Genomic DNA, 55267 nt, shown 5'->3' with positions numbered 1-55267 from the left:
ATCAGAAGTGAAAGAAGTGCCGCGCGCATCGAATCAACCACGTGAAGTCTCTTATGTTGCAAAGAAACGGGCCAGCCGCTTTGGGCCCGGCAAGGCATCTGCGCCCCGTCCGGCCTGGCGTTGCCCGTCTCGGGGTTCATACCCGTCTGTGAGTTCATGCCCGTTTGTGGGGTCATAGCTGTCGGGCTGAGGTCAGTCTGGCTATGCGCAAGGATTGTCATCTCAGAAATCCGCCCCCTATCCGCCCCGTATCCGGTCTGGCCTGCATTCAGACAGGCCCGCATCAAATCCGGCCCGCATAAGCCGCCAGTTATACAGAGCCCCGCCGATATCCGCAGGCCCGCATCTGCAGGCCCAATACCCAATGGGGGGCTTTCGGATCCGACATCGGGGCGCTTTGCCCGTCGCCGGAAATCCAACTTTCCAGCCCGCTGCCCGTGTGGCTGGCACTCCCGCTGGGGCGCACTTGCAAGGCAACTGTTTCCGACCTTAGTGGTCAGGAAATGGCTTTATGAATACCAGGTGGAATTGTCAAGTATAAGGGGCGGTTGTCTCGCCGCTCTGCAGCAAATGGCGCGGGGGCGGCACCTTTGCAGGCGAAAATCCCCTGCAGAACCGGGGGCTATGCGGGCTCAGCCGATGGTGACCATGTGATTGTCCCAGGCGATTCCGCTGTGGCGCTGCGGCAATTCCGCGATCCGCCCTCCGCTGATCTGCCACAGCCCCCCCGCCCCGTCCGAGGCGGCGAATCCCCCATCCAGCGGGGCCAGCCCACAGACATCGGCACGGCGATGGGTGGCAAGGGGCGTGCCGTCGGTCCCGTAGACCAGCACCGCGCCGCCGCGTGGCGAGGAAATGGCGATCTGGTCGCCATTTGCGGCAATCGAGCCCGCATAGCCCTTCATCACCAGGATCCCGGCCGGATCTGCGTCGAAAAGCTGCGGCGCGGATCCAGGCGTCCAGCGGCCCAGCAGCGGCACCGGATCGGCCAGATCGCCCTGCCATTGCATGGCAAAGCCCACGCCCCCCCCCACCAGCGCCAGATGCCGGATCGAGTTCTGATGCAGATCAGCCTCCAGCTCGGCCATCTCCAGCAGCTCGCCCTGCATCGAGAGGCGGGCGAGATTGGGGCGCATCGTGTCGATATTCAGCATGGTCCGGTCGCCCGGATCGGTGGCGATGCCGCCATTGGCCACCACCAGCGAGCCATCGGCCAGCAGTTTGATGTCATGCGGGCCGATGCCACCGCTGTCCCATTCGCCGATGCGGGCATAGGTCTCGGCCTCCCACAGGCCGATGCGCCCGGCTGAGGTTTCCGCCACCACCTCAGAGGTCATCAGCACCGCGCCATCACGCGACCAGGCCCCGTGGCCGTTGAACTGGCGGCCCTCGGGCGGGGTCAGGCGGTGCAGCTCTGCCCCGGTAAAACAATCCAGCACCAGCGCGAAAGTGCCGGGCCGACGGGCAAAGGCCACCGCGACCGGGCGGCTGGGATGGGCGGCGGCGGCATGGCCGCGGGCGGGCAGCGGGATCGAGAAAAGGCTGGCCCCGTCTGGCCCCAGGCCATGCAGCACGAAATCCTCGCCGCTTTTCGCGGCCGCCAGCCAGGCGGGGCTGCCAACATCGGCCCAGCCCAGGCCCGGCAGGGTCAGTGAGGCCATCCCGGCCAGAAATCCGCGCCGCGTCGCCATTGCCTCAGTCTCCGTCCTGCGAGTTGAAGCCAAGCCCCACGCCCAGCGCCGGGGCCATTTCACTGAGCGCGGTCGCCCGCGCCGCCCGCACATAGCGTTGCAGCAACAGGATCTGTTTGCGCCGCGCCGGGTCGCTGACGCCGGCCATCTGCGGCTCATTCAGGCGGCCCGCCTCGGATATAGCGCGGTCCAGCGCCTGCAGCGTGGCCTCGGCGCCAGGCTCCAGCCCGGCGACAAGGCGGCGGATAGATTGCAGCTCCAGCGAGATATTGCGGGTTGCCCGCCCCGAGGCCCGGGCCTCGGCGCGTTCGGGGCGCGGCTTGTCATCACTGCCCAGCGGACGGCCAAGGCGCTGATCGGCGATGAATTCGAGACCGCCCATCAGCTGGGTGAACAGCGCCTGCAGCGCCTCGGTCTGGTTGCGATAGCGGGGGCTCTCTTCAGAGCCGGGCGCTTCGGATCCGGGCTGCAACAGCGCCCGGGCGAAACCGGGGGCATCGGCACTTTCGCCCCAGCCCTGCACCAGCGCATCGGCCAGCGCCGCCATATCGGTGGTGGTGGCGCGGATCAGCGGGCAGGGATCGGCCTCGGGCTCAGCGCCTGGGTAAAGCAGGCGTTCCAGCCCGGTCAGCCCCCGCGCTGCGACCGATTGCACCGCGAATTTTTCAGGCTGCAGATTGGCCGGATCACCGATCAGCAGGGCGCGTTGCGCCTTGGCACCAAGGCCCTTCGGGTCGGGCCAAAAGCGGATCGCAAGGCCGCGCCCCTCATCCTCGGACGGGCCGAAATGCAGCCATGAAACCGACATCCAGGCGTCAAAAGCCTTGTTATAGGCGGGGCGCAGGGCCTCGGGGTTGCAGGTGCCACTGCTGTCGAACTGCGCCGTGACCTCGTCATTCAGCGCCGCCGCGGCCCGGGCAAACCCGGCATAGGCCGGGATGATCACGCCACGCACCGCCTGATCCATATCGGCCCGCGCCGGGCCTGGGCCAAAAGACGCGCCAAGGGTTGCAAGGACAAGGGCGGCAAAAGACAGGCGGGACATCAAAGGCTCTCCAGGAAAGCGATCAGGGCTTCGCGGTCGGCGGTGGGCAGGGCAATGACCGCATCGCGCGGCCCCTGGGCCTCGCCGCCATGCCAGAGCACCGCCTCAAGCAGCGATCGCGCCCGGCCATCATGCAGGAAATTGCTGTGCCCGGAAACCTGCTGCGTAAGCCCGATCCCCCACAAAGGCGGCGTGCGCCATTCGCGGCCATTGGCGCGGCCCTCGGGGCGGTTGTCGGCCAGCCCCTCGCCCATGTCATGCAGCAAAAGATCGGTATAGGGCCAGATCAACTGAAAGCTTTGTTCGGGCTGATCTTTCAGGCGGTTGGTGACGAATTTCGGATGATGGCAGCCGGTGCAGTTCAGCCCGTAAAACAGCTCTTTGCCGCGCAAGACCTGGGGGTCGTCGATATTGCGGCGTTCCGGCACGGCAAGGTTGCGCGAGTAGAAGGTGACCAGCTCCAGGCTTTCGGCGTCAACCTCAAGCCCGTCGCGGATGCCTGGCTCCTGGCCGTGGGGGGCCTCGCGGCAGGCGGTCTGGGCCGTTGTGCAGTCACCCCAGGGCTGGGTCAGAATCGGCGTCGAAAGGCCAAGATCGCCGGAAAACGCATCCGCCGATTGCTGGCGCACCGTGGGCGTGCCCGCTTTCAGGCCAAAGCGCCCCAGCATCGGCACGCCATATTCCTGCGAAGGCACGACAGAGATCCGCCCTGAGATCCCGTCGCCATCGGCATCATCGGGATCGGCCAGCGCGATGATGTCGGCGGCCGGGATCGCCTCTAACAGGCCCAGCCCGATCATCTGCGGCGCGATCCGGGGCGAGATCTGCAGATCGGGCGCGAAATCACCATAGCCCGGGTTCGAGATCGCATAGTCCGGGCGGCGCAGGCTGACCACTGTGCCATCGGCCAGCGTTATCGGCTCTTCGCTATAGGTGATTTCCATCCGGCCCTCGGCGGCATGGCCGGGGGCGGCGAAATCCTGCAGCTGGCCGCCGTAAACCGGCTCTGGCGCGGTCGCGATCCAGTCGGTGATGCCCATCGGCACCTCGCCCCCCGGCACAGAGAGGCGCAGGAACATCGAGACGCGGGGCTCATCAGGCGTGGTCGGCGGATGGCCGCGCCCGTCTTTCAGGTGGCAATCCTGGCAGCCCCGGGCATTGTAAAGCGGCCCCAGCCCGTCTGAGGCCTTTGTCGAAGAGGGCGCGGCCACCCAGGTCTTGCGGAAAAGCGCATTGCCCAGCTTGAAGTCCATCTCGCGCTCGAATGGCATATTGCCCGACAGGATCGAGAAGGCATCGGCATTGGGGCGCACCCGCACCGTGCCCGCGCCGCCCTGCATCAGCTCAAACGGTTCGGGCTTTGTGAAATCGCTGACCGGGGCCAGCACGCGGCTGATACGGGCAGCCTCGGGCCTGGTGCGCGGGATTATCTGCAGATGGCGGTCGTCGAGGTCGAGCCAGGACTGCGTAGCAGATGCTGTTTCGGGGGCGGCTTCGGGGGCCAATTCGGACTGTGCCACCGGGCCGTCCTGCGCCGCAAGCGGCAGGCAGGACAACGTCAGAAGCAGCATAGCAGCAGTGGCAGACCGAGGACGAAACATAGTGAAATTTCCCTGAACACCCCTTGCCTGATCCTTTTTCCAAAGTCTTTCAATCGGAAAATGCGCGCCTTCTGTGCGCTGTGGCAGCCCGTCGCATCCGCGCGTTTGCCCTCTCGCACGCCAGACCTTGCTGCAGGCTGTAACGAGGCGCATGATCGGGGCCGTCAGGGCCAAAGCGCAAATACTGGCCCTGACTTGCGCGTAACAGATCGGGAGATCGGAGCATGAGCAGATGACAGATGCACCGATCACGAACCAAACCTCTGCCCCGCTTCCTGACTGGATAAATGGCCCGGTCAGCGCCCTGCGTCACTGGCGCGACACCCGCCCCGAGGTGCTGCATCCGGTTCTGCCCACGGCGGTCAGCATTGCGCCCCTTACAGCGGAAGGGGCCTGTCCGGGCGGGCTGATTTTCACGCCAGAGGCAGCCGCACCCGCACGCCCCCCCGCCCTGCCCCCCGCAACTGTGGTCTATTTCCACGGCGGCGGCTTTATTGTCGGCTCGCCCGAGACGCATCGGGTAGTGACGGCCTGGATCGCCCAGGAAACCGGGGCCAGGGTGGTCTCGATCCGCTATCCCCTGGCACCAGAGCACCCCTTCCCCGCCCAAAGCCAGGCCGCGCCGGCGGCGGTGCGGCGGCAACTGGCGGGCGACGGGCAGATCCGGCTGATGGGCGACAGCGCAGGCGGCCTTGTGGCGCTCTGGGCCTGGGCGGGCCTTTCCAGGGATGAGCGTCGCCGGATTGACGATCTGACCCTTTTCTACCCCGGCGCCGGGCCGGGCATGATCCCCGCCCCGCAGAACGCCCTGCATGAGGCTGACGGGCTGGGGCCGCAGGCGCTGGCCTCTTATCACCGCCAGCTGGATCCGGGGCGGCTGATCGCGGGTGATCCGCGCTTCGACCCGCTGGCCCCCGGCTTCCCGCGCCCGCCAAAGCTGACCATCCTCGGCGCAGGGATCGACCCGGTCCTGCGCGATGCAAAGGCGCTGGCGCAGGCGCTGAACGGGCGGCTTTTGCTGGCCCCCGGGCAGGATCACGGCTTTCTGGGCAGCCTGCCCGCCGCGCCCGCATTGGGCTGGCTGCGCCAGGCGCTTGGCAGCGGATCGGCCTGATCGACCGCCGACACCTGCCTTTGCCCTCTTGCCAGCTGCGCCGCGAGGCAGTCTTATGCCGGGCATGCAGGATATATTGAAAAACGCCAATCAATTCATCAGCGCTCTGCCGCATGCAAAGGCGCTTGGGCTGCAGATCGAAGAGATTGGGGCCGGAACGGTTCTGATGTCGATGCCCTGGGATGCGCGGCTGATCGGCGATCCGGCGACCGGGGTGATCCATGGCGGCGCGGTCTCGGCGCTGATGGATACCGCATCGGGGGCGGCAGTGATGTGCCACCCGACCGGGGCGCTTTCGACCGCCACGCTGGATCTGCGCATCGACTATATGCGTCCGGCCACGCCCGGCCAGACCATCCGTGCCCGCGCGGAATGCCATCATGTCACGCGCTCGGTGGCCTTTGTGCGGGTGACCGCCTGCGATGATGACACCGCCCGGCCCGTGGCCATGGCGACCGGGGCCTTTACCATCGAACGGGCACCCGCCCCGACAGCGGAGACCCGCGGATGAGCGAGCATGACGTCACCATCCTGCGTGATCTGGCGGCGCGGATCCCCTATCTGGGCTTTCTGGGCATCCGTTTTGAAACCGCCGGGGCAGAGCTGACCGCCGTTCTGCCCTATAAGCCCGATCTGATCGGCAACCCGCTGATCCCGGCGCTGCATGGCGGCGCGACAGCAGCCTTTCTTGAGGTGATGGCGATTGCCGGTCTTGTCTGGTCTGGGATGCGCCAGGGACAATATCCGGCCGTCCCCCCTGCCAGCCAGGACAATACCGGGGCGCTGCCGCCCCTGCCGAAAACCATCGACCTGACAATTGATTACCTGCGCCCCGGCCAACCGCGCGACGCCTTTGCACGGGCGCGGATCAACCGCTCGGGGCGGCGCTATGCCAGCGTCCATGTCGAGGCCTGGCAGGATGACCCGCAACGCCTTTTCGTCCAGGCCACCGGCCATTTTCTGATGCGTGGCGAATAGGGTTTTCCCACCCGCAGCCCACCAAAGAGTCACAAATCACGACAGACATACTTGCCATTTCCCCCGTCGCCGTTTCAGAATTGCCCCACCCAAGCAGGAGAAGCACGGATGCGGAAATTCCTGGTCGTTCTGGATGACAGCCGCGAATGCCTGAATGCCATGCGCTATGCGGCGCTCAGGGCGGCCCATACCGGCGGCGGCGTCACGATCCTGTCGATCATTCCCCCCGAAGAGTTCCAGCACTGGATGGGCGTCTCTGACCTGATGCGCGCCGAGGCCCGCGAGCGGATCGAGGCCCATTTCGAGGTCTTTGCCAAATGGATGCGCGACAAACAGGGGGTAGCGCCCGAGCTGGTGATCCGTGAGGGCGATCCCGTGGCCGAGATCCTGGCGCAGATGCGCGAAGACCCCGAGATTGGTGTGCTGGTCCTGGGCGCTGGCACCGACAAATCCGGCCCCGGCCCCCTGGTCACCGCCATGAGCCGCAGTTCGGGCAGCCTGCCCACGCCGATCACCATCGTGCCGGGCGATATGTCAAAAGAGACGCTGGAAAAGATCACCTGAGGGATTCGGCTGGTGGGCCCCGATAAGGCCCCGGGACTCAGAGTTCAGGACTCAGGGTTCAGGGTTCAGCCCGCCAGATGCTCATAAAGGATCAGCGCCCCCATCCCGATCAGCGCAAGACCGCCCAGGGCCTCCATCGCCCGGCCAAAGCTCTGGCCCAGCCAGCGCCCGGCCAGGATGCCGGATGCGCTCATGACCATTGTTGTCAGGCCGATGGCCAGGGCGATCACCAGGATATTGGCATCCAGCAGCGCCAGCGACACCCCCACCGCCATTGCGTCGATCGAGGTGCCGATCGCGGTCAGCACCGTTGCCCGCAGGCTGGTCGCAGGGCTTGCCTCGCTGGTTTTGCGGGCCAGCGCCTGCAACAGCATATGCAGCCCCACCGCCCCCAAAAGCGCGAAAGCCACCCAGTGATCCACCGCCTCAACCCAGGTGCTGGCCGCCATGCCCAGGCCCCAGCCGATCAGCGGCGTCACCATCTCGACCGTGCCGAAAATCGCCCCGGTTTTCAGGGCCGCCAGCACGCCGCGGCTGTGACCCGCCGCCCCGCGCCCCAAAGAGGCCACGAAAGCGTCGACAGACATTGAAACGGCAAGAATGCCTATGGTCAGCGGTGACATATGCAACCTCCTGCTGTTGCGATGCTTTCCCGATACACGCCCTGGTTTCCGGGGCGGCTTCCGAAGCCTGGCCTTCTGCGGCAGCGAAATAGATGTATTCCGCAAATATGCAAGTAAAATCATATAGTTATAAATGAAACTCATGTGCAACTGGGCGGATATGGACAAAATCCACCCGCTGCGTCAGCATTCCAGCAAAAGCCGGATCCGGGCAAAGCCCTGGCTGACCCCCCAGGCAGCCCGCCCTGTGGCAGGGCCTGCCAGGGGCCAGATCAGTGGGATGTCTGCAATCATGACAGTGCCGGATCGCCCGGCTGACGGAGCAAGAGACCGATGACCACAACCGGCCCCGAAGGCTCTGCCCCGCAAAAGCCGCCCCGCAAGACCGGGTTCAGCCATCTGATCGCCGCCGCCACCTATTCGGTTGCCGGGCTGCGCCGCCTGCTGCGCGAAAGCGCCTTTCGCCAGGAGCTGACCCTTGGCCTGCTGATCCTGATCGGGCTGGCGGCATGGGGGCTCAGTCCTGGCCGGATCATCGGCTTTGCGATCCTTTTGCTGATCCTGGTCATGGTCGAGGCGCTGAACACCGCCATTGAGGTGCTGGTCGATCACCTTTCGCCGGGATGGTCAGAATTTGCCCGCGATGCCAAGGATCTGGGGTCGCTGGCGGTTGGTGCGACGCTTTGCGCGATGGGCCTTTATCTGGGCTGGGCGCTTTTTCTCTGAGGGTTTTGCCCTGAGCCAGAGTATAGGGGGCCAGGACACAGCGGGGGGCACAGAGGCTGGGGCATCAGCACCGGATAAAGGCGCAGGCATGCGGGATTCGCAATGCTGCCCTGCAGCGACACAACTTTTCTGCACTGCGGCAATGCCCTATATTGCGGGTGGACAAAGTGATTTACATAAGGATGCACGAGCATGTCGGTGCAACGCCCTGTTGATATTCTTAAAGCAACCATGGTTCCTCAGGACCCTGCTCAGGTCTATTACACCATCCCGGGCAACAAGCCCGCACCCGTCCGCCTTTCGTCGCTGACCGCTCTGGACGAAATGTATGCCTATTTCGGGTCAGACCGCGCCTGATTGGCGTGACTGACTGCCCCGACTTATTGGCCCGACTGATTGGCGTGATTTACGGGGCACTGGCCTGACGTCCAGGACCAGACGACCGAAGGCAGCCGCAGCGCTGCCTCTGACGGGCAGCCGACGGGGCCAATAATGACGGGGCCAGAAGGGATGGGGCCAGCAGGGATCGGGTCAGAAGGCCCGGGCTGTCATTCGCATTCCAGCCAATACACCCACCAACAGATCTCCGGGCCGCGAAAACGCACATCGCCTGCGCATAATCGGGCATCGCGCCTGGTTGACTTGCGGCGGGGTGAGGGCCATATCCCTTTTGTACAGTCGGAGAAGCAGCATGTTCATCCAGACGGAATCTACCCCGAATCCGGCCACCCTGAAATTCCTGCCCGGCCAGACCGTGCTTGAAATGGGCACCGCCGATTTCCCCAATGCCGAGGTTGCGGCAAAATCGCCGCTGGCGCGCCGCATCTTTGCAGCAGGCGGTGTGACCGGCGTGTTCCTTGGCAGCGATTTCGTCACCGTCACCAAAGACGAGGCGGTGGAATGGCCCCATATCAAGCCGCAGATCCTCGGCGCGATCATGGAGCATTTCCAGTCCGGCCAGGCCGTCATCGACGGTGAGGGCGCAGGCGATGGTCATGGCGCCAATTTCGACAGCGCCGACGAAGGTATCGTCAGCCAGATCAAAGAGCTGCTTGACACCCGCGTGCGGCCTGCTGTCGCCCAGGACGGCGGCGACATCACCTTCCACGGCTTTGATCGCGGCGTGGTCTATCTGCATATGCAGGGCGCCTGCGCGGGCTGCCCCTCTTCGACGCTGACGCTGAAGATGGGCATTGAAAACCTGCTGCGCCATTACATCCCCGAGGTGACCGAGGTGCGTCCGGTCGCGGCCTGACATTTTCACAAGATGACGGGCGCCCCCTTTCCCCTTCTGGCTTTCGACACATCGGCCGCGCATTGCGCGGCCGCTTTGGTGACGCCGCGCGGTCTGTTTCAACGCTATGAGCAGATGCAGAAAGGCCAGGCAGAGCGCCTGATGCCGCTGCTCGAAGACTTGCTGGATGAGGCCGCGATCAGCTGGCCGCAGCTGGCAGCGCTGGCGGTTGGCATTGGTCCGGGCAATTTCACCGGCGTCAGAATTGCGGTGGCGGCGGCGCGGGGGCTGGCGCTTGGGCTGAGACTGCCGCTGGCCGGGATCTCGACATTCGAGCTGATGCGCGATCCCGCCAGCCCCGAGGCCCATTCCGCCGAGTTGGTCAGCCTGGCCGCTCCGCGTGGCGAGGCCTTTGTGCAGCCCTTCCGCTTTGGCGATGCCCAGGCGGCACCGATGCTGATCGACCCCGCCAATCCGCCCGCCTGGCTGGCAATGCCCGGCCGCATGCGGATCACCGGCCATCGCGCCGATGAAATCGCCCCGCGCTTCGCCGCCGAGGCCGCGCCCGGCGAGCTGGCCGATATTCCCGCCCGGCTGATCCGCGTCGCCAGCTGGAAATTTGCAACCGGCCGCCAAAGCCTGACAGCCGGGGTCAACCGCCCTGCACCGCTTTATGCCAAACCGCCGGATGCAGCCCCGCCCTCTGATCCGCCGCCGGTGATTCTGGATGCGCCCCCCGACCAAAGCCCCGACCAAAGCCCCGACAGGACGCCCCCTTCGGATGAACGGCACCCGGATAAGCGAAACGAGGCATGAGCGATCCCGCCTTGCTGGCCCGGATCCATGCTGCCAGCTTCACCACCACGCCGCGCCCCTGGACGGCGGAGGAAATCGCCTCGCTTCTGGCACAGAAGCATGTGTTTTTACTGGTCGATGATACGACCTTGCCGCAGGGCTTTCTGATCGGCTCGGCGCTGGCGGGCGAGGCAGAGCTGCTGACCCTTGCCGTCGCCCCCGCCGCCCGCCGTCAGGGCAAAGCCGCGCGCCTGCTGGCCGATTTCATCCGCACCGCCGAAGCCCGTGGCGCAGAATCGCTGTTTCTCGAAGTCGCCGCCGATAACGCAGCCGCCATCGCCCTTTACCTTGCGGCGGGCTTTCACAAGGCCGGGCTGCGGCGGGGCTACTACCGCTCGGCCACCGGGGGGGCAATCGATGCGCTGGTGCTGTCGCGCAAGGCAGGCACAGCCACCGATGACCACCAGAGCGGGAATTGATCGTCAGATCACCGCGCAACTCACGAATTTGCCTTGACCCGCGCTCCCGCTCCGTCGCTATGATAGGGGCAATTCGGCAGCTGACTATGGGGGCTGACTGCGGGGCCGGAACCAGTCTGGCCTGAAGCCCCCGCCCGGCCTGCCGCGAAAAAGACGTTAGATTTCAATCGGGAGACTATTGATGATCATCGCCAAACGCATCGGTGCCGCAACGGCCGTCCTGGCGCTCTGCGCTGGTGCCTCGCTGGCCGAGCCTGCCCTGATCTTCGATCTGGGCGGCAAGTTCGACAAAAGCTTCAATGAGGCCGCCTATATCGGGGCCGAGCGCTGGAAGGCCGAGACCGGCGGCAATTACCAGGAATTCGAGATGCGTGAGGAAACGCAGCGCGAGCAATCCCTGCGCCGCATGGCCGAGAATGGCGCGAACCCGGTGGTGACCACCGGCTTTGGCATGTCGGAACCGATCACCCGCGTCGCCCCCGACTTCCCCGATACCAAATTCGTCACCATTGACGGCTGGGTTGATCCGGCGCTGCACCCGAATGTGCTGTCGATCGCCTTCCGCGAGGAAGAGGGATCCTATCTGACCGGGATGCTGGCGGCTCAGGCCTCGAAAACCGGCACCGTCGGCTTTGTCGGCGGCATGGACATCCCGCTGATCCGCGCCTTCGCCTGCGGCTTTGCCCAGGGCGCAAAAGCGGTGAACCCCGATATCAAATTCGTCTCGTCGATGACCGGCGACACGCCGGACGCCTGGAATGACCCGGTCAAAGGGTCCGAGCAGGCGCGGGCGCTGAAAGCCCAGGGCGCGGATGTGGTCTTTGCAGCCGCCGGGCAAACCGGGATGGGCGTTTTGCAGGCGGCCGCCGATGAGGGCATCCTTTCGGTCGGCGTCGATTCGAACCAGAACCACCTTCACCCCGGCAAAGTGCTGACCTCGATGCTCAAGCGCGTCGATGTGGCGGTCTACAACTCCTTCACCCAGGGCGAGGCGCTGGATCTGACGCCGCAGGTGCTGGGCCTGAAAGAGGATGGCGTCGGCTATGCGCTGGATGAAAACAACGAAGCCCTGATCACGCCGGAAATGAAAGCCTCGGTCGATGCGGCTGCGGCAAAGATCATCTCGGGCGAGCTGAAGGTGCATGACTACCGCAGCGACAACAGCTGCCCTGCAGCGACGTTCTGAGACGGCCATACCGGATGACGACCGATGTCACCGGGCGCAAGGCGGGGGGTCCGGGGGGTATTAACCCCCCGGCCTCCTTCGCACATGCCGCAGCCCCCACTCCTGCCGCCCCCACTCCCGCCGCCCCCGTTCCTGCTGCAATCGAGTTGCGCGGCATTTCGAAAAGTTTCGGCCCGGTCCGCGCCAATGAGGACATCAGTTTTTTCGTCCCCAAAGGCACGATCCACGGCATCATCGGCGAAAACGGGGCCGGAAAATCGACCCTGATGTCGATCCTTTACGGCTTTTACCGCGCCGACCAGGGCGAGATCGTGATCCACGGCCGCCCGGCCGCCCTGCCCGACAGCCAGGCCGCCATCCGCGCCGGCATCGGCATGGTATTCCAGCACTTCAAACTGGTGCAGAATTTCACCGTCCTGGAAAACATCATCCTCGGCGCCGAGGATGGGCCGCGCCTTGCGCGCTCTCTTGCCCGCGCCCGCAAAACCCTGGCCGATCTTTCCCGCGAATATGAGCTTGAGGTCGATCCCGACGCCCTGGTCGAGGACCTCTCGGTCGGCCATCAGCAGCGTGTCGAGATCCTGAAAGCGCTGTACCGCGACGCCGATATCCTGATCCTCGACGAGCCCACCGGCGTTCTGACCCCGGCCGAGGCCGATCACCTGTTTCGCATCCTGCGCGGCCTCAGGGATCAGGGCAAAACCATCCTGCTTATCACCCATAAACTGCGCGAGATCATGGAGGTGACCGACAATGTCAGCGTCATGCGCCGTGGCCGCCTGATCGACACCGTCGCCACCGCCAAAACCAGCCCCGCCGCCCTGGCAGAGCTGATGGTCGGGCGCAAAGTGCTGCTGAATGTCGGCAAATCCCCCGCCACCCCCGGCGAGACGGTGCTTTCGGTCGAGAACCTCTCGCTCAGCGACGAACAAAAGGTCGAGCGGCTGCGCTCTGTCAGCCTGACCCTGCGCCGGGGTGAGATCCTCGGCATTGCGGGGGTTGCCGGAAACGGCCAGTCAGAGCTGCTCTCGATCCTTGGCGGCATGACGCGCCCCGGCGAAAAAGTCAGCGGCCATGTCACCATGGGCGGCCAGCCTCTGCCGATCACCGGCAAGGCCGCCAATGGCAAGGCCCGCCGCGAGGCCGGGATCGCCCATGTCCCCGAAGACCGCCACCATCACGGGCTGATCCTCGATTTCACCGCCTGGGAGAATGTGGCCCTCGGCTATGACGACGATCCCCGCTATGGGCGTGGGATGCTGCTCGACAATGGGGCGCTGCGCGAGGATGCCGCGCGGAAAATGCAGACCTGGGATGTCCGCCCGCCCATCCATACGCTGGCGGCGAAAAACTTCTCGGGCGGCAATCAGCAAAAGATCGTGCTGGCCCGCGAGATCGAGCAGGATCCGACCGTTCTGCTGATCGGCCAGCCCACGCGCGGCGTCGATATCGGCGCGATTGAATTCATCCACAAACAGATCGTCGCCCTGCGCGACCAGGGCAAAGCAATCCTGTTGGTCTCGGTAGAACTTGACGAAATCATGAGCCTTTCCGACCGTATCGCCGTCATGTTCGATGGCCGCATCATGGATATCCTCGACCCCGCCCAGACCGATGAGGCCGCAATCGGCAGCCTGATGGCAGGGATCCACCCGGCCGAGGGCCGCCCCGCAGGCGAAACCCCGCCCGCCACATCCGGAGAGGCGTGATGCAGCCCCTGCCAAAATGGGCCGATCTGGTCCTTGTGCCGCTGATCTCGCTGGCGCTTGCGTTTTTCGTGGCGGCGCTGGTGATCCTGGCCATCGGTGAAAGCCCCTGGTTTGCGCTGAAAACCATGGTTCAGGGCTCGCTGATGACGGCCTCGGGCTGGGGGCATACGCTTTACTATACGACAAGCTTCATCTTCACCGGGCTTGCGGTCTCGGTGGCCTTTCATGCCGGGCTTTTCAATATCGGCGGTGAGGGCCAGGCGCAGCTGGGCGGGCTTGGCGTGGCGCTGGCCTGTCTTTACATCCCCTGGCCGCATTGGTCGCTGGCGCTTTTGGGCGCCACCATCGCGGCGGCGGCCTTTGGCGCGGCCTGGGTCGCCATTCCGGCTTGGCTGCAGGCAAAGCGCGGCAGTCATATCGTGATCACCACGATCATGTTCAACTATATCGCGGCCTCTGTGCTGATGTTCATGCTGGTCGATGTGCTGCGCCCGATTGGCCAGCAAGACCCCTCCAGCGCCCGTTTCCCGGCTGAGGTGCTGATCCCGCGCCTGAACCAGATCCCCGGGCTGGATCTGCTGTTCCCGCGCACCGTGCCCGCCAATATCACGCTGTTTCTGGCGCTGACGGCGGCGGTGCTCGTGTGGCTGCTGCTTTGGCACAGCCGCACCGGCTATCACATCCGCGCCTTTGGCAAATCGCCGGGCGCGGCCCGCTATGCCGGGATCAGCGCCACCCGTATCACCATGATCGCGCTGCTGATTTCGGGCGCCCTGGCCGGGATGATGTCGGTCAACAATGTGCTGGGCGACGCGCAGCGCCTTTTGGGCAATTCGGCCGCAGGGGCCGGGTTCATCGGCATTGCGGTGGCGCTGATGGGGCGCAATCACCCGGTTGGCGTGATTCTGGCGGCCTTCCTTTTTGGCTTTATCTTCCAGGGCGGATCAGAGCTGGGCTTCATGACCGCGATCCCGATTGAGATGCGCGTCGTGATCCAGGGGCTGGTGATCCTCTTCACCGGGGCGCTGGATATGATGGTGCGCATGGGGCTGGAGCGGGTCTTCCCCCGCGCCGCCAATCCGGCCAAACCGACAACAGCGGGGGCCGCGTGATGGATTACGCCTCAATCCTGCAGCTTCTGGATTCCACCATCCGGCTGTCGACGCCGCTTCTGCTGGCCTGCCTTGCGGGCCTTTGGTCTGAACGCGCCGGGATTTTCGACATCGGGCTTGAGGGCAAGATGCTGGCCGCCGCAATGGCCTCGGCCACCGTCGCCTCACTGACCGCAGCCGCCCCCGGCTGGAGCCTTTTCGGGATCGAGCTGACCTGGGCCAAATCCCTGCTTTCCCCGGTGATCTGGGGGCTGATCGCGGGCATCCTGGCCTCGGTGATCTTCGCGCTGATCCATGGTGTGGCCTCGATCACCTTCCGCGGCAATCAGCTGATCTCGGGCTTTGCGCTGAACTTCATCGCAGCCGGGCTGACGGTGCTGGTCGCGCAGCGTGTCTTTGGCCAGGGCGGGCGCACGCCCCAGCTGGCGGGGGATGCGCGTTTCCCGCCGCTGACCCTGCCGCTGTCGGATGAGATCCGCGAGATCCCCGGCATCGGCCCGCTTTGGTATGAGGTGATCTCTGGCCATGCGATCCTTGTCTATGTCGCCTTTGCCATCGTGCCGCTGACCTGGTGGCTGATGTATCGCACCCGCTATGGGCTGCGGCTGCGGGCGGTAGGCGAGAACCCGGCCGCCGTCGATACCGCTGGTATCTCGGTCATACGCCTGCGCTATTCAGCGCTGATCATCACCGGCATCCTTTGCGGCATCGCGGGGGCCTATATGTCCACCGCGCTGCAGGCGGGCTTTGGCCGTGATATGACGGCAGGGCGGGGCTATATCGCACTGGCCGCGCTGATCTTTGCCAAATGGCGCCCGGTGGCCGCGCTTTGGTCCTGCCTGCTGTTTGGCTTTTTCCAGGCGCTGGCGCTGCGGCCTGACATCGTCACCGCTGTCGTGCAGTTCCGGGTGCCGGGGCCGATCCTTGACTCGCTGCCCTATATCCTGACGGTGCTGGTCCTTGCGGGCTTCATCGGCAAGGCAACCCCGCCCCGTGCGGGCGGCGAGCCCTATACCAAAGAACGCTGAGCCCAAAGCTCAGCCCCACCCGCCGTTAGCCCGCTTTTATCCCGTCAAGGCAATATCATGACCACCGCCACCGAAATCATCCGGGCCCGCGCCGGTTCGCAGCCCATCCGTATGGGGCTGATCCTAGGTTCAGGGCTGGGGCATCTTGCGCATCAGGTTGAGGGCATCGCCATCCCCTATGCCGATCTGCCGGGTTTTCCGCATGTCTCGGTCTCTGGCCATAACCCGCATCTGCATATCGGCCTGCTGAACGGGGTCCGGGTCGCGGTCTTTGGCGCGCGCGAGCATTACTATGAGAACGGCAATGCCGCCGCGATGCGCCCCGCACTTGAGGCGCTGAAACAGCTGGGCGCAACCGATCTGATCGTGACCAATGCCGCAGGCAGCATGCGCCCCGATATTCCGCCCGGCGATCTGATGCTGCTGTCGGATCACATCAACTATAATGGCCGCAACCCGCTGATCGGCGAGCCGACCGATGCGCGTTTCGTGCCGATGACGGAGGCCCATTCCCCCCGGTTGCGCCAGGCCCTGCAAGAGGCCGCCGCCGCCGAAAACATCCCCCTGAAAGAGGGCGTTTACTGCTGGTATTCCGGCCCCTCATTCGAGACCCCGGCCGAGATCCGCATGCTCAGGCTGCTGGGCGGCGATGCGGTTGGCATGTCGACCGTGCCCGAGGTGATCCTGGCGCGTTTTCTGGGGCTGAATGTCGCGGCGATCTCGACGATCACCAATATGGCGGCGGGCATGTCGGATGAGGCGATCAGCCACGAACATACCAAGGCCATGGCCCCTTTGGGCGCGGCAAAACTGGAGCGGATCCTGCGGCGCTTTCTGCTGGCGATGCAATAATAGGGCGAAACCCCCTTTGACATCCGCGCCCAGCCGGGCAAACGTCAGGGTCAGACATCTGCCCGTGCAGACCCCTCTTCTCTGACTGATCCGGCCCGCTTCCCGATGCAGCTTTACCTCCCCATTGCCGAGGTCTCGGTCAATATTTTCCTGCTGCTGGGCATTGGCGGCATTGTGGGCTTTCTTTCGGGAATGTTCGGAGTCGGGGGCGGCTTTCTGATCACGCCACTTCTGTTCTTCATCGGCGTGCCGCCTGCGGTTGCGGTGGCAACGGGCGCGAATCAGGTGGTGGCCTCATCGGTCTCGGGCGTGCTGGCGCAGATGAAGCGCAAGGCGGTCGATTTCCAGATGGGGCTGATCCTGCTGGTGGGCGGCTTTATGGGGTCCGCCGTCGGGATCTGGGTCTTTGCCTGGATGCAGTCGCTGGGCCAGGTCGATCTGTTTGTGCAGATCGCCTATGTGGTTTTCCTGGGCTTTATCGGCGCGACCATGCTGCAAGAAAGCCTGCGGGCCCTGATGCGCACCCGCAATGTGAATGCGCCGATCCGCCGCGCCCATACCCATTCCTGGGCGCATGGCCTGCCGTTCAAGATGAAATTCCGCGCCTCGGGCCTCTATATCAGCGTGATCCCACCGATGGCGATCGGCGCTTTCACCGGCTTTCTGGCGGCGATCATGGGGGTGGGCGGCGGCTTTATCCTGGTTCCGGCGATGATCTATCTGCTGGGCATGCCCACGAAAGTGGTGATCGGCACCTCGCTGTTTCAGATCATCTTCGTCTCGGCCTTCACCACGATCATGCATTCGGTCACCAGCCAGACCGTCGATATGATGCTGGCGCTGGTGCTGATCTTTGGCGGGGTGATCGGGGCGCAGATCGGCAGCCGCGTGGGCGTCCACCTCAAGGCCGAGCAGCTGCGCGTTCTTCTGTCGCTGCTGGTGGTCGCGGTTGCTTTGCGGATTGCGGTTGATCTGCTGATCCGCCCGGATGAGCTTTATTCGATCATGCCAGGCGTTCTGCCATGACCCGGGCAAGCACGCGGAAATCCGGCCATATCCGTCGCGGGCTTTTCGCGCTTTTGCTTTGCGCCCTGCCCGCCCAGGCTCAGCAGGCCCAGCCAGAGCGCCCCGACAGCGGCGAGAAGATTGTCTCGGGCCTCAGCCAGAACCGCGTCTCAATCACCGCCAGTTTCGACGGCGATGAGATCCTGGTCTATGGTGCCGTCAAACGCGACGCGCCCGCGCCCGAGGGGCGTATGGATGTGATCGTCACCGCCGAAGGCCCCTCTGGCCCCGTCACCATTCGTCGCAAGGCGCGGGTGGCCGGGATCTGGGTCAACCGCGATTCCGTCAATGTCTCCAGCGCGCCCAGCTTCTATGCCGTCGCCACCACCGGGCCGCTGGACAAGATCCTGCGCCCCGAGGAAAACCGCCGCCACGCCATTTCCATCGACCAGCTGGTGCATCTGGAAGCCGCGCAGGCCGCGCTGGAAAGCTGGGTGGCCCGGGGCGGCGATCCTGACTCTGTGCCGCTTTTCCCGATCCTGCTGAGCGAGGGCGAGTTCATCCGCTCGATGATCCGCGTCTGGAGCAATGAGGGCCGCTATCGCCTGCTGGAAAACCGGGTGCAGCTGACCGAGCAGACGCTGTTTCGCGCCGATCTGACCCTGCCCTCGAACCTGACCGAGGGCGTCTACCGGGTGCGGATGTTCCTCTTGCGCGACGGCTATGTCGTCGCCACGCATGAGCGCTGGATCCGGGTGCGCAAAGAGGGGCTGGAGCGGATGATCTTCAACCTCTCGCGCGAGCAGCCCCTGGTCTATGGCCTGGTTTCCTTGCTGATCGCGGCCTTTGCGGGCTGGGCGGCCTCAGCGGCGTTTCGTCTGATCCGCCGCTGAGGGGGCTTTGGGTCAATCTGCCTCGGAATACAGCTTTTCCAGATCCAGCCGTTTGGTGGTCATGGCCAGATTGCCATTCGCATCGCGGGGCCATTCGGCCTCGGGGCGGTCGTGATACAGCTCGACCCCATTGCCATCGGGATCGTCCAGATAAAGCGCCTCGCTGACGCCATGATCCGAGGCCCCGGTCAGCGGGTAATTCGCCTCGACCAGCCGCTTCAGCGCATTGGCCAGCGCCTTGCGGTCAGGGTAAAGAAAGGCCGTGTGGTAAAGCCCGGTGGTGCCGGGCGGCGGGCGCGATCCGCCCAGCGATTCCCAGGTGTTCAGCCCGATATGGTGGTGATAGCCGCCCGCCGACAGAAATCCCGCCTGGGCCCCGTATCGCTGGGTGACATCAAAGCCCAGCACGCCGGAATAGAAGGCAATCGCGCGGTCAAGATCCGAGACTTTCAGATGAACATGGCCCACGCGGGTGCCGGGATGGATGGGGGTCGTCATGGTCTCACCTCTCCGATCACGAAAATGTTTCATGTCAGAGATAGGGGCGGCGCAGGCCTGTGGAAATGGCGATCCACGCGCAGTATCTGTGCGCAGGTCGCGGCCTGAGGCGGCGCGCCCCCACCGGCACAGATCAGCCGGGGTCAGGAATTGCCCCATAGCCCTGCCCGCGGCCCTGTCTTAGAACCATGCCGCAGAACCACCCCCGGTTGCGGGCCGACCCGCGCCAGAGCACACCAAATCATGAGGTTGATATGAAGCGCTTCGCTTTGCTTGCCACCTGTTCGCTTTTGCTCAGCGGCACCGCCGCGCTGGCCGATGGCAAGGTCTATGTCACCCTGCCCGATATGGCGGTCTTCGCCAAAGATCCCGTGGTCGCCGACCGGATGCTGCGCAATCTCTACAATGCGACCGTCCTCAGCGTGAACTGCCCCGGCGCCAGTCTGAGCGATGCCGAGCACTCGCTTCTGACCGATTCTTTCGATCTGCTGGCCTATGGCGAGCTGAAACTCTCAACCGATGAGCTGATCAGCCGCTATGAGGGCCCGGCCTTCGCGCAGCTGGACGATCCCGATGCCTGCATCGAAGAGGCCGATCTGAAAGAGCAAATGCTGAATGATCTGCGCGACGCGGGCGGCTCGACCGTGCCTCTGGCCGATCAGGAGCAGGCCTATCACGACTGGCGGGCGCTGATGGATGCGATCAGGCCCTGAGGATCTGGCCACCAATCACACCCAAAAACAGAAAAGGCACCGAAACCCGGTGCCTTTTTTAATGAAACGTCGCCCGGGGGCGGTTTTGCACGGCATTTTCTGCCCGGGCGCCAGGGCCTTACTTTGCCTTGCCGCCCTTTTGCGCCAGCGCCTCTTCCAGCGCGGTGATGCGCAGGGTCAGCGCCTCATTCTCGGCGCGGGCCTTTTGCGCCATCAGGCGCACGGCGTCGAATTCCTCACGCGTCACGAAATCATGGCCCGCCATCCAGCGGTCCGCCATGCTTTTCACCGCCGTCTCGGCCTCGGTACGTGCGCCCTGTGCCACGCCCATGGCATTGGTCATCAGCTGGCTCATGTCATCGAGGAATTTGCTGCGGCTTTGCATCGCGGTTTCCCTGCAGGTTTGGCGTCTTTGGCATCCGTCACGCGCTGACGCCCGGCCTCGGGCAGCAGCCCCCCCTTTATGCGCGTCCCGGCCCGCCCGCACAAGGGCTGCATCAGCGCATGGGCCTCATCGGCAGGCCAGCAGCACAGAGGCCGCAGGGCAGTTGACTTCACCCCTTCAGCGCCGGACAAGCGATGCCAGACAAATGCGGCCGGATGCGCGACCCGAAACTGCGTCTTTGGCCCACCCCGGCAGATAAAGGCCCGACATGATCCCCTTCCCCAATATCTCGCCCGATATTTTCGCAGTCGAGCTGTTTGGCATGACCCTGGCGCTGCGCTGGTATGCGCTGGCCTATATTGCCGGGCTGCTGCTGGGCTGGTGGCTGATCACAAAGGCGGTGAAAACGCCGGGCCTTTGGGCCCCAGGCCGCGCCCCCATGGTGCCCGAGCAGGTCGAGCGGCTTCTGACCTGGGTGATCATGGGCGTGATCATCGGCGGGCGGCTGGGCTATGTGCTGTTCTATCAGCCGGGGCGCTATCTTTCCTATGAGAATTTCACCGCCGATCCGATGGCCGCGCTGCGACTGTGGGATGGAGGCATGTCCTTCCACGGCGGCTTTGCGGGCGTGGTGGTGGCAGGGCTGATCTTTGCCCGGCGCGAAAAGATCCCGGCGCTGCCGGTTGGCGATCTGTTTGCCTATGCGGTCACGCCCGGGCTTTTGTTCGGACGGCTGGCGAATTTCATCAACGCCGAGCTATGGGGCCGCCCGACCGATGCGCCCTGGGGCGTGATCTTCCCGGGCGAGGCCGCACAGACCTGCCCCGGCATCATCGGGCTTTGCGCCCGCCATCCCAGCCAGCTTTACGAAGCCGCGCTTGAGGGGCTTTTGCTGGGGGCGCTGATCTTCTGGCTGGTCTGGAAACGCGGCTGGCTGCGCTTTCCCGGCCGCATCATGGGCACATTCATCGCAGGCTATGGCTTTGCCCGCTTCCTTGTCGAATTCGTGCGCCAGCCTGATTACCAGTTCGTATCCGAGGGCAACCCGCTGGGCCTTGCCTTCCAGATCAATGGCTGGGGCATCACCATGGGTCAGGCGCTGTCGCTGCCGATGATCCTGGTGGGGCTGTGGTTCCTGCTGCGGCGTCAAACCCCATGACGCCCACCCCGCTGGCAGGGCTGCTGGCGGCCCGTATCCGCGCCACCGGCCCGATCAGCCTGGCCGATTACATGGCGGAATGCCTTTTGCACCCGGCGCATGGCTATTACGCCACCCGCGACCCCTTTGGCCAGGCGGGCGATTTCATCACCGCCCCCGAGATCAGCCAGATGTTCGGCGAGCTGCTGGGCCTTTGCCTTGCGCAATACTGGCTGGATCTGGGCCAGCCTGCCTCCTTCACCCTGGCGGAATGCGGGCCGGGCCGGGGCACGCTGATGGCCGACATCCTGCGCGCAACCGCCCGGGTGCCCGGCTTTCACGCCGCAGCCCGGATCATCCTGGTCGAGGCATCAGAAACCCTGCGCGAAGTCCAGGCCCGCACCCTGGCGGCACACAGCGTCGAATGGCGCCCCCAGGTCCAGGACCTGCCAGAGGCCCCGCTCTTCCTGGTCGCCAATGAGTTTTTCGACGCCCTGCCGATCCGCCAGTTCACCGCCCGCGCGGGTCTTTGGGCCGAGACTATGATCGGCCTCTCGCCTGAGGGCCAGCTGCAGCCCGGCCAGGCCCCGCCCGGCCCGCTGGCCGCGCTTGCCCACCGCGCAGACGTTCCTGAGGGCGGCGTGGTCGAGATCTGCCCCGCCGCCGCCCCGATCACCGCAGAAATCGCGGGCCGTATCCGTCGCTGCGGCGGGCTGGCGCTGATCCTGGATTACGGCGGTTGGCGCAGCCTTGGCGATACATTCCAGGCCATGGCCCAGAGCATGGGCAAACATGCCTATACAGATCCCTTTGCCGCCCCCGGCGAGGCCGATCTGACTGCCCATGTCGATTTCGAGGCCCTGGCCCAGGCCGCCCGGCCCGCCGCCACCGCCTATACGACGCAGGGGACGCTGCTGAAAGCGCTTGGCATTGACACCCGTGCCCGGCAATTGGCCGCCCATCCCCGCGCGGCGGCAAATGATCCGCTTGCAGCCGCACGACGCTTGACCGATCCCGCAGAAATGGGGACTTTGTTCAAAGCTCTCGCAATTTACCGGGCCGATGCGCCGCTGCCTGCCGGATTTGACACGTCCGGCTCTGACAGGGATCAGGCGGTGCAAGGCTCTGACACGGAAACCGCAGATGATGCTTGAGATCATAACCTCAAGGGAAATCCCTTCGCGCCATGGCTTTTTCACCCGCAAGGGCGGGGCCTCTTCGGGGATCTTTGCCGGGCTGAATTGCGGCTTTGGTTCCTCCGACCAGGCCGAGATCGTGGCGATCAACCGCGCCCGCGTCGCCGAGGCGATGGGGGTCGGCGCAGATGGGCTTTTGTCGGTGCATCAGATCCACTCGGCTGATGTGGTGACGGCAAACGGCCCGCAAAGCGGCCCGCCCGAGGCCCGCCCCCGCGCCGATGCCCTGGTGACCGCCACGCCCGGCCTCGCGCTTTCCGTTCTGACCGCCGATTGCCAGCCGGTGCTGTTTTCCGACCCGCAGGCAGGCGTGATCGGCGCCGCCCATGCGGGCTGGCGGGGCGCGATGGATGGCGTGCTTGAGGCCACAATTTCCGCAATGGAAACGCTGGGCGCGTCGCGTCAGGCGATCCATGCGGTGATCGGGCCCACGATCAGCCAGGCCGCCTATGAGGTCACCGAGGAGTTTTTGCAAAACTTCCTGGCCGATGATGCGGAAAACGCCCGCTTTTTCGCCAATGGCAAGAATGGGCGCTATCAGTTCGACCTGCCCGCCTATGGGCTGCACCGTCTGCGCAGCGCAGGCGTCGGATCAGCGGAATGGACCGGGCATTGCACCTATGCCGACCCCGAGCGCTTTTTCTCTTACCGCCGCACCACCCATGCCGGAGAGGCCGACTACGGCCGCCTGATCGCCGCGATCAGCCTTTAGGCCCAGGGCCCGGGCCTGATTGCCCGTGGGCTTGCAACAATATCGCCGCATTCACCGCAGATCCGGTGTTATTCGGGGCATGCACGCCCTGAAATGACCTCAATACTGCATCAATCAGCCAAAACTGCGCCAGATTTACCCGCGATCCTGAAACAACACCGCGACCGATCAGGGGGCAAAAGCCCCGGGGGAAACGCCCAACGGACGCAAACCACAGGAGAGCAGCATGTTTTACAAGTTCCGGGCCACCCATACCGAAGCCTCTGAGAAAAAGCTTGAGCGCCGCTGGCTGAAAAGCGTGATCGCCGCCTCGGGCGAACCGCTGCCGGCTTTTCCCTGGATGCGCGGCGCGAAAGACGGGCAAAGCCCGCGCCGCCCGATCGAGATCATGACTGCCGAATCGAGCCATCGCACCACGGCCCTTTTCCGCCGCGGTTCCGGCCCCAATGGGCTTGCCGCACGTTAAGCACGAATCGGAGAGGCAGGATTTCGGGCATCTGACAGGGCAAACGCCATTTTGCTGCCCGATTTCGCAGGCCAGAGGGCGGAATTTCGCGGCATAATCGCAACAATTCCGCCAAACTACGCCAATTGTCGACGCGGCTGCGCCAGAACGACGGCAAATATTTGACAACTGCCCGCAATCAGGACACGAATGGTGTCAGCGTTATGTCCCTGACTATGATCCGATGCACCAGGGGGTGCGAAGGATCTCTCCCGGTCGCCGCTCACGATGCGGGAGAAGAGGCAGAAACAAACGGTCCCGGTGCTCCTCTGGCACATTAACGGGACCGTTTTTCAGTAGAAAATAAAATCAATCCGCATTTTTCAAAGAACCTTTCAGGCGCAGCTGCTTTGGCGCTGTCTGTGGCTACAACAGCGAACCCCGCCGCTGGTTCCGGGGGCTCCGGGCGAATGACGGGCTAAATCTCTCAAATTTTAAAGATTACCGCCCATCCGGCCAGGCAATAGCGCAGAGCAGGCAACAGCCGCGCGCCACGGATGCCCGTTTCGTGCCCATCCAGCAGTTACTGTCCAGAAGTGGCCGTCCAGCAGTGCCCACCCAGACGCTTATCCGTCTCAGGTGTTTAACCGCCTCCGGGGCCGTTTCAGGCCCCGTTTCAGGCGTTTCGGGCCAGTCGCGCCTCAAGCACGTCAAAGGGCACGCCCGGCTCATCCTTGGCGTTGCGGATCACCAGGCTGGTTTTGACATTGGCCACATTCGGCGCGGTCAGCAGATCCTGGGTCAGAAAGCTCTGGAAGGTCGACAGATCGGGCGAGACGCATTTCAGGATGAAGTCGATCTCGCCATTCAGCATATGGCATTCGCGCACCAAAGACCAGGCGCGGCAGCGCTCTTCAAAGGCGGCCAGATCGGATTCGGCCTGGCTGGTCAGGCGCACCATCGCAAAGACCGAGACCTCGAACCCCAGCGAGCGCGCGTCGATATCGGCATGATAGCCGCTGATATAGCCCTGCTCTTCCAGCGTGCGCACCCGGCGCAGACAGGGCGGCGCCGAGATGCCAACACGGCTGGCCAGCTCGACATTGGTCATCCGGCCGTCTGCCTGCAGCTCTGCCAGGATTTGCCGGTCCGTGTCGTCAAGCTTGTGGCTGGCCATGTCAGATTCCTTCTTATCGCTGCCTCAATAGGCTTTTGCCCATTTTTGCGCAACATTGTTTCAAGGATAGCACGCTGCCAAAGCGGTCGATTGCGGCATATCCTGCTGTCGTGCGGCTTTTTCTGCCCGGGTCCGCGGCAGGCCTTCCTGGGCGGGGCACGCTTGTCTATATCCGTTCGGTGACAGGATTCCCCGCTTCGGGTGGCACAGCCGCACCGCGAACGGGCGACAGGAAGGAAAGATCATGGCCCAGACGCGCCACACCAAAGTTCTGATTATCGGCTCTGGCCCGGCGGGCTATACGGCGGCGGTCTATGCGGCGCGTGCCATGCTGCAACCCCTGCTGATCCAGGGCCTGCAACCCGGCGGCCAGCTGACCATCACCACCGAGGTCGAGAACTGGCCCGGCCTGAAAACCGTTCAGGGCCCGAACCTGATGGTCGAGATGGAAGAGCACGCCCGCGAAATGGGCGCTGAGATCATCGCCGATTACATCACCGCGCTGGATCTCTCGAAACGCCCCTTCACCGCGACGGCCGACAGCGGCGTGACCTATACGGCGGATGCGGTGATCCTGGCGACCGGGGCGCAGGCGAAATGGCTGGGCCTGCCGTCGGAAGAGAAGTTCAAGGGCTTTGGCGTCTCTGCCTGCGCCACCTGCGACGGCTTCTTCTATCGTGGCAAGGACGTCGCGGTGATCGGCGGCGGCAATACCGCAGTCGAAGAGGCGCTGTTCCTGACCAATTTCGCCAGCAAAGTGACGCTGATCCACCGCCGCGACTCGCTTCGCGCCGAGAAGATCCTGCAAAACCGCCTGTTCAAACACCCGAAGGTCGAGGTGATCTGGGACAGCGAAGTGACCGAGGTTCTGGGCGGTGAAAACCCGCTGGGCGTCGAGGCGGTCCGCGTCTCGAACCTGAAAACCGGCGCAACCCATGATCTGCCGGTGGCGGGCTTCTTCGTGGCGATCGGGCATGCGCCCTCGTCGGAACTGGTCGCCGACCAGCTGGAGCTGCATCACGGCGGCTATGTGAAGGTCGAGCCGGGCACCACCCGCACCTCGATCCCCGGCGTTTTCGCGGCAGGCGATCTGACCGATCACGTCTACCGCCAGGCGGTCACCTCGGCCGGGATGGGCTGCATGGCCGCGCTTGATGCCGAGCGCTGGCTGGCCGAACAGGAATAAGCGGGCCACCGCACCGAAGGGCCACAGCGCCAGGCGTGCAGGCACACTTTAATCAGCTGGTTGCGGGCGAAGGCAGACCCGCAATCAGCGCCCTCCCCCGTCTTCCACCGGATGCGGCATGCGAAAGCCAACCGCGAAACGGTTCCAGGCATTGATGGTGGTGATGACCAGCGTCAGCTCGGCCCGTTCCTGTTGGGTAAAGGCGGCGGCCAGTGCGTTGTAATCGGCATCGGCTGCGCCGCTGGTTTCCAGCCGGGTCAGGGCCTCGGCCCAGCCAAGCGCCGCCCGCTCCTGTGCATCGAAGGCCGGGCTTTCGCGCCAGGCCGACAGAACATCCAGTTTTTGCTGCGAAACCCCGGCGCGCCGCGCCTCTGGGGCATGAATGTTCAGGCAATAGGCGCAGCCATTGATCTGCGACACCCGCATCCTGATCAGCTCGCGCAGGGGCGGCGAGATGGTCAGGGCCATGACCGCCTCTTCCAGCGCCATCATCGCCTTCATGGCCGCTGGCGCGGCGCGGTAGTAATTCATCCGGCCTGACATGCGAAACAGTCCCCCTTGGCTGCGTTTGCGCCACTCTAGGGCAGCGCCCGGTCTCAGCAAAGGGCCGAAGGCGGCAGCAGGCCCCGCCCTGAATGATCCGCAAAACTGCGCAGCGCTTTGGCCAGTCAACGGCCTCGGTGATAAAAGATACCGAACTGAGCATTCGAGGCTTGGCATCGCCCGCCGGTGGCGTCACTTTACCGGGGTTTTCCACCGGCGCCCTTGCCATATTGCCATAGTCCCTGATCCCGCACTCCGGGCCCCTGCCATTTGCCCAGGGATCAGCCAGAGCCATACCGGCCATACACTTCAGCCTTTGGTGCCCCTTTGTAGCGACACGGAAAGATTGCCATGCCCTCCTATCGTCAGATCACAGCGGGTGAGCCTGCCCCCTATTTCACCCAACGCGCCTATGGCACCCCCTCTTATACCATCGATACCGCCGCCGGGCGTTATCTGGTTCTGTGTTTCTTCGGCAGCGCCGCCAGCCCCCATTCCGCCCCGCGCCTGCAGGCCGTTCGGGCACGGCCCGATCTGTTCAACGACAGTTTTGCAGCGTTTTTCGGCATCTCGGCCGATCCGGCGGATGAACAGGGCGGCAGGCTGCAAAACCAGCTACCGGGATACCGCTTTATCTGGGACAGCGATCTGACCGCCTCGCGTCTTTACGGCGCCGCCCCGCGGGAAACCGATATTCCCCCCGGCAGCCATCTGCGCCCGCTTTGGGCGGTGATTGACCCCAGCATGCGGATGATCGACCTGATCCCCTTTGAGGCCGATGGCGGCGATATCGCAAGGGTGATCCGCCTGCTGGAAAGCCAGCCCGCCCCCGCCCGCTTTGCCGGGATAGAGCTGCAGGCCCCCATCCTTTACCTGCCCCGCGTGTTCGAGCCCGCGCTCTGCCAGACGCTGATCGGTCTTTATGAGGCCGAGGGCGGCGAGTTTTCCGGCACCATGCGTCAGATCGGCGGCAAGACGGTGGGCGTCAATGACCTGCGTTTCAAAAGCCGCCGCGACTGCACGGTCACCGACCCCGAGCTGATCCGCCAGATCCAGACCGCAATCTCGCGCCGCGTCCTGCCAGAGATCCAAAAGGTCCACCAATATGCCGCCACCCGGATGGAGCGTTACATCGTCTCTTGCTACAGCGCCGATGAGGGCGGCCATTTCAGCGCCCACCGTGACAATACCACCAGCGGCACCGCGCATCGCCGCTTTGCGGTCTCGATCAACCTCAACGATGATTTCGACGGTGGCGAGGTCAGCTTTCCCGAATATGGGCCGCGCAGCATGAAGGCGCCTCCGGGCGGCGCGGTGGTGTTCTCCTGCTCGCTTTTGCACCGGGTCACGCCGGTCACGCGCGGGCGACGCTTTGCCTTCCTGCCCTTCGTCTATGATGAGGCTGCGGCGAAAATCCGCGCTGAAAATATGGGCAGCGTGGTGCTGGCCGCCCCCCAGAGCTAAGCGCCCCACCTTACCCTGATACGGCCCTGATGCAGGCTGTATCGGGGCCGCATCAGGGTAAGGGCGGCGGGATTAGCAGGGGCTTTGCGTCTTAGCGCCCCTTCGCCCAAAGAGGGACAGTCCAGCCAAAGCCCCGCGCCGCGAAGACTGGTCCGGCCTTTGGGGGAATCGCGACCTTTGTGCTTTCAGCCGCAGCAATTCCGGGCCTTTACCTGAATTTCGCTCCAATCAGGGGCAGAGCCCGCCGCGAATACAGCAAAAATTCGTCTCGCGGGACCTGTCGCGCTGGTCGCAAGCAGCAGAAGGCAGCAGCATATCGTTCCCCAATCTCGGCCCGATCCCAGAGCTTTATCTCTTACGATTCCGCCCGGAAGCTGAAGCATGAGGCCGCCGCGCTGACCTCCTGGGATCTGACGCCGCGCCAGACCTGTGATCCGGAACTGATGATGAATGGCGGTCTTTTCCGCTGAAGGGCTTTATGAACCAGGTCGATTATCAGGGCGTGGTAGAGACGATGCGCGACCCCGATGGCACGCTGTTCCCGACCCCGGTGGCGCTGCATGTCTCCGAGGCTTTCGCCAAGAAGGTCGAGCCCGACCAGGACATCGCCCTGCGCGACCGGGAAGGCGTGATCCTTGCGATCCTGTCGGTCACCGACAAATGGGTGCCGAACAAAGCCAATGAGGCCGGGAAAGTTTTCGGTGCCGATGACCTTGCCCATCCGGCCGTCAACTACCTGCACAATACCGCGGGCGCGGCCTATCTGGGCGGCGCGATCACCGGCATCCGGACCCCGATGCATTACGACTTCAAACCCCGCCGCGACACACCGAATGAGTTGCCTGAGAACCCGACCGTGCTCGGCATTTCCGGCACCGAGCTGCGCCGCCGTCTGCGCGAAGGCCTTGAGATCCCAGAGTGGTTCTCTTTCCCCGAAGTGGTGAAAGAGCTGCGCCGTACCTCTCCGCCGCACTCCAGCCACGGCTTCACGGTGTTCTTCACCAGGCTTTCCGGTTCGGGCAAATCGACCATCGCCAATGCGCTGATGGTCAAGCTGATGGAGATGGGCGGCCGCCCGGTGACGCTTTTGGACGGTGACGTGGTCCGCAAGCATCTGTCATCCGAGCCTGGCTTCTCGAAAGAGCACCGCGACATCAATATCAGGCGCATCGGCTACCGAAGGCGCCGAGGTCGACCGCTGCACCCATCAGCTGATCCTGAAGCTGGAAGCCATGGGCCTGAGCAAAGCCTGAGCAACCGCCGCATAAGCGCCAAAATGACAAGGCCAGAGCAGCGCATCTGCTCCGGCCTTTTTCTGTGTCACGCTCTGCCCTGGCAGCACCGCCGGGCCAAAGCCATTGTCTCGGTTTCATTGTCCCGGTTTAATGCACCGACATCGGCGCGAAATCATGGGCGCGGGCCAGGTTGAACGCAAGCGCCCGGTCAGCGACCAGCGCCAGACGTTGGCCGTCAATCGCATTGACGGAATAGATCACGCCCTGATCGCCCAATTGCGCACGCACCTCATCGGGCAGGTCACCCACCGGCACCGGCCGCACATAGACGATGCGGCTTTTGCCCTCGGGGAATCCTTCGAATGGTGTTGTCATGGCCTTACCCCTTTCTCTGTCCAATTCTGATCGTCTGAACCACGGTTTCAGGCACCTGGCGGCGCAGATCGATGTGCAAAAGCCCGTTTTCCATATGGGCCCCGCCAACCTCGACCCCATCGGCCAGCACAAAGCTGCGCTGAAACGCGCGTGAGGCGATGCCGCGATGCAGGAAGACGCGCTCCTGGCCGTTTTCGCCATCAGAGACCCGGCCCCGGATCACCAGCTGGCGATCTTCGACGGTGATCGCCAGATCCTCTTCGCGGAAGCCAGCGACGGCCAGTGTGATGCGGTAGGCGTTCTCGGTGACCGCCTCGATATTATAGGGGGGATAGCCCTCACCGCCGCTTTTCGCGGTGCGCTCGACCAGCCGTTCCAGCTGTTCGAACCCCAGAAGAAACGGGTGTGCCCCGAATGTCAGTTTCGTCATCCCTGGTCTGTCCTTTCAAACTGTCCTTTAACAAAGCGACAATTCGCGGGGCGGCCCCATCATCGGGCACCGCTGCCTGTGTATCGAATATGGGGCGGGGCTGTCGCCTGTGCAAGGGCGGCAAACAACCATGGCGGCCCGGCATCACGACCCACCATGGCTGCCCAACATGGCTGAGCGAATAATTCGCCGCTCACCTGGAGGTGGTGCTTCTCCGAATCACCCTGGGGCACTATGTTAACGGTTGAAACCGCAGCAAAGATCCGCGAGAGACCCGCGTCCAGCCATGAATGCCCCATCAGAAATGAGCTTTGATGAGATGCTGCGGGTGAAGCTGGAAGTGCTTCGCCGTGAGCATCGTGATCTCGATGAGGCGATTGAGGCGCTGGAGCAGAACGGCCGCCCCGATATGCTGACGATCCGGCGGCTGAAAAAGCAAAAGCTGGCGCTGAAGGATCAGATCACCACGGTCGAGGACCGCCTGATCCCCGACATCATCGCGTGACGGGCTGAAGCCCCACAGCGGATCAGGCACGGCCACAGTCTATGCTGTCTTCCTGCGGGAATGGCCGGCAAGAGGAATGCCCCAGACCATATCATCGTCGCTTTGAACCGTTGGCGGGTTGATCGCCCCGGCAGAAACCCTGACAACAGGGAGCGGAGTGAACAGCGCCCCCATCCAGTAAATACCCGAGGTCTTCAGGCCTGATCGCAGGAAATATTTGAAGATATATGTTTCGGCCAAACTGAAGCCGCCGAAGAATTCTCAGTCCGGAAGAACTTAATTGGCGAAGTCTGCATATGTTTACAATTTGAGAAGGACTGCCGCGCTCCTCGACGAGGCTGAATGGCGGGAAATTTCTATCCTCTTAGCTGACAGAATTCGGTGGATTCAAATCTACCGTGAGCAGAACAACTGCTCGATCCCTGAGGCGACCAGACTTGAGCCCAAAGGGCAGGAAGCCCTGGACCGTTACGAAGAGCTGACAGGCTGCAGACTCGACCACCCGGATCAACTCTGGACTGTGCGGATGTCACAATACGGTTCTCTCTGCCCTGACTGCGGCAAACCATTCAGAACACCAAGAGCAAAAATCTGCGCTGAATGTGGTCATACCTTACCCAATGGAATAGTTGCGGGGCCTTTTGGTGCAACTCTGAAATAGGCCGTCCACGTTCCAGTTTGTGCCCGTTGGCCCTGAATCTGCGCGCGTCGCACTGACCTCGGCTCATTAGCGCGCAGCCAGCCGGTCTCACGGGCGATATGCTCTTTCGCTGCTGCCCGCCCCTGCCATGTCTGCGCCATTACCAGAAATACCGGCACAGACCCGGTCTTTTCCAATTGCCCCCGCCAGATCTATCGGCTACCCCGCCCGCCCCGGAAGGCACAGGAACAGGCGGCTATAATGATCTCCGACTCCCCCAATCCCGCATGGCTCGCGGTTGACTTCGGCACCTCGAACACTGCCGTTGCGCTGCCCGGTGCGGGTGGCGGCGTGCGGCGGATCGCCATTGAGGCCGGGTCTGACACCCTGCCCACCGCCGTCTTCTTCCCGCCCCGTGGCGGCATGCGTATCGGCGAGGCCGCAGGCGAGGCACTGATCCAGGGCGAGGAAGGCCGCTATATGCGGGCGCTGAAATCGGTGCTGGGCACGCCGCTTTTGCACGAGACCCGGCTGATCGGCGGCAAACGGCAAAGCCTTTCCGATATCATCACCGCCTTCCTGGCCGAGCTGCGCGCCCGCGTCACAAAGGCCCTGGGCCATTGCCCTGACCGCATCCTCTCGGGGAGGCCCGTGCATTTCCACACCAGCGACCCGGCCCGTGACGCCCAGGCCGAGGCCGATCTGCTGGCCTGCTACCGCGCGGCTGGCTTCACCGAGATCCGCTTCATGGCCGAGCCAGAGGCCGCCGCCTGGGCCTGCCAGGCCGAGATCGGTGACAAAACCGGGCTGATCATCGACATCGGCGGCGGCACTTCGGATTTCTCGGTCTTCCGCGCCAAAGCCGGGCGGGTGACGATCCTGGCGAACCACGGCATCCGGCTGGGCGGCACCGATTTCGACCGCTCGGTTTCGATGGCCCATGTCATGCCGCGCCTTGGCCATGGCGGCGAATTGCGCCGCGAGATGGGCGAGGGCCTGCTGCCGGTGCCGAATGCGATCTTCTCGGATCTGGCGACCTGGGCGCGGATCCCCTTCCTCTATACGCCCGACACCCGGCGCGAGGTTGCCGCGATGCTGCGCGTCGCGGTTGACCGCAAGCGCCTTTCGCGCCTTTCGACGGTGCTTGAGGAAGAGCTGGGCCATGAGATGGCCTTCGCGGTCGAGCATGGCAAAATCGCAGCCAATAATGGCGAGGCGAAAACCCGCATCGAAATGGGCTATGTCGAGCCCGGGCTTTCGGCCCCCATCTCGCCCGGCTCGCTGGATCTGGCGCTGCGCGATCACCGCGAGGCGCTGCGCATCGCCATACAAGAGACGCTGCAGCTGGCGGGGCTTGGCGCTGATGAGATTGGCGCGGTGATCCTGGTCGGCGGCTCCAGCCTGATGCAACTGGTCAGCGGCCTTGCCGAAAGCCTGCTGCCCGGGGCGCAGATCCACCGCTCTGAGGCCTTCACCGCCGTGGTGGATGGCCTGGCGCTGGCCGCCAGCCATCAGGGCGCGTGATGTGAAAAGGGGCCGGCCCAAAGGCCAGCCCCCATATTCGCGCAATCTGCAAGCGTTCAGATCTTCAGCGTCAGACTTTCAGGGCGGGCAGGATCTGCTTCTTGCGGCTCATGATGCCCGGCAGCACAACGGTATCGCCCGAAACGCTGGCCCCGAACGAGGCCTCGGCGATGGTTTTCACCAGGTCATTCGGCACCAGCAGGGTGGCCTCTTCTTTCAGGATGTCGATGATGAACAAGAGCACCTGATCGGCGCCATCGGCCTTTGCCACTTCGGGCATGGTCGCCATCAGGCTGGCCTTGCGATCCAGCAGGATCTTCGGCGCGGTGGTTTCCAGCACCGAGACGCGCAGCTCTTTGCCGGCGATATTGTATTCCTTGGAATCCATGCGCAGCAGCGCCTCATCCGAAAACTCCGAGACATCCGACTTCGCCTCGAACAGCTGGCTGGCGTATTCCTGGATCGAGATGCCCAGATCGGCGGCCAGTTTCTCAGCCACCGCGCGGTCATGCGGCGTGGTGGTGGGCGAGCGGAATTCCAGCGTGTCGGAAAGGATGCACGACAGCATCGCGCCCTTGATGGCTTTCGGCGCTTTCGCCAGGTCATCGCCGATCAGGTCGTGCATCAGCGTCGCGGTGCAGGCCAGCGGGCGGATGGTGATCTCGATCGGTGCTTTGGTTTTCAGCCCGCCGACCAGCATATGGTGGTCGATGATGCCGGTGATCGAGGCCTCATTGACCGAGGGCGGCAGCTCTGCGGGGTTATTGGTGTCAACGATCACCACCTCATCGCCCGCGGCGACATCGGCGATGATCTCTGGCTTTGGCAGATCCCAGTGCTTCAGCACGAAAGCGGCCTCGGTGTTCGGCTCGCCCAGCAGATAGGGTTTGGCCGGGGTGCCTTTGATCTCAGAGAGATACCAGGCCCAGATGATCGGCGAGCCAGTGGAATCGGTGTCGGGGGATTTGTGGCCAAAAACCTTGATCGTCATATCAGATTCCTTGCGGGAGAAGCACATTTTCGCCGCGCCTTATAGGCAAGCCCACGCCCTTTGTCACCAGCCGGGACAGGCCATCAGCCGCCCCGTTACCCGGCCAGCGCCCGCACCCGCGCGGCCAGCCAGTCCAGCCCGGGATCAGAGATCCCCAGATCAGACAGATGCCCCGCCGTGGCCCAGAGATAGTCACGGTTCAGACCGCGCCCGCCACAGGCCCGGGTGATGATCTGCGCCTGCTCTTCCAGCCCCAGATCGCCGCAATACTGCACATGGTCGCGGTCGATGACATAGGCCAGGGCCTCAATCGGGCCGCCCTCGGTCTCCAGCTCTGTGCGGATCTCAAGATAGGCCGAGGAAACCAGCTCGCGCTCGCGCAGCGCCGCCAGCGTCTCAGCCTCGGTCCCTGGCTGCACGCGAAAGGCCACACCGTCGCAAAACTGCCCCTCGGCGCGGTCAAGCGCCAGCACGAGGCCCGGTTCCGCCTCAGAGCCGCGATGATGGATTGACCACATGCAGAAACTGCGCTGCCAGCCCCGGGCGCGGGCCAGCCTGCGCTCGGCCACGGGGAATTCCGGGTTCCAGATCAAAGAGCCATAGCCAAAGACCCAAAGCGGGGCCGCACGATCCGCGCCAGAAGCTGCACCCGCATTCGGGGACGTGGTCGAGGAAACGGAATCGGGCAAGGCTGGCTCTCCTGTAAGACTGTCTGTAAAACAAAGCGGGATCTGTGGAACAGACCGGATCTGTAAACACGGATCGGGCTGTCAGGAAAAGGGGCAGATGATGCGCTGGATGTTGGGGATTTTCGCGGTTCTGCTGACACTTTGGTGCGGCTGGTGGTTTGCCGGGCGTCATATCATCCTGACCCAGGCCGAAGAAATCATCGCCCGCCAGGAGGCTGCGGGGGGATCTCTCGCGCTGCCGGGGCTGCGGCTGGCAGGTTTCCCCAGTCGTTTCGACCTTTCGACCGACAGCATCTCCTGGCAGGATCCCTCGGGGCGCGTCGCCTATGAGGGCGGCGCGGCCCATAGTTACGCCATGTCCTGGAAGCCCTGGCACCTGATTTTCTGGCTGCCCGACAGCCAGCGGATCACCATTGACGGCCAGGTGCTGCAAATCGATGGCAGCAAGCTGCACGCCAGCCTGCGGGCCACCCCCTCAACCGATGTCGCGCTGGCACTGGCCGCACTATCCGCCGAGGATCTTAACCTCAGCGGCCAGGGGCTGACGCTGAAGATCGGCAAGACCGATCTGCGGATCAGCGCCGGGGGTGCTGATGCAAACGATATGGTCGCCGCTGGCACCGTTTTGGGACACCCCTACCACCTTGGCGCCGCACTCAGCGCAATAACCCCTGATCCGGCGCTGATCGCCGCGCTGCAGGCAGTCGATGTGCCGCAAATGCCAGCCACCCAGCTGCCCGCGCAGATCGACCGGCTGCATCTTGATGCGGTGCTCGGCCTCAGCGCGCCGATTGACCGCTACATCGGCCAGACAAAGCCCCAGCCCAGCAGCGTCACACTGCGGGATCTGACGCTGATCTGGGGAGATCTGAACATTGCCGCCTCGGGCAGTCTTTCGCCTGATGCGCAGGAGTTTGCAGCTGGCACCATCACCGTTTCCCTGACCGGATGGGAGCAGCTGCCCCGCCTGCTGGTCGCCCTGGACACGATCGACCCGCAAATGGCCGGGCTGATCAGCAATATGCTGCGCGGCCTTGCATCAAAAAGTGCGGACGGCCAGAGGATCACCATGGATCTGGTGTTCAAAAACGGCAGGGCGGTGTTCGGTCCGCTGCCGCTGGGCAATGCGCCCAGACTGACCAGCCCCGCAAACTGACCAGCCCGGCCAGGCTGAGGCCAGCCCTGGCCGATCACCGCCCCCTCAGCGGCAATAGGCGCCGCTGCGATGGCTGGCGGTGTCGAAATGCAGGTGATCTTCGTGATAGCCATCCGAGCCCGGGCCCAGCGTGGTGCCAAAGATGCCGCAGGCCCCCTTATGCGCCTTGCGCATGGTCTGATCGAAACCGCCCAGCACCCTGATCACCTTGCCCGAGGCCAGACGGAAACCGGAAATATCCACCGCCTTGCCGCGCCCATGTTCCGAGACCTTGGCGCCCTTTTTGTTGTTGCGCGGGCGGCAGACGTAATGGCCCGCCAGCTGCAACTCGACGATCTGATTGCCATAGGCGGGTTGGGCGGCCCGCTCGACCCAGGTGTTCAGCGCCTTTGCCGTCGCGCAGTCAATCGTCGCCGCCATCGACAGCCGCACCCCGGAAACCGAGGTCACACGCACCCCATCCGAGAGACCGCAGCCCTGAACCTTTGAGGTGATCGGCGCAATCTTCTCGCCCTTGATCGCCGCGACACCACAGACCGAGCCTTTGGCGGAAACCGGCTCTTTCGATTTCTTCCCGGCCTTTTTGCTGTCTTTCCCGGGGGCGGGCTGCGGCGCGGATTTCGCAACCGGCCGCTCTGCCGGGGCCGAGGCCAACTGGACGATACCCTTCGGCTTTGCCTTCGGGCGCAAAGAGGTCAGCAAAAGCCCGGCATTCGCGGTCTGCGAGGCCGCCTGCTGCGCGTCCGCCACCGGGGCCTCTGCGGTCTGGGTCGTCTCTGCAGCCTCGACCCTGGCCCGATCCTGGCCCAGCCGCGCAGGTCGCGGCTTTGGGCGATGTGCGGCCAGCGCCGGGTCTGCGGCAACAACGGCGGGTGCAGCCTGGGGAAGGGCAGCAGCAGGGGCGGCTGATTTGGGCGCGGCGGCTGCAGGCCCTTGCTGCGGTCTTTGCAGCAGATCCTGTGGCGGCGGCGTGACCAGCGATGCGGCGGCAACGGCCTCTGCCGGGCTGGGCATCGAGGCGGGCAGCATCTCGCCAATCTGCGGCAGATCGCTGGGCGCGGCCCCGGCCGAAAGGGGTAACTCTGGCCCAAAGGCTGCGGGTCTGCCTGAAATTGCGCCGGGCGCTGGCGTCCCGGCGGTATCGGGCACAGAAACAGGACGGCTGGCGCTGCTGAGGGTCACTATGCCCAGCCTTGGGTTCACCGGAGCCCGCAGCGCGGCCAGCGCAGGATCTGGCTGGCTGGCAATATCTCGGGAACCCCCACGGGAACCCTCACTGGTGGCCCCAATGGCGGCCTCACTGGTGGCCCCGCTGGCAGGCGGCACGGTTGCCGCCATCGTCAGATTGATGGTCGGCGCAGCAGGCGATGCCGCCGGAGCAGCTGTCACCAGCTTTGGGTTGGCCTCGGGGCGCGGTGAGCGTTGCATCGGTTCCGCCTGTGCAAGCGTGATCGCCGATGCCGGGATCAGCAACCAGGCGACAGCAAAGCCCGCAACCTTACGAAATTGCATCCCCATTTCCTTTTGCAGCACTCTGGTTGCAGCGCCTTTCCGGCAGCATTCTGGCCCGGCCCTGCACCCGGATCTTTACGATCTGATCAGGAGGCGGCACCATCGCCTTTCCGGCTGTCCTTCTGGCCACCCTCGTCAGGCCCGGTCTTTAAGTCCCCCGGCCGAAATCGGGTGCCGAAGTATCCTGCCCGGCCTCGATAATGCCACGGCGGATTTCGCGGGTGCGGGTGAAATAGGCATGAAGCTGCTCACCCTCGCCCATGCGGATCTGGCGCTGCAGCATGAACAGCTCTTCGGTAAAGCGGCCCAGCACGTCGAGAACCGCCTCTTTATTGGTCAGGAACACATCGCGCCACATGGTCGGATCAGAGGCCGCGATACGGGTAAAATCCCGAAACCCCGAGGCCGAGTATTTGATCACCTCTTCCTGGGTCACGCGGCGCAGGTGGTCGGCCACGCCGACCATGGTGAAGGCAATCAGATGCGGCGTATGCGAGACCACGGCCAGCACCAGATCATGGCGCTTTGGCTCCATCTCATCGACATTGGCGCCGATCGCCTCAAGCAATCCGCGCAGCCGCGCCAGCGGCGCCGGGTCCTGGCCCTCCAGCGGCGTCAGAAGCCACCAGCGGTTTTCAAACAGCGTCGCAAAGCCCGAGCGCGGGCCGGAATACTCTGTCCCCGCCAGCGGATGGCCGGGGATGAAATGCACGCCTGCCGGGATATGGGGGCAGACCGCCTCGATCACCGCCTCTTTGACCGAGCCGACATCAGTGACCACCGCCCCCGGTTTCAGATGCGGCGCAATCTCGGCGGCAATCGCGCCCATCGCGCCGACGGGCACCGCCAGCACCACCAGATCGGCGTCGATAACCGCCTCGGCGGCCGTTTCCGTCACGCGGTCGCAAAAGAGATCCAGCGCAATCGCCCGCGTCTCAGCCGAGCGGGCATAGCCGGTGATGTGATCACAAAGCCCCCCCGCCCGCATCGCATGCGCCATGGAAGAGGCGATCAGCCCCAGGCCGATCAGGGCCACACGGGGGAAGGCGGGGCCCGCATCTGCGCCTGCAGCCATGGCCGCGCCTTTGCTCATTGTTGTGCCTTGAACAGGGTTACGGCATGGGCGACGCGGCGGCAGCTGGCCTCATCGCCGACGGTGATGCGCAGGCAGTTGGGCAGTTTGTAGCCCGTCACCCGGCGCACGATCAGCCCCTGCTTTTGCAGCCAGGCATCGCAGGCCTCGGCCTCTTCGGCGCTGGCAAACCGCGCCAGGATGAAATTCGCGGCAGAGACATCCGAGGGCACCCCGGCCTCGGCCAGCGCCCCTGCCAGCCAGGCCCGCATCCGCGCATTCTCGCTGCGCGATTTCGCCACCCAGTCCTGGTCGCGCACCGCAGCCTCTGCCGCGTCCAGCTGCGCGGTCGAAAGGTTGAAGGGCTGCCGGATCCGGTTCAGCACGTCGATGATATGTTTCGGCCCGTAACCCCAGCCGATTCGCAAGCCGCCCAGCCCGTAGATCTTTGAGAAGGTGCGCGTCATCACCACATTCTGGCGGCTTTCGATCAAAGCGCGGCCACCGTCGAATTCCTCGACATATTCGGCATAGGCGCCATCAAGCACCAGGATCGCCTGACGCGGCAGGCCAGCGGCAAGGCGCGCCACCTCGGCGGGGGCGATCATCGTGCCGGTCGGGTTGTTGGGGTTGGCGATAAAGACCAGTTTCGTGCGCGGCCCGCATTCGCGCAGGATCGCATCGACATTGGTCATCCGCTCGCGCTCGGGCACCTCGACGGGGGTCGCGCCTGCAGCCAGGGCGCAGATGCGATACATCAGGAAGCCATGTTCGGTGAAGATCACCTCATCGCGCGGGCCGGCATAGGCCTGGACCAGCAGATTGATGATCTCATCTGACCCCGCGCCGCAGATCACCCGCGCCGGGTCAAGGTCATGCACCTCGGCAATCGCGCCGCGCAGTGCGGCGTGATCGGTCGAGGGATAGCGGTGCATCGTATGAACCGCCCGCTGGAAGGCCTCTTTCGCGCGGTCTGACGGGCCAAAGGGATTCTCGTTCGACGAGAGCTTGACCGCATTCGCCACCCCCGCAACCGTGGACTTACCGCCCTCATAAAGGGCGATATCAAGGATTCCCGGCTGCGGGATGATCGCTTCTGACATTGGGGCCTCCTGCTGTCGTCCGGTTTCTAGCCTCAGCCCCGGCGCAAAGCCAGAGGCGAGATGTTATTTCCGGTTCGAATAGGATTTGGCCTGGAACCAGTCCATCAGCGCCATCAGCACGCCCGAAAGCACAAAGGTGATATGGATGACGACCATCCAATACAGCTCATTGGGGTCGAGGGTGCGGGTGTCACCGATTGCCATGAAGCGTTTCAGCAGCGAAATGCCCGAAATCGCCACGATCGAGGCGATCAGCTTCATCTTCAGCCCGCCGAAATCGACCTTGCCCATCCAGCCGGGGCGATCCTCACTGTCGACATCAAGGCGCGAGACGAAATTCTCATAGCCCGCAAACATCACGATCAGCACCAGATTGGCCGCCAGGGTGATGTCGATCAGCGTCAGCGCGACAAGGATCACATCTTCCGAGTTCATATTCGGCAGCTTCGGCACGTAATAGACAATGTCGCGGCCAAAGATGAACACCAGCATCACCAGGCTGACCACCAGGCCCAGATACATCGGTGCCATCAGCCAGCGGCTGCCGAACAGCAGCTTCTCAAAGGCCTTTTCAACGGGGCTGGGGGGGGTCATGCTGCGGCTCTCTCCTGGTTGCATCGCCGCTTATTAGCGGTGCTTTGCGTAAAGAAAAGCACAAAGCGCGGGCCTGAGCGATCTGTCGCAGCCCCGACACTGGCCTGCAGCGCCCTCTCTGCGATGCCGCCCGCATCCCCCTTGCCGCAGGATGCGCAAGGTTCCATATTTCAGACCACACCCCCTGCCCCCTGGGACTGGCCCTTGAGCTTTCGCTTCATCCATACCGCTGACCTGCATCTCGATGCCCCTCTCAGCGCCATTGCGCTGCGTGACCCGGATCTCGCCCGCGAGGTCGGGGTGGCCTCACGCACGGCTTTTTCGCGACTGATTGATCTGTGCATCGATGAGGCGGTGGCCTTCCTGCTGATCGCAGGCGATCTGTGGGATGGCACCCACAGCTCGACCAGGACGCCGCGCTTTCTGAAGCAAGAGCTTTTGCGCCTGCAGGCGGCGGGCATTCGCTGCTTTATCATCCGTGGCAATCATGACGCGCTGGCCCGGCAGACCGGCGAGTTAGAGCTGCCCGCGAATACCCATCTGTTCGGCGCCCGCCCCGGCAGCGAGGTCTTCACCCATGACGGCACCGAAGGTGGCCAGAGGATCGCCATTCACGGCCTCAGCTTTCGTGAACCGCATGCCAGTGAAAGCCTCTTGCCGCGCTATCCCGCGCCGCTGCCCGGCGCTTTCAATATCGGCATGATGCACACCAGCCTGAATGGCAGCCCCGGCCATGACAATTACGCGCCCTGCAGCATCACCGCGCTTGAGGCGCATGGCTATGACTATTGGGCGCTTGGCCATATCCACCGTCGCGCCGTGCATCAGGGGCGGGCGACAATCGTCATGCCCGGCATCCCCCAGGGCCGCGACATTGGCGAGGCAGGCCCGGCCTCGGTGACGCTGGTCACGGTTGCCGATGACAATTCGCTGACCCAGGAGCCGCGATCCGTGGCCGCGCTGCGGTTTGAGCGTGCCGTGCTGGATTGCAGCCCCTTTGGCGACTGGCCAGAGCTGCTTGCAGGTCTGCAGGCGCTGATTGCCCAGGCCGCCGGGGCGCCCCGCCAGGAAGAACACCTGGTGCTGCGCCCGGTGTTGCAGGGTGCCACACCGCTGGCCTGGCGGATCAGGCGCGACGCCGACCGTCTGAGCGAAGAGGCCCGCGCTTTTGCGGCCTCGGCCCGGGTCTGGATCGACCGGCTTGAACTGCAGGTCACTGCGCAGGGGGCCACCGATATGGCGGGGGCCGACCTGCCCGCAGGCCTTGTGCGCAGCGTGCTTGATGACCTGCCCGACGACCCTGCGATGGCCGCAGCCCTGGAGACCACCGCACAAGAGCTGTTGCGCGATCTGCCCCATGAGCTGCGCGATATTCTGGGCCAGGACCCCGATGAGATGCGGCGGATCTGCCAGGATCTGCTGGCCCAGGGGGTGCCGCTGATGCTGGCGCGGCTGACCCGCAGCGGCTCGGCACAGGATGAGGGGCTCTGATGCGGCTCGAACGGCTGGACCTGACCCGTTACGGGCATTTTACCGACAAAAGCCTGACTTTTGCCCAGCCCACCCCGGGCGGAACAGATCTGCATATCGTCTATGGTGGCAATGAAGCGGGGAAATCCACCCTGTTTTCCGCATGGCTGGATCTGCTGTTCGGGATTCCTCTGCGCAGCCGCTATGACTTTTTGCACCCCGGCCCCACGATGCAGATCGGCGCCGAACTCAGCCATGCGGGCAGCCGCCAGACCCTGCGCCGGCTGAAGCGCAGCGGCGCCAGCCTCTTTGACCGCCATGACGCCCCTCTGCCCGAGGCCAGCCTGCAGGCCATGCTGGGCGGGCTGTCGCGTGAGGGCTATGCGGCGATGTTCTCGCTGGATGATGAGACGCTTGAAAAGGGCGGCGACGGCATCCTGGCAAGCCGTGGCGATCTGGGCGAGATGCTGTTTTCCGCCAGTGCGGGGCTGGCCGGGCTGGCCCCTGGGCTTGAGGCGATGCGCAGCCAGCTGGACCGTTTCCACCGCAGCGGCAAACGCAGCGGCTGGCTTTATGATGCGAAAAAGCAGCTGGCGGATCTGGACAGGCAGCGCCGCGATCTTGAGGTCAGCGCCAGCGCCCTGCAAAAACTGACCCGCGAGGCCGGGGCCGCCGAAGAGGCCTGGCGCGCCGCCCGCGCCGATGAAGAGGCGCTGCAGGCCCGGCTTGACCAGCTGGCCCGGCTGGAAAGCGTGCTGCCGCTGACCGCCCGGATCGCGCGGCTTGAGGACCAGCTGCAACCGATCCGCCATCTGCCCGATGCCAGCGCCGAAACCGAGGCGGCCTTCATGCGCCTTGGCACCCAAAGGCGCGATCTGGCCGCGCGCATCCGCGACCGGGCGCTGCGCCTGCAGGGTCTGCAGGACGAGCGGGACGCTTTGCCGCTGGACAGCGCGGTCCTTGCCCAGGCTGGCGCGATCGACGCCGCCGAGGCGCTGCGCCCCGATCATGACAGCGCCAGCAAAGACATCCCCCGCCGCCTTGATGAGGCCGATGAGGCCCGCAGGCGGCTGGAGGCGCTGATGGCACAGCTGGGGCAACAGCAGGGGGCAGCGCCTGCTGAGCTTTGTCTCGGCAATGACCGGATCGCCGCGCTGCGCGGGCTGCTTGCGCAACGCTCGGGCCTGCTGGCGGCGCTGGCGGCAAGCGAGGCAGAGGCCCGCAAGGCCAATGACCTGATGCTGCGCGAGCGCGAGCGGCTGGCGATGCCGGATCAGACCACTGGTGCAGATCAGACCGCTGGTGCAGATCAGGCGGGGGGCCCGGCCCGCGACACGGATGAAGCCGCGCTTGAGGCGCTGGTGGCACGCCTGCGGCAGCAAGACCCCGCAGAGGCGCTGGCCAGGGCGCAAAAGGTGCAGGATCAGACCGCGGCGGAATTGCAGACGGCGCTGGCGGCACTGACTCCCTGGCAGGGGGATGGCAAAGCGCTGGCCGCGCTCGCCGTCCCGCAAGAGCCGCAGCTGGCGCGGTGGGAAAAGGCAATCAGCGCTGCCGATGACCTCGGCCAGGACGCCCGGCGCGAGGCCACAGCCCTGCGCGGTGACCTTGCCCGGCTGCAGGCCGAGACCGCGGACCAGGGCGCAGCCCAGGCGGCGACCGGCATCACCCTTGCAAAGGCCGCCGCCGCACGCAGCCTGCGCGAAAAGCTCTGGGCGGCGCATCTGGCCGATCTCTCTGCGGCCAGCGCCCGGCAGTTCGAGGCCGCCCTGCGCGAGGATGACCAGATCTCTGCCCTGCTGGCCGAGGCAATCGCCGGGGCCCGGCGCGAGGCGCTGGCCCAGGCCGTGCAAGAGGCCATATCCGCCCGCCTTCATCAGGCCGAAGCCCGGCTTGCCGGGGCGATCCGCGATGGTGACATGGCCCGGGCCGAAGTCGCGGCGGCCGGGGCCGCCCTGGGGCTGACAGATGCCAGCCCCGGCGATCTTGCCCAATGGCTGCTGCGGCGCAACGCCGCCCTGACCGCGCTTGCCGCGCAGGCCGAGGCGCAAACCGCGCTTCAGCGCTGCAACGCGGCGCTGGTAGCCGCCTGCCAGGCGCTGGAAACGGCGCTGCCAACCGCCCCGGATGCGGCGCCCGGCCCGGCAGCGGTGCGCTATGAGACCCTCTTGTCCCGCGCCATCGCGCGGATCGGGGCAGCCGGGCAACGCCGCGAGGCCCGCCAGCGGCTGCAGTCCCTGACCTCTGACCTGCGCGAGCGGATCGGGGCCGCGCAAGACGCCCGGGCCGCGCTGGAAACCTGGAAAAAGGCCTGGCAAGAGGCCGCCAAAGGCAGCATTCTTGCAGGCCTCAGCGATGGTGATGCAGGCCATGGCACCTTGCTGGATCTGCTGGACCAGCTGGGCAATGAGGTGCGGGCCGCAGCCAGCCTGCAGGACCGTATCGAAAAAATGCAGGCCAATCGCCAGCGCTTTGTTGACGCCAAAGCCGCCGTGCTGCAGGCGCTGCAGCAGCCGTCAGACGGGCCCTGGGCCGATCTTATGGCCCGCCTGCGCCGCGCCGGGGATCATGCACGCGACCATGAAAGACTGTCTGCTCAGATCACCCAGGAGCAGCAGCAGGACGCGCAGGATCAGCGTGCCCTTGCCGCCTGCACCGCTGAAATGCAGGCCCTGGCCGCGCCGCTGGGCTGGCAGGAAGAGGCCGCCGCAGCCGGAGGCGATGATCTTGCCAGCCATATCGCGGCCTGTCGCAAAGCGGCCATGCTGCGCCATGACATTGCCGCGCTGCAGGCAGAGCTGGCTGACCGCCCCGCCCCCGGCCCCGATCAGGACGCAGCCACGCTGCGCCAGGACATTGCCCGCCTGCAGACCGACCATCAGCTGTTGCGCGACGAAACCGAGCGCCGCCTGGCCGTCCATCTTGAGGCCCGCCAGCGCCTCGATGCCATTGACGGCGATGATGCCCTGGCCCGCATCGCCGCCAGCCGCGAGACCCTGCTTCTCGACATGCGCGAGCGCACGAGCGCACATCTGGCCGACCGTTTCGGCCTGATCGCGCTGGAAACCGGCCTGCGCCGCTTTCGGGATCAGCATCGCAGCACCATGCTCAGCTGCGCGTCAGAGACCTTCCGCCAGCTGAGCTGTGGCGCCTATTCCGGGCTGGCAGCCCAGCCCGACGGCAGCCAGGAAGTGCTGGTCGCGCTATCTGCAGCCGGGCCCGGTGGGGTGCGGGGCAGTGCGGTGGGGGGCGGTGCGAAACTGGCAAGCGCAATGTCAAAGGGCACCCGTTTTCAGCTTTATCTGGCGCTGCGCATCGCGGGCTATCACGAACTGGCACAAAGCCGCCCGACGGTGCCCTTTATCGCCGATGACATCATGGAGCCCTTTGATGACCAGCGTTCTGCGGCAGCCTTTTCGCTGCTGGCAGATATGTCGCGCCTCGGCCAGGTGATCTATCTGACCCATCACCAACACCTGTGCGATATCGCCCGCAAGGTCTGCCCTGAGGCCAATGTGATCGCGCTGAACGCCGCCTGAGGGGACAGCGCCCGATCCATCGCGCCCGGTCTCACACCCGGTCCGTCACACCCGGTCCATCCCACCCCGCCCCGGCCATCGACCCGGCCATCGACCCGCATGCTCCTTGCCCGGCCGTCCGACTGCCCCAGGGGACGGGTTGGCTCGGCGGATTGGCTGGCTCAGCGGGCTGGGGCGGACGCCTTTTTCTATCGGCGAGCCTTTTCCCCGTCTGACGCAAGCGCGCGGAAAAAAGAAAAAGGCCGCACCCGGGGGCGCGGCCTTTTTTGTATGCTCTGATCCAGAGATCCTGGTTTCGAAAACCAGGATCCGGCTGAAATCAGTTTTTCGCGTAGTATTCGACCACGAGGTTCGGTTCCATCACGACCGGATAGGGCACATCCGACAGAGCCGGGGTGCGCACGAATTTCGCGGTCAGTTTCTGATGGTCGACTTCGACATAGTCGGGAACGTCACGCTCGGTCAGAGCGATTGCTTCGGCGATGATCGCCAGCTGCCGCGACTTTTCACGCACCGAAACCACATCGCCTTCGCGCAGACGGTAGGACGCGATATTGACCGACTTGCCGTTCACCAGCACGTGGCCGTGGTTCACGAACTGACGTGCCGCGAAGATGGTGGCAACGAATTTGGCGCGGTAGACCAGCGCGTCGAGGCGACGCTCCAGCAGACCAACCAGGTTCTCACCGGTATCGCCCGTAACGCGCTCTGCGTCAGAGTAGATGCGGCGGAATTGCTTTTCGGTCAGATCGCCGTAGTAGCCTTTCAGCTTTTGCTTGGCGCGCAGCTGGGTACCGAAGTCCGACAGCTTGCCCTTGCGGCGCTGACCGTGCTGGCCGGGGCCATATTCACGCTTGTTGAGCGGCGACTTGGCGCGGCCCCAGATGTTTTCGCCCATACGGCGGTCGATTTTGTACTTGGCAGCGGTCCGTTTGGTCACGCTGATCTCCTTCAGGTTTTGCCCCGATCCACCCGTGGATGGGCGAGGCGACAGACTGCCCTTTCGGGCCATGAAGGGCGTTGTCCTCTCCCCCGGAGCTTTGCAAAGCAGCGCTTTGCGCAGGGCCAGCAGTCCTTTGCGGGGCTGCGGCCGGGGGCGACAGGGCATTTCTTGCGAAAGCCACCAACACCAATGGAAAACCCCGGGCGTGAACCCGGGATCCTGGCGCGCTTATACAGAGCCCCGTGGCCCTGTCAACCGCCTGCAGGCCCAGGCGGGCCGGCCGCAGACACCGGCGACCGTTTCAGCGCGGGGGGCCGCTTCAGCGCAGGTCGCCTTAATGCCGCCCGCCTCAGTGCTGGCTGTCATAACGCAGCAGCGCCGCCTCGGACAAAGTCAGCATGCGTCGGGCAAAATCGCCATAGCCCATCGGATCATCATGCAGGCCCGGCATCAGCTGCAGCAAAGCGTCGTGATCATCCGCCGCCAGCCCCATCGGATCGGCCTCGCCGGGGTGGAAGCTGTCAGCCTCAACCCCATTGGCAAAGAGGATCTCGTGGCGCGAAAGCATGATGTGATGATAGCGGAACTCGCGCCGCGACAGATCGGTGCGGATCCGGAAGTCGTCGATCAGATCGGCAGCCCGCACCAGCACTTCGTCGCAGTTGAAAAGGGCCCGCGCCTGCGGCCCGCGCATCAGGATCCGGTGCGACGGAGAGACCAGCAAATCGCCATCAGGGCGGCCAGGCCCAAGCGCCCCTTCGCAGATGCGAATCGGCCGCAGATGCGGCAGCGCATGCAGGCGGGCACCGGACATATGGCGGCTGCCGGTCCAGAGCACCTCTTGCGGGCCATTGTCGCGGGTCAGAACCAGATCGCCGGGGCGCAGCGCCTCGACTGCTTTGGCGCCGCCGGGCGTTCTGATCCGGGTGCCGCCGATAAAGCAGACCACGCCGCCTGCGGTCGCGCGGGCGCGGCTATGGGCCTGACGTTCCGCCAGAAGCGCAGCGCCCGATGCGGCCAGAACAGCACCGCAGCGCACCACCCAAAGGTCAGTTGCCACGGGCGGCATCCCGCCCTGAAAGGCAAGCAAGGCCCCCCGCATCCGGTCTTGCAAAGTCACTGCAAGACCCGCCCCCGGCAGATCGCCCCCATCCGGCACCGCAGGCAGGATCACCGCGGTCCAGCAACGGGTGCCATCGGTCAGGATAAAGCCATCCTCTGGCACCTGACCGTCCAGGCTGCGATCAGCCGCGCCATTGGCCGGGAAACCCGTCTCGCGCAGCCTGCCGGCCTGCCCCCGCAGGGCCTTGCGGCGCGTGGGCAGGTCATCCCTGCCAATCAGCCGCCGGGCGGCGCGGGCGGCGCTTTGCCGCAGCTCTGCCATGCCCTGCGCATCATCCAGAAGCAAAACATCGCGCGACGCATCCATGCGCAACGCGGATCCGCTCCACCGCCAGGTGGCGCCTACGGTCAATGCCCCAGGCCGGGCCGGGGAATAGCCATCTGCTTCTGTCTGTGCCCAGGAGATGACGAAGGTGGCGTTAATGCCATCTGTCATGCCTGTTTGCCTGCTCTTTTTATATTTTATGCCTGAATCTTAACAGCTGGCGAATCGCTGCGCCACAGGAAAATTCTGCACAAAAAGCCGCATAGAATGACGAAATTGCTGCCGCCCACCAGCGTCTGGCCCAGCTCCTGGCCCGGTGCCTGGCCCAGTGTCTGACGCTGCGTCAGGCCCGGCCCGCAACCGGAGACAGTGTCAGCGGGTCAATGCCCTGTTCGCGCATTGCACGTGCCCATTTACCACTGTCATCGGGGTCAAAGATCAGATCCAGCCCGACCTCTCCGGTCAGCCAGTCATTCCTGAGGATCTCACTTTCCAGCTGCCCCGGCCCCCATCCGGCATAGCCAAGCGCAACCAGCGCCCGCGCGGGCCCCGCACCACGGGCCAGGGCCTCAAGGATGCTTTGCGTGGCGGTCAGCCGCAGACCACCCGGCAAAAGCGTGCTCGTCTCACCCGGGTCATCCGCGCTGCTCTTTGCCCCAGGGTCTGGCGGATCGGCAGCATCGGGCGCAGCGGAAACCTCTGCCGCTGTCGGCCAGTCGGACGAATGCAGCACAAAACCGCGCCCCCGCTCGACCGGGCCGCCGTAGTGAACGCCGACGCTGCGGGCCGAGGTGGTCCGCGCAATGCCCAGATGACGCAGCAGATTTGAGAAATCCATCTCCTGCGAGGGCTTGTTGATGATCAGCCCCATCGCGCTGTCCGGACCATGCGCACAGATCAGCACCACCGATTGCGCAAAGCGGGGGTCTTCCATCCCCGGCATGGCGATCAGAACCTTGCCTGCAAGTTGCATACCGCACCTCCGAACTGCACGATGACGCGACAGAGGCAAAGGCTCAAGGGAAACCAGCGCCCTGATCCGGTAAATTCTGCGCGCAGAGGCGCTGCCCGCGCAGGCGGCCGCATGGCGGGGTGCCCGGGCAGTATTGCGCATTCGGCATTGCTGCATCCCTGGGTTGCGCCTCTGGGCAGCGTCTCTGGGCAGCGTCTCTGGGCGGCGTCTTTCGCTGCGGCTCTGGGGCCACAGCCCCCGGCTCGTCGCCAGCTTGTGATTTCACACTGCCGCCATGCGCCTTATTGTATCGTTATGACCGTTTCCCTGCGCCATACCCTGCCCCACTCCCTGCTTGCGCCTGCGCTTTTTGCGTCAGGGCTTTTCGCATCCGCGCTGCTTGCGCTGGCACCGCAGCCCCTGGCGGCGCGTGACGCCTCTCAGGACAAGGTGCTGCAGGCCTCGGTCCTGACCGGCTGGACCACGCCCGAGGGCACAAGGATGGCCGCCCTGCGGCTGGATCTGGCGCCTGGCTGGAAAACCTATTGGCGCAGCCCCGGCGAGGCGGGCATCCCGCCGCAATTCGACTGGTCGGGCTCTTCCAATCTGCGCGGCGTGCGGGTGCATTGGCCCAGCCCGCAGGTCTTTCACACCAATGGCATGCAAACGCTGGGCTATAAGGATCAGCTGATCCTGCCGGTTGAGCTGATCCCCCTTGATCCGTCGCAACCCGTGCAGCTGGATGTCAATGTCGATCTGGGGATCTGCCGTGACATCTGCATGCCGGCCTCGCTGACGCTGGACGCAGCGATGGATATGCCAGGGGCCCGCGATCCGCAGATCGTTAAGGCTTTAAGCAAGCAACCCAAAAGCGGCAAAGAGGCCGGGCTGGCATCGATCACCTGCGCGGTCGAGCCGATCTCTGACGGGCTGCGGCTGACCGCAACCATGGCCGTGCAGCGCCAGAGCGGGACAGAGACTGTGGCAATCGAATCGGCGGACCGCTCGGTCTGGGTGTCTGAGGCCCATGTCTCGCGTGAGGGCAAAACGCTGACGGCGGTGGCCGATCTGGTGCCGCCCTCGGGGCAACCATTCGCGCTGGATCGCTCTGGCGTGACGGTGACGCTGATCTCAGACCAGGGCGCGGTTGAGGTGAAGGGCTGCCCCGGAAGGTGATGTCGGCATGGCTGTTCTCGGAGCGGCGGGTTGCGGGGCGGCTGGTTGCGGGACGGCTGATGGTGCATTGTCGTCAGCGATGCCCGGGTGAAACAGGAACTGTTCAGACATGGCTTTGAAACGGCGCTTCCCGCCCCTCACCCTGCCCGGGCTTTTGTCCCTGATGCTGCTGGCGGCCACGATCAGCCCATGCCCCGCCCTGGCAGACCCCGACGCGAACGAGGCCCCCATTGCAAAGACAGCCCCGCCCCAGCTGTCGCCGCGCATCCGCCAGCTGGAATTCGGCATTTTCTGCGCCCTGACGGCGATGGACAGCGCCCCTGCCCCCGGCACAATCGCAGGCTGGCTGCATGTCCCCCGCGACCGCATCGCGTTTCACTGGCCAGATGAATCCGTGGTTCCCGCCAGCATCGGTCTGGCCTTTGGCATCCGCGTCATGGCGCAGCCGGGCGAGGCAAGTGAGACCGCGCAGGCCCGCGTCTATCGCCCCGGCCGCGCCACGCCCGAAACATGGGAGACCTCGGTCTCGGACATGGGCGAGGTGAACAGTTTCTTCCGCTTTGACGACGAATCAGAGCTGATCCCCGGCATCTGGGCCTTTGAGGCCTGGGATCAGGACGAAATGCTCTATCGCGTCGAGTTTGAGGTCGTGCCGCCCGCGGCCCGCCCGGAAATCGCAAATTCCTGCGGCATGACCTCATAGAACAAATCACAAAGGTCATTTTAGATCAAAATGTGCCATCACTGCGAAATGATATTGCGCTGCAGATGCGAAGAGGCTAGGCAAGAGGCGAACCCAGATCTTTGCCGGAGCCAGTCATGCCGCATGATGGTCAGCCCCTTCCCGCCCCCGGAAATGCCCTGCTTGCCGATCTGCGCGGCCTGACCCGCGACAGCCTGCCAGAACTGGACCGCCTGTTCCAGGACGCGCGAGAGGCCCTGCGGGCCCGCGTCAGCGAAGGCGGCAAGATCAGCGCCGCGCGTCTGGAAGAGCACCAATATGCCGCCCATGCCCTGTCCTGGCTTGCCACCTATGGCGAGGCGTTGCGTCAGCTGGAGGCCTGGGCCAGGCGGCTGGAAGATCAGGGCCGCTTTGGCTTGATCGAAGCGCTGATCCTGCAGATCGGCTTTGGCGAATATCTGGCGCAGATCCAGGGCGGCATCCCGATGAGCCAGACCGAGCTGGCGCGGCTGTCCGATCTGGGCCTGACCTGGCAGCCCGGCCCGGCCGCGCAGGAGCTGATCACCCATGGCAACAGCCCGGCGGCCCGCGCGGCCCTGGTCACGCTGATGCGCGATGACCGGGCGCGGGCGACCTTTGGCGCCTCTGGCCTCGATGACGAGCTGGAGATGATCCGCGATCAGTTCCGCCGCTATGCCGATGAGAAAGTGATCCCCCATGCCCATGACTGGCACCTGCAGGATCAGCTGATCCCGATGGAGGTGATCTCTGAACTGGCAGAAATGGGGGTGTTCGGCCTGACCATCCCCGAGGAATTCGGCGGCTTTGGCCTGTCGAAGGCCTCGATGGTGGTGGTCTCAGAGGAGCTTTCACGCGGCTATATCGGTGTGGGCTCGCTGGGGACACGCTCGGAAATCGCGGCCGAGCTGATCCTGTGCGGCGGCACGCCCGCGCAAAAGGCGCAATGGCTGCCGAAGCTGGCCAGCGGGGAAATCCTGCCGACGGCGGTGTTTACAGAGCCGAATACCGGATCAGATCTCGGCAGCCTGCGCACGCGGGCGGTGAAAACCGATGACGGATGGGAGGTGACGGGCAACAAGACCTGGATCACCCATGCGGCGCGGACCCATGTGATGACGCTGCTGGCGCGAACCGACCCCGAGACCACCGACTGGCGTGGCCTGTCGATGTTTCTGGCCGAGAAAACGCCGGGCACCGATGAGACCCCCTTCCCGACCCCGGGCATGACCGGCGGCGAGATAGAGGTGCTCGGCTATCGCGGCATGAAGGAATATGAGCTAGGCTTTGATAGGTTCAAAGTCGCGGCCGATAACCTGCTGGGCGGCGTGCCGGGTCAGGGGTTCAAGCAGCTGATGCAGACCTTTGAATCGGCGCGGATCCAGACCGGAGCGCGGGCGATTGGCGTCGCGCAATCGGCGCTGGAGACCGGGCTTGCCTATACCGAGGATCGCAAACAATTCGGGAAATCGCTGGTCGAATTTGCGCGCGTTGGTGGCAAGCTGGCGATGATGGCGGTCGAGGTGATGATCGCCCGCCAGCTGACCTATTTCGCCGCCTGGCAGAAAGATCACGACAAGCGCTGCGATCTTGAGGCGGGCATGGCCAAGCTGCTGGGCGCACGTGTGGCCTGGTCGGCCGCCGACAATGCGCTGCAAATCCATGGGGGCAATGGCTTTGCGCTGGAATACCGGATCTCGCGGATCCTTTGTGATGCGCGGATCCTGAACATCTTCGAAGGAGCCGCCGAAATTCAGGCGCAGGTCATCGCGCGACGCCTGCTGGACTGATCGCAGCCCCTGGCCTCGCGGTCAGAACGGGAGGGCACGGTTTTCGCTGCGAAAACCGGACAAATTTCTTGCAAGAAATTTGTTACGCCCCGCCGCGAGAGGGGCGCGCGGCCCCCAGCCTTGGATGCAGGCTGGCCGCGATCCACCAGCAGCCAAAACAGGCCAGCCCGGCCGCAAGGAAGATCCCGGGAACGGGGGCCACGAACAGCACCGCCCAGGCAAGGCCAGGGGTTACAATCCCGGATACATCCCGAAAGCTGGCATAGACCGCCGCCATTTCAGTGCGCTCTGAGGGTTTAACCGACATCAGGAAGGGCAACCCACCGACCACATCAAGGGTGACAAAACAAAAGCTGGCGGCAAAGGCCAGGGCCACCGTCACCAGCGGCAGGAATGACAGCAACGCACTGGCCGACAGCAGCACGCCCGCAGCAAGGAAAGCCAGCCTGACCGAGCGGCGCACCGACAGCCGCAGCGCATGGCGATTGATCAGCGGGGCGATAAACAGAAACGTATTCGACAGCGACAGAACCACACCGCCCGTCTTGCTGCTCAACCCGGCCTCAACACAAAAGATCGGCAGGTAGACGATATAGACCCACCAGCCGCAGGACCGGACCACCGCAAAGGCCCAGCCTGCGATCAGGCGTGGCTGGCGCAAAAACCGCCCCAGAAAGCCCAGCGGATTGACCGCCGGTCCGCGCGCCCGGCTGATCTGACGGCCATTCCCCAGCCTCAGCCACCAGAACGCCAGGATCAGCAAAAGCGCGAATCCCCCGGCCAGCAGAAAGGGCGCGGGGGGCCATTTCTCATAAAGCCAAACCCCCAGCACCGGTCCAACCGCCCAGGGCACCGCAGAATAGGCCATCTGCACCCCCTGGCTGTGGCCAAGATTGCCGCGTTCAACATAGTCCAGCACATAGGCGTTCAGGCAGATGAACACCGTGGCCGTCGCCATCGCATTGCAGATCAGCCCCAGCGTGATGGTCAAAGGCGTGCCTGTGATCGCCAGCGTCATGCCCAGCAGATAAAGCATCGCCCCCGCCGTATAGACCCAGCGGCGGGGCAGATAGCGGGTCACCATCGGCACCATCAGCCCACAAAAAAGCGCAACAAATCCCGCTATCAGATAGGCGATCGAGGTCAGCTGGGCATCCCCCAGAACCTGATAAACGGCCAGTGGCATTGCCGAGATCAGCATCCCACGCACCGCCGCCTCAAGCCCCGTCAGCAGGGCAAAATGCTCGATCCGGGGCGTGGAGCTGTGTTTCAGCGCAAGGGGAAGGTAATGAAGGGCCATGCACCAGGAAAACGCGCAAACGCTGGCGGGTCTGCGCCATTTGCGACATGTCCTGTCGCCCTGCTCTTGCCAAACCTGCGCCGCCAAACCAGGCCCTGCCAGATCGCCCCGGCCAGACCGCCCCTTTGACGCCGGCGCTGGCGGCCCGGCCCCTGGCGCGCTACCCCTGATCAGCACCGCCTGGGCCCTGCCCCAAACGTCGCGCCAGGATGTCAAGCAAACGTTCTCTTGCCGCAGGCAGACCCAATGACGTGCCGTCCTGGCGCGAGGGCGCGCCTGCACCCCGTGCCAGTTCGCGTGCCAGTTCGCGCGCCAGGAAATGTCCGGTCAGGGCCAGCCCGGGCAACAGATCGCGCTCTGACGGGATATCCCCGTTCAAAAGCGATGCCGGCAAAGGCAAAAGGCGATCCGCCCACTTCCCGGCCCCTTGCTGCGAGACCGCCCGTCCGGTCTTTGGGCTGACGAAAGCCAGATCATCGCGCTGCCCGGTCACCGCACAGCTGCTGAGGTCCAGCCCATAGCCCATCTCTTCCAGCAACCGCATCTCCCACAGCAGATAATGCCCGGGCCAATCGTCATTGCGCGGCCCCACACGCAGCATCTGGTCCAGAAGATCCGCGCTCTCCTGCCACAGCGCCGGATGCGGGGCCCGCTCGGGCAATACCATGCGCAAAAGCGACACCACCGCGCCAAGCGCCTCAAGCGTCAGGCGATCCGCCATCAACCCGGCACGGCTGCGTAAAGGCTCGACAGTAAAGCGGCCAAGCTGATCCTCCAGCCGGGCCGCCCAGGTCAGATCCAGCTCATTTCCAGGCTGCAAATGGGCCGCCATACGCGGCATCGCCCCCCCGCGCACCAACCCGGAGTGGCAACCATGCTCTCTGGTGAATACCGTCAGAATGGCAGAGCTTTCGCCATGCGCTCGCATGGCCAGAACGAACCCAATATCACGCCAGCCCTTCATCGCCTCATCCGGAATACTTCGACCCGCATCACCCCGACCCTCATTACTCTGGCCCATTTCACCCTGATCCGGATCAGGCCAACGGCGAAACCAGCTTTTGTCCAACCGACCCCAGCCGTGTTTCGGCCAGGATTTTATTTTAAGGCAGCCGCACCTCGAAGACCACGAAGGTTTTCCGGCCGGGGATCGGCCCCGGTTTGGTTATTCCGTCCAGTAGCATCGACCGCCATATCCGCCGCCAGCTGCGGGCGTTTACGGTTGCACGCTCGCCCCTTCGGGCCATCGACAAAGCTGTAACGCCAATCGCCTGCATGTGGTCAGATACCGGTTTGCGTGAAACCGGCCGTAATCCCTCAAGGCCATTTGTCGTGCGCTTGACGTTTTCCAGCACAACCAGGCTTTCGTGCCGACGATGAACAGACGCCGCATTCGACTGTTTCAAGTCAAGCGCGACATCATAGATGGCTTGGTCGATCAGGTCTCGCACGCGAAACGAAATACGAGAGGTGCGATGGCCCCGCATCGGCGTTGTTGCAGAAGTAGGTATCGAGCCGGATTCACGCGAGGAATCCACAGGGCTAATGGTCTGCGATGACGCGACCTGCCCCTACCCGCTATCGGACGACGAACTGGAAGAGTTACAACGATGCCCTGAAGCGGCGCGGTTCCCTGCTGGTCTGGTTGGACAAGGACATGACGTGGCTTGCGCCGAAGGCCGGTGGCAATGGCCGACCGGCTGTGTTCAGCGATGCCGCGATCCAGTTTTGCCTGATGGTGAAGGTTCTGTTCGGGCTGCCGCTTCGACAAATCGAGCCAGGTTCCGCCACTGGTTCGAGGAACCCTGGCGAGGCGGTATGGTGGCGAGCATTCTATCGATGGCCGGTCTCGACTGGCCGGTGCCTGATTTTTCGACGCTGAGCCGTCGGCAGAAGCGCATGACGGTGCAGATATCGAACCGTCGTGCGCCGGTTCCTCTAAACTTGCTGGTGGATAGCACCGGGATCAAGTTCCTCGGCGATGGGGGAAAGGCTTGCACGCAAGCATGGCGCACAGCGCCGACGCCAGTATCGCAAGGACAATCGTCGGGGAAACGATCCACTGGATCGTTTCCTGATCCTCCTCATACTG

General features: G+C 64.5%; 54 protein-coding genes and 2 pseudogenes (1 of these 56 cut by a window edge). 33 read left to right on the top strand and 23 right to left on the bottom strand.

The genetic code is table 11. The features are described 5' to 3' along the window. From exbB to HOY34_RS18150, 4 genes are all read right to left on the bottom strand, one after another. On the bottom strand, window positions 1–41 hold the beginning of the coding sequence (gene exbB, locus HOY34_RS22350; protein WP_172365487.1) for a tonB-system energizer ExbB. Its footprint begins 1045 nt before the window's first position; 41 of the gene's 1086 nt are visible here — the first part of the coding sequence; its start codon is at window positions 39–41; its stop codon lies beyond the left edge, outside the window. Between the two features lie 591 nt (window positions 42–632). Continuing rightward, window positions 633–1691: a DUF1513 domain-containing protein gene (locus HOY34_RS18160; RefSeq protein WP_172365485.1), complete on the bottom strand. Its 1059-nt coding sequence runs from the start codon at window positions 1689–1691 to the stop codon at window positions 633–635. A gap of 4 nt (window positions 1692–1695) precedes the next feature. Next, the gene (locus HOY34_RS18155) at window positions 1696–2736 is read right to left on the bottom strand and encodes an imelysin family protein (RefSeq protein WP_172365483.1); all 1041 of its coding nucleotides are present in this window, start codon (window positions 2734–2736) and stop codon (window positions 1696–1698) included. Next, on the bottom strand, window positions 2736–4307 hold the full coding sequence (locus HOY34_RS18150) for a di-heme oxidoreductase family protein (protein WP_172365481.1): 1572 nt from the start codon (window positions 4305–4307) through the stop codon (window positions 2736–2738). The genes HOY34_RS18155 and HOY34_RS18150 overlap by 1 nt, the downstream gene beginning before the upstream one ends. Before the next feature lie 262 nt (window positions 4308–4569). On the opposite strand from HOY34_RS18150, the gene HOY34_RS18145 reads away from it, so the two are divergent. The 4 genes from HOY34_RS18145 to HOY34_RS18130 all read left to right on the top strand — a co-directional run bounded on the left by HOY34_RS18145 (window position 4570) and on the right by HOY34_RS18130 (window position 6993). Next, on the top strand, window positions 4570–5451 hold the full coding sequence (locus HOY34_RS18145; protein ID WP_172365479.1) for an alpha/beta hydrolase fold domain-containing protein: 882 nt from the start codon (window positions 4570–4572) through the stop codon (window positions 5449–5451). Window positions 5452–5515: 64 nt separating this feature from the next. Then, window positions 5516–5962 carry a PaaI family thioesterase gene (locus HOY34_RS18140; RefSeq protein ID WP_172365477.1) on the top strand — a complete coding sequence of 149 codons (447 nt, stop codon included), beginning with the start codon at window positions 5516–5518 and terminating at the stop codon, window positions 5960–5962. Beyond that, entirely contained in the window at window positions 5959–6429 is a 471-nt protein-coding gene (locus tag HOY34_RS18135; protein WP_172365475.1) for a PaaI family thioesterase, read from the top strand. The genes HOY34_RS18140 and HOY34_RS18135 overlap by 4 nt, the downstream gene beginning before the upstream one ends. 108 nt (window positions 6430–6537) lie before the next feature. Then, on the top strand, window positions 6538–6993 hold the full coding sequence (locus HOY34_RS18130) for a universal stress protein (RefSeq protein WP_172365473.1): 456 nt from the start codon (window positions 6538–6540) through the stop codon (window positions 6991–6993). 65 nt (window positions 6994–7058) lie between these two features. On the opposite strand, the gene HOY34_RS18125 is transcribed toward HOY34_RS18130, so the two are convergent. Continuing rightward, window positions 7059–7616, bottom strand: a complete 558-nt coding sequence (locus HOY34_RS18125; RefSeq protein WP_172365471.1) for a manganese efflux pump MntP — start codon at window positions 7614–7616, stop codon at window positions 7059–7061. 333 nt (window positions 7617–7949) lie between these two features. On the opposite strand from HOY34_RS18125, the gene HOY34_RS18120 reads away from it, so the two are divergent. From HOY34_RS18120 to HOY34_RS18065, 12 genes are all read left to right on the top strand, one after another. Then, window positions 7950–8342, top strand: coding sequence for a diacylglycerol kinase (locus tag HOY34_RS18120; RefSeq protein ID WP_172365469.1), 393 nt, complete (start codon window positions 7950–7952; stop codon window positions 8340–8342). Window positions 8343–8534: 192 nt separating this feature from the next. Next, entirely contained in the window at window positions 8535–8699 is a 165-nt protein-coding gene (locus HOY34_RS18115; RefSeq protein WP_172365467.1) for a hypothetical protein, read from the top strand. Between the two features lie 334 nt (window positions 8700–9033). Next, complete coding sequence (locus tag HOY34_RS18110; RefSeq protein ID WP_172365465.1) at window positions 9034–9597, top strand: NifU family protein; 564 nt, start codon at window positions 9034–9036, stop codon at window positions 9595–9597. Window positions 9598–9609: 12 nt separating this feature from the next. Beyond that, window positions 9610–10392 carry a tRNA (adenosine(37)-N6)-threonylcarbamoyltransferase complex dimerization subunit type 1 TsaB gene (tsaB, locus tag HOY34_RS18105; RefSeq protein ID WP_172365463.1) on the top strand — a complete coding sequence of 261 codons (783 nt, stop codon included), beginning with the start codon at window positions 9610–9612 and terminating at the stop codon, window positions 10390–10392. Beyond that, window positions 10389–10850, top strand: a complete 462-nt coding sequence (gene rimI, locus HOY34_RS18100) for a ribosomal protein S18-alanine N-acetyltransferase (protein WP_172365461.1) — start codon at window positions 10389–10391, stop codon at window positions 10848–10850. The genes tsaB and rimI overlap by 4 nt, the downstream gene beginning before the upstream one ends. 181 nt (window positions 10851–11031) lie before the next feature. Then, a complete protein-coding gene (locus HOY34_RS18095; protein WP_172365459.1) occupies window positions 11032–12036 on the top strand; it encodes a BMP family lipoprotein in 1005 nt (334 codons plus the stop codon). A 14-nt stretch (window positions 12037–12050) separates the two neighbouring features. Then, on the top strand, window positions 12051–13745 hold the full coding sequence (locus HOY34_RS18090) for an ABC transporter ATP-binding protein (protein ID WP_172365457.1): 1695 nt from the start codon (window positions 12051–12053) through the stop codon (window positions 13743–13745). Next, the gene (locus tag HOY34_RS18085) at window positions 13745–14857 is read left to right on the top strand and encodes an ABC transporter permease (RefSeq protein WP_172365455.1); all 1113 of its coding nucleotides are present in this window, start codon (window positions 13745–13747) and stop codon (window positions 14855–14857) included. Before HOY34_RS18090 ends, HOY34_RS18085 begins: the two co-directional genes overlap by 1 nt. Continuing rightward, window positions 14857–15885 carry an ABC transporter permease gene (locus HOY34_RS18080; protein ID WP_172365453.1) on the top strand — a complete coding sequence of 343 codons (1029 nt, stop codon included), beginning with the start codon at window positions 14857–14859 and terminating at the stop codon, window positions 15883–15885. The genes HOY34_RS18085 and HOY34_RS18080 overlap by 1 nt, the downstream gene beginning before the upstream one ends. Window positions 15886–15942: 57 nt before the next feature. Continuing rightward, window positions 15943–16737, top strand: a complete 795-nt coding sequence (locus HOY34_RS18075; RefSeq protein WP_172365451.1) for a purine-nucleoside phosphorylase — start codon at window positions 15943–15945, stop codon at window positions 16735–16737. A gap of 105 nt (window positions 16738–16842) precedes the next feature. Beyond that, window positions 16843–17763: a sulfite exporter TauE/SafE family protein gene (locus HOY34_RS18070; protein WP_172365449.1), complete on the top strand. Its 921-nt coding sequence runs from the start codon at window positions 16843–16845 to the stop codon at window positions 17761–17763. Further along, complete coding sequence (locus HOY34_RS18065; RefSeq protein ID WP_172365447.1) at window positions 17760–18635, top strand: TIGR02186 family protein; 876 nt, start codon at window positions 17760–17762, stop codon at window positions 18633–18635. Before HOY34_RS18070 ends, HOY34_RS18065 begins: the two co-directional genes overlap by 4 nt. Before the next feature lie 12 nt (window positions 18636–18647). Here HOY34_RS18065 and HOY34_RS18060 read toward each other — a convergent pair whose 3' ends face one another. Then, complete coding sequence (locus HOY34_RS18060; RefSeq protein WP_172365445.1) at window positions 18648–19133, bottom strand: VOC family protein; 486 nt, start codon at window positions 19131–19133, stop codon at window positions 18648–18650. A gap of 254 nt (window positions 19134–19387) precedes the next feature. Here HOY34_RS18060 and HOY34_RS18055 point away from each other — a divergent pair, with 254 nt between their 5' ends. After that, a complete protein-coding gene (locus HOY34_RS18055; RefSeq protein ID WP_172365443.1) occupies window positions 19388–19846 on the top strand; it encodes a hypothetical protein in 459 nt (152 codons plus the stop codon). Window positions 19847–19964: 118 nt separating this feature from the next. Here the strand turns inward: HOY34_RS18055 and HOY34_RS18050 are convergent, their stop codons facing one another. Next, window positions 19965–20231: an accessory factor UbiK family protein gene (locus HOY34_RS18050; protein ID WP_172365441.1), complete on the bottom strand. Its 267-nt coding sequence runs from the start codon at window positions 20229–20231 to the stop codon at window positions 19965–19967. 268 nt (window positions 20232–20499) lie between these two features. On the opposite strand from HOY34_RS18050, the gene lgt reads away from it, so the two are divergent. The 4 genes from lgt (at window position 20500) to HOY34_RS18030 (ending at window position 23743) form a co-directional block, all read left to right on the top strand. Next, window positions 20500–21390 carry a prolipoprotein diacylglyceryl transferase gene (lgt, locus tag HOY34_RS18045; RefSeq protein WP_172365439.1) on the top strand — a complete coding sequence of 297 codons (891 nt, stop codon included), beginning with the start codon at window positions 20500–20502 and terminating at the stop codon, window positions 21388–21390. Beyond that, window positions 21387–22523, top strand: coding sequence for a class I SAM-dependent methyltransferase (locus HOY34_RS18040; protein ID WP_172365437.1), 1137 nt, complete (start codon window positions 21387–21389; stop codon window positions 22521–22523). Before lgt ends, HOY34_RS18040 begins: the two co-directional genes overlap by 4 nt. Next, the gene (gene pgeF, locus HOY34_RS18035) at window positions 22516–23277 is read left to right on the top strand and encodes a peptidoglycan editing factor PgeF (protein WP_172365514.1); all 762 of its coding nucleotides are present in this window, start codon (window positions 22516–22518) and stop codon (window positions 23275–23277) included. The genes HOY34_RS18040 and pgeF overlap by 8 nt, the downstream gene beginning before the upstream one ends. A 226-nt stretch (window positions 23278–23503) precedes the next feature. Then, a complete protein-coding gene (locus tag HOY34_RS18030) occupies window positions 23504–23743 on the top strand; it encodes a hypothetical protein (RefSeq protein WP_172365435.1) in 240 nt (79 codons plus the stop codon). Window positions 23744–24398: 655 nt separating this feature from the next. Here HOY34_RS18030 and HOY34_RS18025 read toward each other — a convergent pair. After that, entirely contained in the window at window positions 24399–24899 is a 501-nt protein-coding gene (locus tag HOY34_RS18025; protein ID WP_172365433.1) for an Lrp/AsnC family transcriptional regulator, read from the bottom strand. Between the two features lie 244 nt (window positions 24900–25143). On the opposite strand from HOY34_RS18025, the gene trxB reads away from it, so the two are divergent. After that, a complete protein-coding gene (trxB, locus tag HOY34_RS18020; protein WP_172365431.1) occupies window positions 25144–26085 on the top strand; it encodes a thioredoxin-disulfide reductase in 942 nt (313 codons plus the stop codon). Between the two features lie 84 nt (window positions 26086–26169). On the opposite strand, the gene HOY34_RS18015 is transcribed toward trxB, so the two are convergent. Then, window positions 26170–26628: a carboxymuconolactone decarboxylase family protein gene (locus tag HOY34_RS18015; RefSeq protein ID WP_172365429.1), complete on the bottom strand. Its 459-nt coding sequence runs from the start codon at window positions 26626–26628 to the stop codon at window positions 26170–26172. A 351-nt stretch (window positions 26629–26979) separates the two neighbouring features. On the opposite strand from HOY34_RS18015, the gene HOY34_RS18010 reads away from it, so the two are divergent. Continuing rightward, window positions 26980–28092 (top strand): 2OG-Fe(II) oxygenase, encoded by a 1113-nt coding sequence (locus tag HOY34_RS18010; protein WP_172365427.1) that lies wholly within the window; start codon window positions 26980–26982, stop codon window positions 28090–28092. 313 nt (window positions 28093–28405) lie between these two features. After that, window positions 28406–29269 (top strand): annotated as a pseudogene (locus HOY34_RS18005) (adenylyl-sulfate kinase); the annotation flags it as partial. A 205-nt stretch (window positions 29270–29474) separates the two neighbouring features. Here the strand turns inward: HOY34_RS18005 and HOY34_RS18000 are convergent. Further along, window positions 29475–29702, bottom strand: a complete 228-nt coding sequence (locus tag HOY34_RS18000) for a DUF1150 family protein (protein WP_172365426.1) — start codon at window positions 29700–29702, stop codon at window positions 29475–29477. 4 nt (window positions 29703–29706) lie between these two features. Continuing rightward, window positions 29707–30132, bottom strand: a complete 426-nt coding sequence (locus tag HOY34_RS17995; RefSeq protein WP_172365424.1) for an Hsp20 family protein — start codon at window positions 30130–30132, stop codon at window positions 29707–29709. Window positions 30133–30418: 286 nt separating this feature from the next. Between HOY34_RS17995 and HOY34_RS17990 the strand changes: the two genes are divergently transcribed. Together HOY34_RS17990 and HOY34_RS17985 are read left to right on the top strand one after the other, a co-directional pair. After that, complete coding sequence (locus HOY34_RS17990) at window positions 30419–30637, top strand: YdcH family protein (RefSeq protein WP_172365422.1); 219 nt, start codon at window positions 30419–30421, stop codon at window positions 30635–30637. Window positions 30638–31538: 901 nt separating this feature from the next. Beyond that, window positions 31539–32801, top strand: coding sequence for an Hsp70 family protein (locus tag HOY34_RS17985; RefSeq protein ID WP_172365420.1), 1263 nt, complete (start codon window positions 31539–31541; stop codon window positions 32799–32801). 70 nt (window positions 32802–32871) lie between these two features. Here the strand turns inward: HOY34_RS17985 and HOY34_RS17980 are convergent, their stop codons facing one another. After that, on the bottom strand, window positions 32872–33792 hold the full coding sequence (locus tag HOY34_RS17980) for a manganese-dependent inorganic pyrophosphatase (RefSeq protein WP_172365418.1): 921 nt from the start codon (window positions 33790–33792) through the stop codon (window positions 32872–32874). Window positions 33793–33887: 95 nt separating this feature from the next. Continuing rightward, window positions 33888–34481: a gamma-glutamylcyclotransferase gene (locus HOY34_RS17975; RefSeq protein WP_172365416.1), complete on the bottom strand. Its 594-nt coding sequence runs from the start codon at window positions 34479–34481 to the stop codon at window positions 33888–33890. 97 nt (window positions 34482–34578) lie between these two features. Here HOY34_RS17975 and HOY34_RS17970 point away from each other — a divergent pair, with 97 nt between their 5' ends. Continuing rightward, complete coding sequence (locus HOY34_RS17970) at window positions 34579–35637, top strand: DUF2125 domain-containing protein (RefSeq protein WP_172365414.1); 1059 nt, start codon at window positions 34579–34581, stop codon at window positions 35635–35637. A gap of 45 nt (window positions 35638–35682) precedes the next feature. On the opposite strand, the gene HOY34_RS17965 is transcribed toward HOY34_RS17970, so the two are convergent. From HOY34_RS17965 to HOY34_RS17950, 4 genes are all read right to left on the bottom strand, one after another. After that, complete coding sequence (locus tag HOY34_RS17965; RefSeq protein ID WP_172365412.1) at window positions 35683–37149, bottom strand: extensin-like domain-containing protein; 1467 nt, start codon at window positions 37147–37149, stop codon at window positions 35683–35685. A gap of 148 nt (window positions 37150–37297) precedes the next feature. Beyond that, entirely contained in the window at window positions 37298–38242 is a 945-nt protein-coding gene (locus HOY34_RS17960) for a prephenate/arogenate dehydrogenase family protein (RefSeq protein ID WP_253944532.1), read from the bottom strand. Continuing rightward, window positions 38239–39324, bottom strand: coding sequence for a histidinol-phosphate transaminase (gene hisC / locus HOY34_RS17955; protein ID WP_172365410.1), 1086 nt, complete (start codon window positions 39322–39324; stop codon window positions 38239–38241). Before hisC ends, HOY34_RS17960 begins: the two co-directional genes overlap by 4 nt. Window positions 39325–39387: 63 nt before the next feature. Further along, on the bottom strand, window positions 39388–39918 hold the full coding sequence (locus HOY34_RS17950) for a TIGR00645 family protein (protein ID WP_172365408.1): 531 nt from the start codon (window positions 39916–39918) through the stop codon (window positions 39388–39390). A gap of 204 nt (window positions 39919–40122) precedes the next feature. Here HOY34_RS17950 and HOY34_RS17945 point away from each other — a divergent pair, with 204 nt between their 5' ends. Both HOY34_RS17945 and HOY34_RS17940 read left to right on the top strand, forming a co-directional pair. Further along, window positions 40123–41409 carry a metallophosphoesterase family protein gene (locus HOY34_RS17945; protein ID WP_172365406.1) on the top strand — a complete coding sequence of 429 codons (1287 nt, stop codon included), beginning with the start codon at window positions 40123–40125 and terminating at the stop codon, window positions 41407–41409. Next, window positions 41409–44927 carry an ATP-binding protein gene (locus HOY34_RS17940; protein WP_172365404.1) on the top strand — a complete coding sequence of 1173 codons (3519 nt, stop codon included), beginning with the start codon at window positions 41409–41411 and terminating at the stop codon, window positions 44925–44927. The genes HOY34_RS17945 and HOY34_RS17940 overlap by 1 nt, the downstream gene beginning before the upstream one ends. A gap of 319 nt (window positions 44928–45246) precedes the next feature. Here the strand turns inward: HOY34_RS17940 and rpsD are convergent, their stop codons facing one another. The 3 genes from rpsD to HOY34_RS17925 all read right to left on the bottom strand — a co-directional run bounded on the left by rpsD (window position 45247) and on the right by HOY34_RS17925 (window position 48230). Next, on the bottom strand, window positions 45247–45867 hold the full coding sequence (gene rpsD, locus HOY34_RS17935) for a 30S ribosomal protein S4 (RefSeq protein WP_172365402.1): 621 nt from the start codon (window positions 45865–45867) through the stop codon (window positions 45247–45249). Between the two features lie 352 nt (window positions 45868–46219). Further along, window positions 46220–47428, bottom strand: a complete 1209-nt coding sequence (locus HOY34_RS17930) for a Hint domain-containing protein (protein ID WP_172365396.1) — start codon at window positions 47426–47428, stop codon at window positions 46220–46222. 172 nt (window positions 47429–47600) lie between these two features. Then, entirely contained in the window at window positions 47601–48230 is a 630-nt protein-coding gene (locus HOY34_RS17925; RefSeq protein ID WP_172365394.1) for a YqgE/AlgH family protein, read from the bottom strand. 294 nt (window positions 48231–48524) lie between these two features. Here HOY34_RS17925 and HOY34_RS17920 point away from each other — a divergent pair, with 294 nt between their 5' ends. The 3 genes from HOY34_RS17920 (at window position 48525) to HOY34_RS17910 (ending at window position 51875) form a co-directional block, all read left to right on the top strand. Then, the gene (locus HOY34_RS17920) at window positions 48525–49385 is read left to right on the top strand and encodes a protein-disulfide reductase DsbD domain-containing protein (RefSeq protein WP_172365392.1); all 861 of its coding nucleotides are present in this window, start codon (window positions 48525–48527) and stop codon (window positions 49383–49385) included. Window positions 49386–49494: 109 nt separating this feature from the next. Beyond that, window positions 49495–50088, top strand: coding sequence for a DUF3859 domain-containing protein (locus tag HOY34_RS17915; RefSeq protein WP_172365390.1), 594 nt, complete (start codon window positions 49495–49497; stop codon window positions 50086–50088). Window positions 50089–50204: 116 nt separating this feature from the next. Next, window positions 50205–51875, top strand: a complete 1671-nt coding sequence (locus HOY34_RS17910; protein ID WP_172365388.1) for an acyl-CoA dehydrogenase family protein — start codon at window positions 50205–50207, stop codon at window positions 51873–51875. Between the two features lie 82 nt (window positions 51876–51957). Here HOY34_RS17910 and HOY34_RS17905 read toward each other — a convergent pair whose 3' ends face one another. The 3 genes from HOY34_RS17905 to HOY34_RS17895 form a co-directional block, all read right to left on the bottom strand. Next, window positions 51958–53175 carry an MFS transporter gene (locus HOY34_RS17905; protein WP_172365386.1) on the bottom strand — a complete coding sequence of 406 codons (1218 nt, stop codon included), beginning with the start codon at window positions 53173–53175 and terminating at the stop codon, window positions 51958–51960. A 160-nt stretch (window positions 53176–53335) separates the two neighbouring features. Next, the gene (gene recO, locus HOY34_RS17900) at window positions 53336–54139 is read right to left on the bottom strand and encodes a DNA repair protein RecO (protein ID WP_172365510.1); all 804 of its coding nucleotides are present in this window, start codon (window positions 54137–54139) and stop codon (window positions 53336–53338) included. Between the two features lie 139 nt (window positions 54140–54278). Continuing rightward, window positions 54279–54713, bottom strand: a complete 435-nt coding sequence (locus HOY34_RS17895; RefSeq protein ID WP_172365384.1) for a hypothetical protein — start codon at window positions 54711–54713, stop codon at window positions 54279–54281. 17 nt (window positions 54714–54730) lie between these two features. Between HOY34_RS17895 and HOY34_RS17890 the strand changes: the two are divergent. Further along, window positions 54731–55267, top strand: a pseudogene (locus tag HOY34_RS17890) (IS5 family transposase); the annotation flags it as partial.

The sequence above is a fragment of the Pseudogemmobacter hezensis genome (assembly GCF_013155295.1).
Classification (GTDB): Bacteria; Pseudomonadota; Alphaproteobacteria; order Rhodobacterales; family Rhodobacteraceae; genus Pseudogemmobacter; species Pseudogemmobacter hezensis.
The sequence above is the reverse complement of the archived record's forward strand: the minus strand, read 5'-3'. Positions and strand labels throughout refer to the sequence as shown.

Coding starts and splice junctions, on each gene's coding strand:
- HOY34_RS17905 (WP_172365386.1), bottom strand. CDS start 53,175: ATGGCCCTTCATTACCTTCCCCTTGCGCTGAAACACAGCTCCACGCCC.
- HOY34_RS17940 (WP_172365404.1), top strand. CDS start 41,409: ATGCGGCTCGAACGGCTGGACCTGACCCGTTACGGGCATTTTACCGAC.
- HOY34_RS18090 (WP_172365457.1), top strand. CDS start 12,051: ATGACGACCGATGTCACCGGGCGCAAGGCGGGGGGTCCGGGGGGTATT.
- HOY34_RS17910 (WP_172365388.1), top strand. CDS start 50,205: ATGCCGCATGATGGTCAGCCCCTTCCCGCCCCCGGAAATGCCCTGCTT.
- recO (WP_172365510.1), bottom strand. CDS start 54,139: ATGAAGGGCTGGCGTGATATTGGGTTCGTTCTGGCCATGCGAGCGCAT.
- HOY34_RS17985 (WP_172365420.1), top strand. CDS start 31,539: ATGATCTCCGACTCCCCCAATCCCGCATGGCTCGCGGTTGACTTCGGC.
- HOY34_RS18120 (WP_172365469.1), top strand. CDS start 7,950: ATGACCACAACCGGCCCCGAAGGCTCTGCCCCGCAAAAGCCGCCCCGC.
- pgeF (WP_172365514.1), top strand. CDS start 22,516: ATGCTTGAGATCATAACCTCAAGGGAAATCCCTTCGCGCCATGGCTTT.
- HOY34_RS18160 (WP_172365485.1), bottom strand. CDS start 1,691: ATGGCGACGCGGCGCGGATTTCTGGCCGGGATGGCCTCACTGACCCTG.
- HOY34_RS18135 (WP_172365475.1), top strand. CDS start 5,959: ATGAGCGAGCATGACGTCACCATCCTGCGTGATCTGGCGGCGCGGATC.
- HOY34_RS17995 (WP_172365424.1), bottom strand. CDS start 30,132: ATGACGAAACTGACATTCGGGGCACACCCGTTTCTTCTGGGGTTCGAA.
- hisC (WP_172365410.1), bottom strand. CDS start 39,324: ATGTCAGAAGCGATCATCCCGCAGCCGGGAATCCTTGATATCGCCCTT.
- HOY34_RS18055 (WP_172365443.1), top strand. CDS start 19,388: ATGAAGCGCTTCGCTTTGCTTGCCACCTGTTCGCTTTTGCTCAGCGGC.
- HOY34_RS17980 (WP_172365418.1), bottom strand. CDS start 33,792: ATGACGATCAAGGTTTTTGGCCACAAATCCCCCGACACCGATTCCACT.
- HOY34_RS18065 (WP_172365447.1), top strand. CDS start 17,760: ATGACCCGGGCAAGCACGCGGAAATCCGGCCATATCCGTCGCGGGCTT.
- rimI (WP_172365461.1), top strand. CDS start 10,389: ATGAGCGATCCCGCCTTGCTGGCCCGGATCCATGCTGCCAGCTTCACC.
- HOY34_RS17915 (WP_172365390.1), top strand. CDS start 49,495: ATGGCTTTGAAACGGCGCTTCCCGCCCCTCACCCTGCCCGGGCTTTTG.
- HOY34_RS18040 (WP_172365437.1), top strand. CDS start 21,387: ATGACGCCCACCCCGCTGGCAGGGCTGCTGGCGGCCCGTATCCGCGCC.
- HOY34_RS18085 (WP_172365455.1), top strand. CDS start 13,745: ATGCAGCCCCTGCCAAAATGGGCCGATCTGGTCCTTGTGCCGCTGATC.
- HOY34_RS17950 (WP_172365408.1), bottom strand. CDS start 39,918: ATGACCCCCCCCAGCCCCGTTGAAAAGGCCTTTGAGAAGCTGCTGTTC.
- HOY34_RS18140 (WP_172365477.1), top strand. CDS start 5,516: ATGCAGGATATATTGAAAAACGCCAATCAATTCATCAGCGCTCTGCCG.
- HOY34_RS17925 (WP_172365394.1), bottom strand. CDS start 48,230: ATGCAACTTGCAGGCAAGGTTCTGATCGCCATGCCGGGGATGGAAGAC.
- HOY34_RS18025 (WP_172365433.1), bottom strand. CDS start 24,899: ATGGCCAGCCACAAGCTTGACGACACGGACCGGCAAATCCTGGCAGAG.
- HOY34_RS18015 (WP_172365429.1), bottom strand. CDS start 26,628: ATGTCAGGCCGGATGAATTACTACCGCGCCGCGCCAGCGGCCATGAAG.
- lgt (WP_172365439.1), top strand. CDS start 20,500: ATGATCCCCTTCCCCAATATCTCGCCCGATATTTTCGCAGTCGAGCTG.
- HOY34_RS18060 (WP_172365445.1), bottom strand. CDS start 19,133: ATGACGACCCCCATCCATCCCGGCACCCGCGTGGGCCATGTTCATCTG.
- HOY34_RS18145 (WP_172365479.1), top strand. CDS start 4,570: ATGACAGATGCACCGATCACGAACCAAACCTCTGCCCCGCTTCCTGAC.
- HOY34_RS18030 (WP_172365435.1), top strand. CDS start 23,504: ATGTTTTACAAGTTCCGGGCCACCCATACCGAAGCCTCTGAGAAAAAG.
- HOY34_RS17930 (WP_172365396.1), bottom strand. CDS start 47,428: ATGACAGATGGCATTAACGCCACCTTCGTCATCTCCTGGGCACAGACA.
- HOY34_RS18130 (WP_172365473.1), top strand. CDS start 6,538: ATGCGGAAATTCCTGGTCGTTCTGGATGACAGCCGCGAATGCCTGAAT.
- tsaB (WP_172365463.1), top strand. CDS start 9,610: ATGACGGGCGCCCCCTTTCCCCTTCTGGCTTTCGACACATCGGCCGCG.
- HOY34_RS18115 (WP_172365467.1), top strand. CDS start 8,535: ATGTCGGTGCAACGCCCTGTTGATATTCTTAAAGCAACCATGGTTCCT.
- HOY34_RS17920 (WP_172365392.1), top strand. CDS start 48,525: ATGACCGTTTCCCTGCGCCATACCCTGCCCCACTCCCTGCTTGCGCCT.
- HOY34_RS17990 (WP_172365422.1), top strand. CDS start 30,419: ATGAATGCCCCATCAGAAATGAGCTTTGATGAGATGCTGCGGGTGAAG.
- HOY34_RS18000 (WP_172365426.1), bottom strand. CDS start 29,702: ATGACAACACCATTCGAAGGATTCCCCGAGGGCAAAAGCCGCATCGTC.
- HOY34_RS18080 (WP_172365453.1), top strand. CDS start 14,857: ATGGATTACGCCTCAATCCTGCAGCTTCTGGATTCCACCATCCGGCTG.
- HOY34_RS18155 (WP_172365483.1), bottom strand. CDS start 2,736: ATGTCCCGCCTGTCTTTTGCCGCCCTTGTCCTTGCAACCCTTGGCGCG.
- HOY34_RS18150 (WP_172365481.1), bottom strand. CDS start 4,307: ATGCTGCTTCTGACGTTGTCCTGCCTGCCGCTTGCGGCGCAGGACGGC.
- HOY34_RS18010 (WP_172365427.1), top strand. CDS start 26,980: ATGCCCTCCTATCGTCAGATCACAGCGGGTGAGCCTGCCCCCTATTTC.
- HOY34_RS18075 (WP_172365451.1), top strand. CDS start 15,943: ATGACCACCGCCACCGAAATCATCCGGGCCCGCGCCGGTTCGCAGCCC.
- HOY34_RS18050 (WP_172365441.1), bottom strand. CDS start 20,231: ATGCAAAGCCGCAGCAAATTCCTCGATGACATGAGCCAGCTGATGACC.
- trxB (WP_172365431.1), top strand. CDS start 25,144: ATGGCCCAGACGCGCCACACCAAAGTTCTGATTATCGGCTCTGGCCCG.
- HOY34_RS17965 (WP_172365412.1), bottom strand. CDS start 37,149: ATGCAATTTCGTAAGGTTGCGGGCTTTGCTGTCGCCTGGTTGCTGATC.
- HOY34_RS18070 (WP_172365449.1), top strand. CDS start 16,843: ATGCAGCTTTACCTCCCCATTGCCGAGGTCTCGGTCAATATTTTCCTG.
- HOY34_RS18125 (WP_172365471.1), bottom strand. CDS start 7,616: ATGTCACCGCTGACCATAGGCATTCTTGCCGTTTCAATGTCTGTCGAC.
- HOY34_RS18095 (WP_172365459.1), top strand. CDS start 11,032: ATGATCATCGCCAAACGCATCGGTGCCGCAACGGCCGTCCTGGCGCTC.
- HOY34_RS17960 (WP_253944532.1), bottom strand. CDS start 38,242: ATGAGCAAAGGCGCGGCCATGGCTGCAGGCGCAGATGCGGGCCCCGCC.
- HOY34_RS17970 (WP_172365414.1), top strand. CDS start 34,579: ATGATGCGCTGGATGTTGGGGATTTTCGCGGTTCTGCTGACACTTTGG.
- HOY34_RS18110 (WP_172365465.1), top strand. CDS start 9,034: ATGTTCATCCAGACGGAATCTACCCCGAATCCGGCCACCCTGAAATTC.